This window comes from Stenotrophomonas sp. GD04054 (assembly GCF_029836955.1).
GTDB lineage: Bacteria > Pseudomonadota > Gammaproteobacteria > Xanthomonadales > Xanthomonadaceae > Stenotrophomonas > Stenotrophomonas maltophilia_A.
Genome location: NZ_JAOECR010000001.1, coordinates 1 through 55744 on the forward strand (window position 1 = coordinate 1; position 55744 = coordinate 55744).

Annotated in this window: 53 protein-coding genes and 1 pseudogene; 13 read left to right on the forward strand and 41 right to left on the reverse strand. The window is 66.1% G+C overall.

Going from position 1 to position 55744, the window contains the following annotated elements; genetic code table 11:
• Positions 1 to 369: 369 nt before the first annotated feature.
• From N7573_RS00005 to N7573_RS00115, 23 genes and pseudogenes are all read right to left on the reverse strand, one after another.
• A complete protein-coding gene (locus N7573_RS00005; RefSeq protein WP_279912824.1) occupies positions 370 to 1875 on the reverse strand; it encodes a sigma-54 dependent transcriptional regulator in 1506 nt (501 codons plus the stop codon).
• A complete protein-coding gene (locus N7573_RS00010) occupies positions 1872 to 2249 on the reverse strand; it encodes a response regulator transcription factor (RefSeq protein ID WP_010485922.1) in 378 nt (125 codons plus the stop codon). Before N7573_RS00010 ends, N7573_RS00005 begins: the two co-directional genes overlap by 4 nt.
• A 14-nt stretch (positions 2250 to 2263) precedes the next feature.
• Positions 2264 to 3673: an RNA polymerase factor sigma-54 gene (gene rpoN / locus N7573_RS00015; protein WP_279912826.1), complete on the reverse strand. Its 1410-nt coding sequence runs from the start codon at positions 3671 to 3673 to the stop codon at positions 2264 to 2266.
• Positions 3674 to 3958: 285 nt separating this feature from the next.
• Positions 3959 to 4591, reverse strand: coding sequence for a response regulator transcription factor (locus N7573_RS00020; protein ID WP_032970105.1), 633 nt, complete (start codon positions 4589 to 4591; stop codon positions 3959 to 3961).
• Positions 4592 to 4682: 91 nt separating this feature from the next.
• Positions 4683 to 5261 (reverse strand): PilZ domain-containing protein, encoded by a 579-nt coding sequence (locus tag N7573_RS00025; RefSeq protein ID WP_010485910.1) that lies wholly within the window; start codon positions 5259 to 5261, stop codon positions 4683 to 4685.
• Positions 5258 to 5548 carry a hypothetical protein gene (locus N7573_RS00030; RefSeq protein WP_125429337.1) on the reverse strand — a complete coding sequence of 97 codons (291 nt, stop codon included), beginning with the start codon at positions 5546 to 5548 and terminating at the stop codon, positions 5258 to 5260. The genes N7573_RS00025 and N7573_RS00030 overlap by 4 nt, the downstream gene beginning before the upstream one ends.
• On the reverse strand, positions 5545 to 5964 hold the full coding sequence (fliS, locus tag N7573_RS00035; RefSeq protein ID WP_049398118.1) for a flagellar export chaperone FliS: 420 nt from the start codon (positions 5962 to 5964) through the stop codon (positions 5545 to 5547). Before fliS ends, N7573_RS00030 begins: the two co-directional genes overlap by 4 nt.
• Before the next feature lie 125 nt (positions 5965 to 6089).
• On the reverse strand, positions 6090 to 7430 hold the full coding sequence (gene fliD, locus N7573_RS00040) for a flagellar filament capping protein FliD (RefSeq protein WP_049421909.1): 1341 nt from the start codon (positions 7428 to 7430) through the stop codon (positions 6090 to 6092).
• Positions 7431 to 7613: 183 nt separating this feature from the next.
• Positions 7614 to 8126: a flagellin gene (locus N7573_RS22290; RefSeq protein WP_343238915.1), complete on the reverse strand. Its 513-nt coding sequence runs from the start codon at positions 8124 to 8126 to the stop codon at positions 7614 to 7616.
• Between the two features lie 390 nt (positions 8127 to 8516).
• Positions 8517 to 9158, reverse strand: a pseudogene (locus tag N7573_RS00050) (flagellin); the annotation flags it as partial.
• Between the two features lie 221 nt (positions 9159 to 9379).
• Entirely contained in the window at positions 9380 to 10930 is a 1551-nt protein-coding gene (locus tag N7573_RS00055; RefSeq protein ID WP_279912827.1) for a flagellin, read from the reverse strand.
• Between the two features lie 86 nt (positions 10931 to 11016).
• Complete coding sequence (flgL, locus tag N7573_RS00060; RefSeq protein WP_189719489.1) at positions 11017 to 12225, reverse strand: flagellar hook-associated protein FlgL; 1209 nt, start codon at positions 12223 to 12225, stop codon at positions 11017 to 11019.
• Complete coding sequence (gene flgK / locus N7573_RS00065) at positions 12222 to 14102, reverse strand: flagellar hook-associated protein FlgK (protein ID WP_279912828.1); 1881 nt, start codon at positions 14100 to 14102, stop codon at positions 12222 to 12224. Before flgK ends, flgL begins: the two co-directional genes overlap by 4 nt.
• An 8-nt stretch (positions 14103 to 14110) precedes the next feature.
• The gene (gene flgJ, locus N7573_RS00070) at positions 14111 to 15310 is read right to left on the reverse strand and encodes a flagellar assembly peptidoglycan hydrolase FlgJ (protein WP_279912829.1); all 1200 of its coding nucleotides are present in this window, start codon (positions 15308 to 15310) and stop codon (positions 14111 to 14113) included.
• A 1-nt stretch (position 15311) separates the two neighbouring features.
• On the reverse strand, positions 15312 to 16448 hold the full coding sequence (locus tag N7573_RS00075; RefSeq protein ID WP_279912830.1) for a flagellar basal body P-ring protein FlgI: 1137 nt from the start codon (positions 16446 to 16448) through the stop codon (positions 15312 to 15314).
• Between the two features lie 2 nt (positions 16449 to 16450).
• Positions 16451 to 17143 carry a flagellar basal body L-ring protein FlgH gene (gene flgH / locus N7573_RS00080; RefSeq protein WP_010485899.1) on the reverse strand — a complete coding sequence of 231 codons (693 nt, stop codon included), beginning with the start codon at positions 17141 to 17143 and terminating at the stop codon, positions 16451 to 16453.
• 22 nt (positions 17144 to 17165) lie between these two features.
• Positions 17166 to 17951 (reverse strand): flagellar basal-body rod protein FlgG, encoded by a 786-nt coding sequence (gene flgG / locus N7573_RS00085; RefSeq protein ID WP_005409571.1) that lies wholly within the window; start codon positions 17949 to 17951, stop codon positions 17166 to 17168.
• A 102-nt stretch (positions 17952 to 18053) separates the two neighbouring features.
• Positions 18054 to 18803 carry a flagellar basal body rod protein FlgF gene (locus tag N7573_RS00090; protein ID WP_049398110.1) on the reverse strand — a complete coding sequence of 250 codons (750 nt, stop codon included), beginning with the start codon at positions 18801 to 18803 and terminating at the stop codon, positions 18054 to 18056.
• Between the two features lie 32 nt (positions 18804 to 18835).
• Entirely contained in the window at positions 18836 to 20059 is a 1224-nt protein-coding gene (gene flgE, locus N7573_RS00095; RefSeq protein ID WP_279912831.1) for a flagellar hook protein FlgE, read from the reverse strand.
• A gap of 32 nt (positions 20060 to 20091) precedes the next feature.
• Positions 20092 to 20775, reverse strand: coding sequence for a flagellar hook capping FlgD N-terminal domain-containing protein (locus tag N7573_RS00100; RefSeq protein ID WP_071229188.1), 684 nt, complete (start codon positions 20773 to 20775; stop codon positions 20092 to 20094).
• 23 nt (positions 20776 to 20798) lie between these two features.
• Complete coding sequence (gene flgC, locus N7573_RS00105) at positions 20799 to 21206, reverse strand: flagellar basal body rod protein FlgC (protein WP_010485892.1); 408 nt, start codon at positions 21204 to 21206, stop codon at positions 20799 to 20801.
• Positions 21207 to 21209: 3 nt separating this feature from the next.
• Positions 21210 to 21605 (reverse strand): flagellar basal body rod protein FlgB, encoded by a 396-nt coding sequence (flgB, locus tag N7573_RS00110; RefSeq protein ID WP_005409576.1) that lies wholly within the window; start codon positions 21603 to 21605, stop codon positions 21210 to 21212.
• 137 nt (positions 21606 to 21742) lie between these two features.
• Positions 21743 to 22687: a chemotaxis protein gene (locus N7573_RS00115; protein WP_049421926.1), complete on the reverse strand. Its 945-nt coding sequence runs from the start codon at positions 22685 to 22687 to the stop codon at positions 21743 to 21745.
• Positions 22688 to 22879: 192 nt separating this feature from the next.
• Here N7573_RS00115 and flgA point away from each other — a divergent pair, with 192 nt between their 5' ends.
• The 4 genes from flgA to N7573_RS00135 all read left to right on the forward strand — a co-directional run bounded on the left by flgA (position 22880) and on the right by N7573_RS00135 (position 25564).
• Positions 22880 to 23536, forward strand: coding sequence for a flagellar basal body P-ring formation chaperone FlgA (gene flgA / locus N7573_RS00120; RefSeq protein WP_049421927.1), 657 nt, complete (start codon positions 22880 to 22882; stop codon positions 23534 to 23536).
• A gap of 75 nt (positions 23537 to 23611) precedes the next feature.
• A complete protein-coding gene (flgM, locus tag N7573_RS00125) occupies positions 23612 to 23917 on the forward strand; it encodes a flagellar biosynthesis anti-sigma factor FlgM (protein WP_049421929.1) in 306 nt (101 codons plus the stop codon).
• Entirely contained in the window at positions 23914 to 24252 is a 339-nt protein-coding gene (locus tag N7573_RS00130) for a flagella protein (RefSeq protein ID WP_049399388.1), read from the forward strand. The genes flgM and N7573_RS00130 overlap by 4 nt, the downstream gene beginning before the upstream one ends.
• A gap of 91 nt (positions 24253 to 24343) precedes the next feature.
• The gene (locus N7573_RS00135) at positions 24344 to 25564 is read left to right on the forward strand and encodes an ATP-binding protein (RefSeq protein WP_019337422.1); all 1221 of its coding nucleotides are present in this window, start codon (positions 24344 to 24346) and stop codon (positions 25562 to 25564) included.
• Between the two features lie 93 nt (positions 25565 to 25657).
• On the opposite strand, the gene N7573_RS00140 is transcribed toward N7573_RS00135, so the two are convergent.
• Together N7573_RS00140 and N7573_RS00145 are read right to left on the reverse strand one after the other, a co-directional pair.
• Positions 25658 to 27430, reverse strand: coding sequence for an EAL domain-containing protein (locus tag N7573_RS00140; protein WP_032127372.1), 1773 nt, complete (start codon positions 27428 to 27430; stop codon positions 25658 to 25660).
• 4 nt (positions 27431 to 27434) lie between these two features.
• Positions 27435 to 29537 carry a PAS domain S-box protein gene (locus N7573_RS00145; RefSeq protein ID WP_279911927.1) on the reverse strand — a complete coding sequence of 701 codons (2103 nt, stop codon included), beginning with the start codon at positions 29535 to 29537 and terminating at the stop codon, positions 27435 to 27437.
• 131 nt (positions 29538 to 29668) lie between these two features.
• Here N7573_RS00145 and N7573_RS00150 point away from each other — a divergent pair, with 131 nt between their 5' ends.
• The gene (locus tag N7573_RS00150; protein WP_279911928.1) at positions 29669 to 32428 is read left to right on the forward strand and encodes an EAL domain-containing protein; all 2760 of its coding nucleotides are present in this window, start codon (positions 29669 to 29671) and stop codon (positions 32426 to 32428) included.
• Positions 32429 to 32545: 117 nt separating this feature from the next.
• On the opposite strand, the gene N7573_RS00155 is transcribed toward N7573_RS00150, so the two are convergent.
• From N7573_RS00155 to N7573_RS00195, 9 genes are all read right to left on the reverse strand, one after another.
• Positions 32546 to 33073 (reverse strand): hypothetical protein, encoded by a 528-nt coding sequence (locus N7573_RS00155; protein WP_279911929.1) that lies wholly within the window; start codon positions 33071 to 33073, stop codon positions 32546 to 32548.
• Between the two features lie 139 nt (positions 33074 to 33212).
• On the reverse strand, positions 33213 to 33677 hold the full coding sequence (locus N7573_RS00160) for a hypothetical protein (protein WP_279911930.1): 465 nt from the start codon (positions 33675 to 33677) through the stop codon (positions 33213 to 33215).
• Between the two features lie 112 nt (positions 33678 to 33789).
• Positions 33790 to 34137: a hypothetical protein gene (locus N7573_RS00165; protein ID WP_107431879.1), complete on the reverse strand. Its 348-nt coding sequence runs from the start codon at positions 34135 to 34137 to the stop codon at positions 33790 to 33792.
• A gap of 97 nt (positions 34138 to 34234) precedes the next feature.
• Positions 34235 to 34450: a hypothetical protein gene (locus N7573_RS00170; RefSeq protein ID WP_049399379.1), complete on the reverse strand. Its 216-nt coding sequence runs from the start codon at positions 34448 to 34450 to the stop codon at positions 34235 to 34237.
• Positions 34451 to 34548: 98 nt separating this feature from the next.
• Positions 34549 to 35739: a methyl-accepting chemotaxis protein gene (locus N7573_RS00175; RefSeq protein WP_032127364.1), complete on the reverse strand. Its 1191-nt coding sequence runs from the start codon at positions 35737 to 35739 to the stop codon at positions 34549 to 34551.
• Between the two features lie 164 nt (positions 35740 to 35903).
• Positions 35904 to 36518: a high frequency lysogenization protein HflD gene (gene hflD / locus N7573_RS00180; RefSeq protein WP_279911931.1), complete on the reverse strand. Its 615-nt coding sequence runs from the start codon at positions 36516 to 36518 to the stop codon at positions 35904 to 35906.
• Positions 36515 to 37657 carry a tRNA 2-thiouridine(34) synthase MnmA gene (gene mnmA / locus N7573_RS00185; RefSeq protein ID WP_279911932.1) on the reverse strand — a complete coding sequence of 381 codons (1143 nt, stop codon included), beginning with the start codon at positions 37655 to 37657 and terminating at the stop codon, positions 36515 to 36517. The genes hflD and mnmA overlap by 4 nt, the downstream gene beginning before the upstream one ends.
• Complete coding sequence (locus N7573_RS00190) at positions 37654 to 38115, reverse strand: NUDIX hydrolase (RefSeq protein ID WP_071227431.1); 462 nt, start codon at positions 38113 to 38115, stop codon at positions 37654 to 37656. The genes mnmA and N7573_RS00190 overlap by 4 nt, the downstream gene beginning before the upstream one ends.
• A gap of 1 nt (position 38116) precedes the next feature.
• Positions 38117 to 38590, reverse strand: a complete 474-nt coding sequence (locus N7573_RS00195; protein WP_279911933.1) for a hypothetical protein — start codon at positions 38588 to 38590, stop codon at positions 38117 to 38119.
• Between the two features lie 112 nt (positions 38591 to 38702).
• On the opposite strand from N7573_RS00195, the gene clpS reads away from it, so the two are divergent.
• Entirely contained in the window at positions 38703 to 39029 is a 327-nt protein-coding gene (gene clpS, locus N7573_RS00200; RefSeq protein WP_006444529.1) for an ATP-dependent Clp protease adapter ClpS, read from the forward strand.
• A gap of 138 nt (positions 39030 to 39167) precedes the next feature.
• On the opposite strand, the gene N7573_RS00205 is transcribed toward clpS, so the two are convergent.
• Complete coding sequence (locus N7573_RS00205; protein ID WP_279911934.1) at positions 39168 to 39980, reverse strand: APH(6) family putative aminoglycoside O-phosphotransferase; 813 nt, start codon at positions 39978 to 39980, stop codon at positions 39168 to 39170.
• 138 nt (positions 39981 to 40118) lie between these two features.
• Between N7573_RS00205 and clpA the strand changes: the two genes are divergently transcribed.
• Together clpA and N7573_RS00215 are read left to right on the forward strand one after the other, a co-directional pair.
• Positions 40119 to 42404, forward strand: coding sequence for an ATP-dependent Clp protease ATP-binding subunit ClpA (gene clpA, locus N7573_RS00210; RefSeq protein WP_049421950.1), 2286 nt, complete (start codon positions 40119 to 40121; stop codon positions 42402 to 42404).
• A 292-nt stretch (positions 42405 to 42696) separates the two neighbouring features.
• Positions 42697 to 42984: a HigA family addiction module antitoxin gene (locus N7573_RS00215; RefSeq protein ID WP_032127356.1), complete on the forward strand. Its 288-nt coding sequence runs from the start codon at positions 42697 to 42699 to the stop codon at positions 42982 to 42984.
• A 48-nt stretch (positions 42985 to 43032) separates the two neighbouring features.
• On the opposite strand, the gene N7573_RS00220 is transcribed toward N7573_RS00215, so the two are convergent.
• From N7573_RS00220 to aat, 4 genes are all read right to left on the reverse strand, one after another.
• Positions 43033 to 43410 (reverse strand): hypothetical protein, encoded by a 378-nt coding sequence (locus N7573_RS00220; protein ID WP_032127355.1) that lies wholly within the window; start codon positions 43408 to 43410, stop codon positions 43033 to 43035.
• A gap of 129 nt (positions 43411 to 43539) precedes the next feature.
• Positions 43540 to 43812, reverse strand: a complete 273-nt coding sequence (locus N7573_RS00225) for a hypothetical protein (RefSeq protein WP_049399363.1) — start codon at positions 43810 to 43812, stop codon at positions 43540 to 43542.
• Between the two features lie 171 nt (positions 43813 to 43983).
• Positions 43984 to 44202 (reverse strand): translation initiation factor IF-1, encoded by a 219-nt coding sequence (gene infA / locus N7573_RS00230; RefSeq protein WP_005409596.1) that lies wholly within the window; start codon positions 44200 to 44202, stop codon positions 43984 to 43986.
• A gap of 86 nt (positions 44203 to 44288) precedes the next feature.
• Complete coding sequence (gene aat, locus N7573_RS00235; protein WP_279911935.1) at positions 44289 to 45029, reverse strand: leucyl/phenylalanyl-tRNA--protein transferase; 741 nt, start codon at positions 45027 to 45029, stop codon at positions 44289 to 44291.
• A gap of 72 nt (positions 45030 to 45101) precedes the next feature.
• Here aat and N7573_RS00240 point away from each other — a divergent pair, with 72 nt between their 5' ends.
• Positions 45102 to 46370: a hypothetical protein gene (locus tag N7573_RS00240; protein ID WP_279911936.1), complete on the forward strand. Its 1269-nt coding sequence runs from the start codon at positions 45102 to 45104 to the stop codon at positions 46368 to 46370.
• 85 nt (positions 46371 to 46455) lie between these two features.
• Here the strand turns inward: N7573_RS00240 and N7573_RS00245 are convergent, their stop codons facing one another.
• Together N7573_RS00245 and trxB are read right to left on the reverse strand one after the other, a co-directional pair.
• Positions 46456 to 47580 carry a GNAT family N-acetyltransferase gene (locus tag N7573_RS00245; protein WP_279911937.1) on the reverse strand — a complete coding sequence of 375 codons (1125 nt, stop codon included), beginning with the start codon at positions 47578 to 47580 and terminating at the stop codon, positions 46456 to 46458.
• Between the two features lie 101 nt (positions 47581 to 47681).
• Complete coding sequence (gene trxB / locus N7573_RS00250; protein ID WP_014037154.1) at positions 47682 to 48653, reverse strand: thioredoxin-disulfide reductase; 972 nt, start codon at positions 48651 to 48653, stop codon at positions 47682 to 47684.
• 233 nt (positions 48654 to 48886) lie between these two features.
• Here trxB and N7573_RS00255 point away from each other — a divergent pair, with 233 nt between their 5' ends.
• The 4 genes from N7573_RS00255 (at position 48887) to N7573_RS00270 (ending at position 55648) form a co-directional block, all read left to right on the forward strand.
• Positions 48887 to 51247, forward strand: a complete 2361-nt coding sequence (locus N7573_RS00255; protein WP_032127351.1) for a DNA translocase FtsK — start codon at positions 48887 to 48889, stop codon at positions 51245 to 51247.
• Positions 51248 to 51286: 39 nt separating this feature from the next.
• The gene (locus N7573_RS00260) at positions 51287 to 53230 is read left to right on the forward strand and encodes a DUF3857 domain-containing protein (RefSeq protein WP_049421964.1); all 1944 of its coding nucleotides are present in this window, start codon (positions 51287 to 51289) and stop codon (positions 53228 to 53230) included.
• Positions 53231 to 53341: 111 nt separating this feature from the next.
• Complete coding sequence (lolA, locus tag N7573_RS00265; protein WP_024958744.1) at positions 53342 to 53980, forward strand: outer membrane lipoprotein chaperone LolA; 639 nt, start codon at positions 53342 to 53344, stop codon at positions 53978 to 53980.
• 390 nt (positions 53981 to 54370) lie between these two features.
• Positions 54371 to 55648 carry a replication-associated recombination protein A gene (locus tag N7573_RS00270; RefSeq protein WP_014037159.1) on the forward strand — a complete coding sequence of 426 codons (1278 nt, stop codon included), beginning with the start codon at positions 54371 to 54373 and terminating at the stop codon, positions 55646 to 55648.
• Positions 55649 to 55744: the final 96 nt, after the last annotated feature.

Consider the following 55744-nt stretch of genomic DNA (forward strand, 5'->3'; position numbering starts at 1 on the left):
TTGGGGCTGCAGGGTCCATCGGCCGGAATTCTGGCCTGGGGCTGCAGGGTCCATCGGCCGGAATTCTGGCGCTGGTCGAGCGTGGCGGGCAGGGTGCAGCCGGTGGCGGTGGCAATGCCGGGGCAGAGCAGGGCGGCGAGCAGGGTAAGGCGATGCATGGTGGAGCCTCGTTGAGAGGTCCCACTCCATCCTCCGGAACGCGGCAACGTTGTCTGTAGGAATTCGTGCAGATGCGCGGCGTTGTCAGCGCGCGGTCACGGTCTCTATCCACGCATGGCGTGGATCTGCTGACGTCGTGCAGCGGCGCCACAAACACCAACGCCCGGGCAAGCCCAGGCGTTCGTGCCCCCTTCATGCTGGTCGCGAGGTTCAGCCGGCCAGTTCGGCCTGCTCGCGTTCGATGCCGTACTTGCGCAGCTTTTCCACCAGGGTGGTGCGGCGCAGGCCGAGCAGCTGGGCGGCGTGGGCGACGACGCCCTGGGTGCGTTCCAGTGCTTCGTTGATCAGGCCCAGTTCGATGTTGGCCATGTGGTTGCGCAGGTCCATGCCTTCATCGGGCAGCGCCGCCGGTGCTGCGGCGCGATTGACGGCAATGCCGTGCTCCAGCGCCGGTTGGTTGCCTCCGCCCGGGGTGTGGAACGAGAAGCTGCGCAGGTCGAGGCGTTCTTCGCTGGCCGTCGGCTGTACCGGTGCCGGTGCGGCCACCGCTGCCAGTGCAGCGTCGCCACGGTAGCGGGCCGGCAGGTCCTGCACGCGCACCGATCCGCCCGGATGCAGCACCGCCAGGCGCTCGACCAGGTTGGTCAGTTCGCGCACATTGCCCGGCCACTCGTAGCCGGCCAGGGCCTGCAGGGCTTCCGGGGTGAAGCGCACTTCGCCACGGCCGGTCCGCGCCAGCTGTGCGGCGATGGTTTCCACCAGCGCCGGCAGGTCTTCGCGACGCTCGCGCAGGGCGGGCACGTCGATCGGGAACACGTTGAGGCGATAGAACAGATCCTCGCGGAACTTGCCTTCGGCAATACGGGTTTCCAGGTTGCGGTGGGTTGCGGCCACAACGCGTACGTTGCAGCGGATGGTCTGGTTGCCACCCACGCGTTCGAAGCTGCGCTCCTGCAGCACGCGCAGCAGCTTCACCTGCATCGGCAGGCTCATGTCGCCGATTTCGTCGAGCAGCAGGGTACCGCCTTCGGCCATTTCGAAACGGCCCTTGCGCGCGGTCAGTGCGCCGGTGAAGGCACCCTTTTCGTGGCCGAACAGTTCGCTTTCCAGCAGGTCGGCCGGAATGGCGCCGCAGTTGATCGCCACGAACGGGCCGTCGCGGCGCGGCGAGCGCTGATGGATGGCGCGCGACACCACTTCCTTGCCGGTACCGGATTCGCCCAGCACGAGCACGGTGGTGTCGAATGCGGCCACCTGTTCGATCATCGTGCGCAACGCAGTCACCGCCGGACCGTTGCCGGTCGGGCCCTGGTCCTGCGCGGCGCCGGCCTGGTGCTCGGCGTCCAGGCGCTTGAGGCTGGCGCGGCGCAGCAGGGCTTCCATCTGCGCATGGCGCAGCGGTGTTTCCAGCGGCCAGATGTTGGCTTCGTGCAGGCCGTGCTGGTGGGCAAAGGCTGCGGCATCACCGTCGGCCAGCAGTACCGGCGGCGGCAGGCTGCTGCCGCCCAGCCAGTTGTACAGTGCGGTGCTGGCAGTGGTGTCGTCCAGGCTGCCGACGATCACGGCCATCCAGTCGTTCTGGCGCTGACGGCCCAGGTCGAAGTCGGCCGCGTCGGAAACCCAGCGCGGGTTGAAATCCATGAATTCCAGCAGGGCAACGGTGCGCTCCGCGCGCACGGCGTCGTTGTCCAGCACCAGGATGCGCGATTCGCTCACGATCGATCCTCCCTGAGGCCTTCCAGGATCGGCATGACTTCCTGGATGTAGGACAGCTTGCTGACAAAATTGTCGGCGCCAGCGCGCAGCGCGTGTTCGCGGTGCTCGGCGTCGTCGAAGTGGCTGGCGATCACGATGTACGGTGCATCGTCCTGCGACTTGATCAGGCGGGTGGCCTGCAGGCCGCCCATTTCCGGCATGGCCAGGTCCATCAGCACCACCTGCGGGCGCAGCGTTTCCGAGCGCTCGATCGCTTCCAGGCCGTTGCCGGCGCTGCCGACGATCTGCAGCCAATCGATCTTGCGGAAATGGCGCATCGCCGCGTTGATGAAGCCCTCGTGGTCATCGACCAGCAGGACCGTGAGCTTGTTCATGTCCAACATCCTTTTCAGCCCACCCGGGCCAGCTGCGGTTGCCTGGCGCCAAGCCGGCGCCGTTCACGGGCCGGGGCGATGTCCAGTTGTTCTCGGTATTTTGCGACGGTTCGGCGGGCAATGTTCACCCCCTGGCGCGACAGCAGGCCGGCGATGGCCTCGTCGGCCAGCGGGCGGCCGGCCGGTTCGGCGTCGATCAGGCGGCGGACCATGGCCTTCACGGCCTGGCCGGAGACGCTGGCGCCTTCCAGGCGCACGGCGAAGAAGTGCTTCAATTCGAAGGTGCCGCGCGGGGTCTGCAGGAACTTGCCGGTGGTGATGCGCGAGACGGTGGACTCGTGCATGCCGATCTCTTCGGCCACTTCCTTCAACGTCAGCGGCGCCATGGCCTCCTCGCCACGCACCAGGAACGCGGCTTGGCGCTCGACGATCACCCGCGCGGTGCGCAGCAGGGTGTCGTAGCGCATCGACAGGCCGCGGCTGAACCAGCGCGCTTCCTGCAGCATTTCGCGCAGTGCCGGTGCGGCCTCGCTGGTCTCGGCCAGGGCCTGTTCGTACTGGCTGTTGATCGAGACGCGGCGGCTGGTCGCCGGATTCAGCGCCACCTTCCACTGGTCGTCGGCGTGCCAGGCGACCACGTCCGGCACTACCACGGCATTGCGTTCGGGCAGCAGGCTGTCACCCGGGCGCGGCTGCAGCGAGAGGATCAGGCGCACCGCCTCGCGCACGTCGTCGATCTCGGCGTCGTGCAGGCGAGCGAGGGCGGGGTAGTCGTGCGCGGCCAGCGCGTCGAGCGCGCCATCGAGAATGCGTGCCGCCAGGTGGCGGGCGGGGACTACGCCGTGCAGGCTGCGCAGCTGTGCCTGCAGGCCTTCGCGCAGGTCCTGAGCGGCCATGCCGGCCGGCTCGCCATGCAGCAGCTGCTGACGGATGGCTTCCACGCCGTCGGCGGCGATGTCGAACTGGGCGCTGGCCAGCAGCTGCAGCTGGTCCAGCGGTGCCTGCAGGTAGCCTGCCTCATCGCAATGGTCCAGCCAGAAGGCGGCCACGGCCAGCTCGCGGTCATCCATGTCCAGCGACAGGCGCTGCAGCACGCGCAGCTGCGGGTCGCTCGATTCGCCGGCGGCGATGCGCGCCATGCGGTCGTCGTCGCCGTCCTGCCAGCTGGCGCCGGCCACGTCCCACATCGACGACTCGGGCAGCTCGTCGAAGGCGGCGGTGTCCATCGTGGTGGCACTCGCTTCGGTGGCTTCGGCGGTGGGTGCTTCAGCCTCTTCGATCTCCAGCAGCGGGTTGGAGTCCAGCAGGCGCTGGATTTCCTGTTCCAGGTGCAGGCCATCGAGCTGCAGCAGCCGGATCGACTGCAGCAACTGCGGGGTGAGGTGAAGTTGTTGGCCCAGCTGGGCCGAGAGTGCAGCCTTCATCGTGGTTCCCCGGCACCGCTCCCCGGCGCCTTGTGGAACGCATCTTGCTTTTGATCCGGCGGGGGCGGAATCAGGGGGTTCCTGAGGGGCTTCGTGAATGTCCTGACAGGGTGTAGGGGTATTCCCTACATTGTCGCGGAATGTTGACGATGATCGCCGCTAAGTTGCTGATTTCCGGTTTGGGTCCCGGATTGATCGGGCTGCGCCGTGTACGGATTCCTGTCAGGGCGTGTCGGGGTGACGGGAATTCGTCGTCAGTGCGGATCTGGCCTCCTTCGCAGAGGATCACTCCAGCTCGTGCTGGTGGCGCGCGGCCAGCAGCAGCAGATCGTTGGCGCGGCGACAGCCCAGCGACTCCATCATGCGTGCGCGGTGGGTTTCCACTGTCTTGACGCTGATGCCGAGGTCGGCGGCGATTTCCTTGTTGCTTTCGCCCTTGCCGATGCGGCGCAGGATCTCGCGCTGACGCGGCGACAGTGCGGCGATGCCGGTGGGTTTCTCGCGACCGAGCATCGGTGCCAGCATCTTGGCGGAGATCTGCGGGCTCAGGAACACCTGGCCGGCGTGCGCGGCACGCAGCGCCAGTTCAAGCTCCTGCGGTGCGGCATCCTTGACCAGGAACCCGACCGCACCGCGATCGAGTGCATCGCGCACGTGTGCGGCGTCGTCGTGCATGGTCATCATCACCACCCGCGTGCCGGGGGCGCGCAGGCGGATGTCGCTGAGGGCTTCCAGGCCGGTGCGGCCGGGCAGTGACAGGTCCATCAGGATCACGTCCGGGGCGTGCTGCAGGGCCAGCTGCAGTGCCTGCTCGGCATTGCTGGCCTCGGCGACGAGCTGCACGTCGGCAAACCCCTGCAGCAGCCGCGCCAGGCCGGCGCGGACCAGGGTGTGATCGTCGACGATGAGAACTCGCACAGGCACGTTGGAGGTCCGTGAGGGGAGTCCACCTTAACTTAGCTGAACGGGCGCGCCAAGGGCTGTCCATCCGGCGTCATGGTGGCAGGTTTCAGCGGGCGCGGCGTGCTTCGGCCACCTGGCGGCGATGCAGGCGGAACAGATGCCGCTCCATTGCCATCTCCAGGCCATCGCCAAGACGCTGGAAACGCAGCCACAGGTAGTGACCACCGCCACCGTCCGCCGCTTCGGCGATCACTTCCACGGGCAGGTCGATATGGTCAGGCAGCCAGTCGCTGGGCTGCAGGCGCACCAGGCCGGCCTGGCCGGGGCTGGCGCCGCTGCGCGGCCCCAGCTGCAGGCGGATGCCGCGGCGTGACCAGCGCACGGGGCGCAGCGTCAGTTCCTGGCCCTGCTGGCGTACCAGGCGGCCGAGCAGCACCATCGCCAGATCCAGCTTGGCTTCCAGCCGCTGCAACTGCAGGCTGGACTCATTGCGGTCGTCGTGCTCGTCAACGCGACTGTCCTCGACCAGGGCCAGGCTGCGCAGCAGGCCTTCGGCACTGCTGGTACGACCGGCGGCGCTGCCTGCCTGGAACTCGGCCGGCAAGGCCAGCTCGCAGCTGAGCGTTTCGTCGAACAGCTCGCTTTCGGCGGGGTGGTGCAGCGACGTGGTCGGCAGTTGGGTCATGCGAGTGATTCTGCCTGCAGGTAGGCATGCGCCGCGCGAAGGGAGCGGCCGGTGTGCTTCAGGTGAGCTGCGGCTTCATCGCGGAGGGAGATCATGCGCGCCAGTACGCGTTGCTGGTGGTCACGCAACGCGAGGATGGCGGCATCACTGGGGCGCTCGACAACCAACGACAGGGCAGCCACGGCTTCCAGGTGTTCGGCCATCAGGCGTTCGCTGGTGTCGTGGTCCTCGCCTTGGAGGCTGGTTTCCAGCGTATCAAGGGCGTCGTGCATAGTTTGAAGGTTCATGGCGCCACCGCTTTGGTGACCTGGCGCTGGTCTGCCGGAATCGCGTTCCAGGCCGAATCGATCTCCACCATCAAGCCCAGGGCTTCCTTCAGTGCGGTTGGATCGTTGTGCAGGTTGCCCTCGGTCAGGCGCATGATGACGAAGTCGTACAGTGCCGACAGATTGCCGGCAATCTCGCCGCCGGCTTCGTGATCGAGCGAGCCGTTGAGGTGGCCGACGATGGCGCAGGCTTCGCCGATGGCCTTGCCCTTGCGCGCCTGGTCATTCTGCTGCAAAGAGGCTTCAGCGGTGCGGATGCGCTCGCAGGCACCGGCAAGCAGCAGCGCTACCAACTTGTGTGGATCGGCATCGACGACCGAGGTGGTCACGCCGACTTTTCGGTACTGCTCGGCGAACTGCCGATTGGAACCGTACATAGGGGAAGTCTCCTGGAATGCCTGCCCATCCGCGTGGGTTGAGGGGTTCGGCACGGGTCTAACGGGTTATCGGCGCAGCCGGGGCTCTACTTGAGTACCGACTGCGCCGGAAAAATGCCTGGAAATCAGTTGCCGAGCTGCTGGATGAGCGAGCCGCCGGCCGATTGCATCTGCGTGACCATCTTTTCCATCGCGGTGAACTGCTTGGTGTAGCGGTCGGCCACCTTTTCCATGTTCTTGTCCAGCTCGTCCAGCTGCTTTTCCAGTGCCTTGATCTGCTTGTTCAAGGTCGCCGTACGCTGGGTGATCGTGCCGGTGGTCGCGTCCAGGCTGCTCTTGAGCAGTTCGGTCATCGGCTTGCCCAGCGCGCCCTCTGCACCGAACAGCTTGGTGGCGGCCTCCGGGTTCTTCGCCAGCGCTGTGTCGAGCTTGGCGCCATCAAGGCTCATGCTGCCGTCGGCGGCAATGGTGATGCCCAGATCCTTGAGGTCGTTGACGTTGGCACTCAGCTGGGCGCGCAGCTGCTGCTGCAGGCCACGGACCATGGCGTCGCCGGTCATGGTCGAGGCCGTGCGCGTCTCAGCGTTGTAAGCGCTGGAATTCTTCAACGTGGTCTGGATGCCGTTGTAGGCGGTGATGAAGGCCGTGAGATTGGTCTTCAGCGTGCTGTTGTCCGGAGTGACGGTCAGCGTCTGCGTCTCGCCTTCCTTCGCCTTGGTCAGGGTGAGACTGATACCGGGTACCAGGTCGGTGATCGTGTTGGAGCTGCTGGTGCGGGTGAAACCATCCACCACCACCACCGCATCCTTGGCGGGCACCATCTCGGTCATCTTCGATGCGGATGTGCCGTCATAGGCCAGCTCGGAGAGCCCGCCATTGCCGCCACTGGCGCTGACCTTCAACGCGCCCTTGCTACCGGAATCAACGGCGGTCAATACCAGGTGCATGCCATCGTCGGCGGTCACCACGGCCGCGGTGACGCCCTTGCTCTCGGCGGCGGAATTGATCTCGGCTGCGATCTTCTCCATCGTCGCGCCGGGTTCGATGTTCACGCTGATGGACTTGTCGCCGTATGCGATCGTCAGCGTTCCGTCGCCAACCACGGCGTCCTTTGTATACGCCTTGGAGCTGAGCTTCTGGTTCTGTGCCAGGGATTTGACTTCCACCTGGTGGCTGCCCGCAGCAGCCTTGCCGGCGGTCGTGCTGGTGTCCAGGGTTGCAGTGAAGTTCGACTCTGTCGGCGTGCTGACTTTCAGGCCGGGGGTGGCCACACCCTTGACCAGGGTCTTCAGCGCGCTCTGCAGACCTGTCATTCCGCTTTTGATGGTGCCAAGCGCCGAAAGCTTGGCGCTGGCGGCAACACCCGCCGAGTTGATCTGCTTTTCCCGGGGCTCGCGTTCCTTGGCGGTCAGCTGTGCAACCAGGCTGGGAATGTCGAGGCCGGAACCAATCGTGCCGATGGCCATGAGGGGAATCCTTTTTCTTGGACGGGCCGGGCGGGTGTCCTGCACCTGCTATCGGCCTGGGAGGGGCGAGCTTGAGCGTGGAAACGCTCTCCAGCCTTCTGCAAGGCCCATGCCAATCCGCCACCGGGCACGAAGAAGGGGGCTTGCGCCCCCTTCCCGTTGTTGCCTTGTACTACCGCTGGATCAGCGCAGCAGGCTCAGCACGTTCTGGCTGGACTGGTTGGCCTGGGCCAGCATGGCGGTACCGGCCTGCTGCAGGATCTGGTTGCGGGTCAGCTCGGCGGTTTCCGAAGCGTAGTCCACATCGCGGATGCGGCTGCGGGCAGCCGACATGTTTTCCGACGAGGTGTTCAGGTTCGCAACCACCGAGGTGAAGCGGTTCTGGATCGCACCCAGGTCGGCACGGGCGGAGTTGATCGAGTTCAGGGCTGCGTCCATCGCCAGGATGGCGTTGTCGGCACCGTCCTTCGAGGAGATGTCCAGATCAGCGAAGCCGGTCTTGGCGCCACCTGCAGCGTAGTTGTTGGTTGCAGCGGCGGTCAGGCCGGTCTGCTCCTTGACCGCAGCGGCATCGTCTCCGCCGGCTACCACGCCGATGGTGAAGTTGCCTTCCTTGCCGGTCAGCTGGACCTTGCCCTCCACCAACGCGGCAGTAACACCAGTTTCGTGGGTCTTGGCGTTGACGGCATTGACCATCTGGGTGGCGCGGTCACCTGCATTCTTTGCGCCATCCAGTTCGATCGTCACCGGCTGGCCCACAGCACCGTTGACGGTGCCCGCGATGGTGAAGCTGGTCTTGTTGTAGCTTGCCGCTACTGCCTGAGTACCATTGGTCACAGCTGCCGCAAAGCCGGCGCCACCGAAGCCGCTGCCTGCCTGGCCGCCGGTCTGGGTAATGGTGAAGTTCGAGCCATCGGCCTTGCTGAACTGAATGTTGTTGCCGGCGACCGTACCGGACACCGAGATACCGGCTGCCTTCAGCTCATCGCTCTTGTCGTTGATGGCGGTCTGGATGTCAGTTGCGCTAACAGCGGTGCCTGCGGCGCGGTCAATGATATCGACGCCACCAACGCTCAGCTTGAATGCAGCGGTACCCGAGGTATCAACTGCAGTGAACGCGCCGGAGACGGCGGAAGTGGACTTGATGGCTGTCACAGCACCGCCATTCGGGAGCCCGCCGGTTACCGAAGCGTCGTGCGAGGCGCTGGTCCAGTTGCCCAGCTTGCTGATGTTGGCGTTGGCGACCTGCGAGATGTTGATCGTCTGGCCCTGGTTGGCGCCGATCTGGAAGGCCTGGTTGGTGAAGGTGCCGTCCAGCAGGTTGGTGCCGTTGAAGTTGGTCTGTTCGGCGACGCGCTGGATTTCCTGCTTCAGCAGCTGCACTTCGGCGTTCAGGGCCTGGCGGTCGGAATCAGAGTTGGTGGCGCTGCGCGACTGCACGGCCAGCTCGCGGACGCGCTGCAGGTTGTTGCCGATCTCACCCAGCGCGCCTTCGGCGGTCTGGGCCAGCGAGATGCCGTCGTTGGCGTTGCGGGCGGCCTGGTTGGCGCCGCGGATCTGGGTGGTGAAGCGTTCGGAGATCGCCAGGCCGGCGGCATCGTCCTTGGCGCTGTTGATGCGCATGCCCGAGGACAGGCGCTGAATGGTGGTGGCCAGGTTGGCGCCGCTGGTGCCCAGGTTGCGCTGGGCGTTCAGCGACATGGTGTTGGTGTTGATGACTTGTGCCATGGTGCGGTTTCCTTGTAGGCAGTGTGTCCGGCAGAGCAGCCTGACCGGTTTCGGGGGGCAGTGGCTGGCGTCCCCCCAAGGGGTGTGCTACCGCTGCTGAAATCAATAACGGCACTACCCCTCCGGCCTTTAGCGGAGTTTCGATCCTTTTTTCTCGGGTCAAACGAAAAGGCCCCGCCATCTGCATGGCGGGGCCTGCTTCCAGCTCGGTGGTGCGGGTATTACGACTGCAGCAGGCGCAGTACGTTCTGCGGCACCTGGTTGGCCTGGGCCAGCATGGCCGTGCCAGCCTGCTGCAGGATCTGCCCACGCGTCAGTTCGGCGGTTTCCTGTGCGTAGTCAACGTCGCGGATGCGGCTGCGCGCAGCCGACAGGTTTTCCGAATTGGTGTTCAGGTTGGCGATGGTCGAGGTGAAGCGGTTCTGGATCGCGCCGAGGTCGGCACGCGCCGAGTTGACGGACTGCAGCGCGGCATCCATCGCGAGGATGGCATTGTCGGCGTTGGCCTGGCTGGAGATGTCCAGTTCGGCAAAGCCGGTCTGCGCCGTGCCTGCAGCGAACGACGTGCCGTTGGTGGCGCTGCTGCCTGCGGTCAGCCCGGTGGCATTGGCCAGCTCGGTGGCGCTCAGCGTGCCGCCGATGGTGAAGTTGCCTTCCTTGTTCTCCAGCTGCACCTTGCCATCGATCAGCGATGCGGTGACGCCGGTTTCATGGGTCTTGGCGTTGATGGCGTTCACCAGCAGCGTGTTGCGCTCCGAGGCGTTCTTGGCAGCGCCCACGTTGATGTCGACCACGCCAGTGCCGTCGGCCTTGGTCAGCGTCAGCTGGCCGGCGGTGATGGCCGGGAAGTCAGCTGCAATTGCCGGCGTGCCGTTCTGATGGTTGGCGACAAAGGCCCCGGTTGCGAAACCTTCGCCGGCACCGGCGCCGGTGACGGTGATCGGCAGGTCATTGCCGTCGGCGCGCGAGAACGCCAGGGTGCCGGCAGCCACGCTGCCACTCATGGTGATGCCGGCTGCGGCCAGCGCATCGGACTTGCTCGCCAGTGCTGCGGTGATGTCAGCGGCGGTGACGGCCGCACCAGCAGCGGCGGTGTGGATCGAAATGCCGCCTACCGAGAAGGCGAACCCACCCGCAGGAACCGTCGCAACGGAATTGAAAGCGCCGGACGTGCCCGAGGTGGTCGGAATCGCAGCCGCGGCGCCACCGGTTGCGGTCTTGCCGGCCACGCTTGCCGGAGTCGAGGCGCTGGTCCAGTCGCCGAGCTTGTGCACATTCGCATTGGTGATCTGCGAGATGTTGATGGTCTGGCCCTGGTCGGCGCCGATCTGGAAGGCCTGGTTGGTGAAGCTGCCGTCCAGCAGGCTGGTGCCGTTGAAGTTGGTCTGCTCTGCAACGCGCTGGATTTCCTGCTTCAGCAGCTGCACTTCGGCGTTCAGCGCCTGGCGGTCCGAGGCGGAGTTGGTTGCGCTGCGGGCCTGAACGGCCAGTTCGCGGATACGCTGCAGGTTGTTGCCGACTTCGCCCAGTGCGCCTTCAGCGGTCTGCGCCAGCGAGATGCCGTCGTTGGCGTTGCGCGCGGCCTGGTTGATGCCACGGATCTGGGTGGTGAAACGCTCGGAGATCGCCAGACCGGCGGCGTCGTCCTTGGCACTGTTGATGCGCATGCCCGATGACAGGCGCTGGATCGAGGTGGCCAGCGAGCTGCTGCTGGTGGACAGGTTGCGCTGAGCGTTCAGCGACATGGTGTTGGTGTTGATGATCTGTGCCATGGTGCTTCTCCGTGGTTGCTCGGTTGTTTCGGTGTGGAAGGCGCGGGACGCGCCGTGCTGGAAGACGGATGGAACGGGGAAAGGGACTAGCGGATCTTGTTGAACAGGGACATCGCCTGCATCTGGCTGAAGATCGTCTGGGCGGCTTGAAGGGCGGCGGTCTCCAGCTTGTATTGGCCGATGGCATCGGCGTAATCGAGGTCGCGCATCGTCGAGAGCGTGCTCTTGACGGTGACGGCAGTGGCTTCGCGGGCGCTGGCCGCGGTATCGATGGCGGCCAGCTGGGCGCCGCCCTTGGCGCGGGCGTCGATCATCGTTTCCGAGGCCCTGTTGAGGTCGCGGATGCTGGACTGCAGCGTGTTCTGCAGCGCCGTGCGCTGGCTTTCGGTGGACGGGTCGGTTTCCAGTGCGGCGACCAGTTTGTCCAGGGTGGAGAAGATGTCGCGGCTACCCGCGTCGCTGACGTTGAACTGATCACCGGCGGCTGGCTTGCCCTCGATGCGCATGCGCACGCCGCCAACGACAATGTCCTCGCCGGGTTTGTGGGTTCCGCTGCCGACCACCGTGCCGGTGCCATCAACCACCTCATAGGCACCTTCGGCAGTGCCGGTGAAGCGGACATTGAGCGTGCCGCCGGCCCAGCTGCCGCTGCCGTCGCGGCTGACCGAGGTCAACAGGCCACTGCCGGTGTTGCCGGCGGCCGCGCTGGCATCCACACGGCCATCGCCGGTGGGGATGCGCATGAAGATCTCGCTGCCGGGCAGGGCGTCGGAGACCAGTTGGCCCGGTGCCACCTCCACCTGCCGCTGGTTCTGGTCACCGCTGTAGGTCACGGTGCCGCCGCTTCGCTGGAACGGGGCGTCAGCGTCGTTGCTGCCACCGAACAGGTAGCGTCCGCTGCCATCCCTGGAATTGGCCAGCGACAGCAGGCTTTCCTGGATGGTCTTCAGCTCGCTGACGATGGCCTTGAGGTCACTGGCCTTGGGCACCGGACTGTTGGCCTGGATACTCAACTCCACGGCGCGCGACATGAGCTCATTGACCTGAGCCAAGGCGTTTTCCTGCAGGCCCAGGCGGTTCTGCATGCTGTTGGCGTTCTTGCCGAGCTGCTCGAGCCCGGCCACGACACGGTCCAGGCCAACGGCCGTACCTGCAGCGACCGGGTCGTCCTTGGCGGAGGTGATCTTGCTGCCAGTCGCGATCTGCTGCTCGAGGTGGCTGATTTTCGACTGCTTGGCGAGCATCAGCGACACGGACTGGTTGAACATCATCCCGGTGGAAATTCGGCTGCTCATCGACGGACGGCTCCCAGGATGGTCTGGAACATGTTGTCGGCGGTGGAGATCAGCTGTGAGGCGGCCTGATAGGCCTGCTGCAACCGCAGCATGTCGGCTGCTTCCTCATCCAGGTTGACGCCGGAGATCTCGTCGCGGGCTGCCTGCGCCTTGTCTGTGATGACCTGCTGCGCGTCCAGCGAGTACTCAGCCGAACGTGCCGCCGCGCCGACCTGCGTGGTCAACCCCCCCAGCGCACCGTTGAGGGTGACGGTGCCGCCGTTGAACGCCTTGGCGTCCTCGACCTTGGCCAGCTTTGCCGCGTTGCTGTTGTCCGACGAGCCTGCCGGAGTAGGGCTGATATTGAAGGTGTCGCCGACCTTCGGTGCACCGTCCAGCACGAAGCTCCAGCCATTGGCGCTGATGGTCTGGCCCGGTGTGTAGGTCTGCGGCGGCCCACCGTTGATGGTGTAGGTGGTCGCCGACGTGAACACGATTGCGGCGGGATCGCGCAGGTTCGGATTGGATACATCGTTGACGGTGACGCCGGTCAGCTTCCCGGTGCCGGTGTTGGCCAGTGCAGCCGTACCCTTGACCGCTGCCGCTGCGGCGATGCGGGAGGGATCGGTGATGGCGGTTTCCAGGCTTCCGGCGACGCCTGCGGTCGGCTGCAGGAGGAAACGGTCGTTGGTGGCCGGGGTGCCACCGACCACCAGCCTGACACCATTGATCACCAGCGGATCGGCGACCGTGCCGGTACCGGTCAACGCAACGGTGGCGCCAGTGTCGGCGCGGGTGGCCTGCCACTGGGTGCCGTCGAACTTGAGGACGATGTTCTGTGCCTCCAGCTTGGACAGGTCACCATAGGTCGCAGTGAGGCTGCCGGTACCGGTATTGCTCGCGTTGGGCGTGACGCGTGGGTTGCCGATGGTGAAGAAGTCGCCGCCCATCTTGCCGTACAGGTCCACGCCCTGGTGGTGCGCCTGGTTGAAGCTCTCGGCCAGGCCGACGGCGAGCTTGCCCAGTTCGGCCTGGGCCGGTGTCAGCACGGTATCGCGGAACTCGAGCATGCCGCCGATCTTTCCGCCCACTGCCTTGGGATCGAGCGTGATCGTGTTGCCCTGGGTTTCCAGCGCCAGTTGCAGGCGTTCGGGCTGGTATGGATCGGTCACCGTAGTGACCTTGGACGCGGTGGTGCCCACCACCAGCGCATTGCCGCCTGCGGTATAGACGTTCATCACGCCGCCATCCTGGACGACGGCAGTGCCACCGGTGTAACCGATCAGCTGCGAGATCAGCTGGTCGCGACGGTCGAGCAGGTCCGGCGCCGCGTTGGCCACGTTGCTGCCAATGGCGCCGTTGATCTGCGCAATCTCCTGCGCCAGGCGATTGACTTCCGTGGCGCCGGCAATGAGCCCGTTGTTGACCTCGCTGCTCAGGTTGTTCATCTGCGTGTTGAGCTGCACGAAGCGGCTCGCCAGGGCCTTGCCGCCATCGAGCAGGCTCTGCCGGTCGGCCGTGCCGGCCGCGTTGGACGAAAGGCCACTGACGGCGTCGAAGAAGTTGGACCAGGAGCCGGCGACATTCGTGGCCGGGTCCGAGAACAGGGCATTCACCCGGTCGGCCATGCCCGAAAGCTGCTTCAGGCGTGCCAGCTCGCCGCTGCTGTCGAGCAGGCGCGAGATGGCCAGCTGGTCGGCAGCACGGCGGATATCGGTGATGCGGGTGCCGCTGCCAACGTCCCCAAAGCCGTAGTTCTGCGGATCAGACGTGGCGAAGTCGACCTTCTGCCGGCTGTAGCCAGGGGTGTTGATGTTGGCGACGTTGTGGCTGGTGGTCGCCAACGCACGCTGGAAGGCGAGCAGGGCACCAGTACCGGTGGAAAGTACGCTGGACATGGGGTTCCTCAACGACGAGTGATACCCAGCGCCGCGGTTGCGGTGCTGGCAAAGGTCTGGCCAAGGCGCGAGCCGGCATCGGCGACGGCGCTGACGGCGCGCTCGATGGTCGGTCCGCCGGCGATCGCGGCGATCTTGGCCGCATAGCGCGGATCGGTGGCGTAGCCGGCGCGCTGCAGGCCGCGGGCGAAGCCCTGCACGTCGGTGCCGGCCTGCAGGGCCTGCTGGTAACGCGGGCTGGTCTTCAGCAGGCGCACGTAGTCGGCGAAGCTTTCGGCCGGCGAACTGTAGGCACGGAAGCTGGCGGTCTCGTTGCGGCGCACGCCATCGACATATTCATGGGTGCCGGCTACGGCGCGCTGGCCGCTCCAGCCATTGGCCTTGATGCCGAACAGGTTGTGCGAAGTGCTGCCATCGGCGTGCTTGATGTGGCGCTTGCCCCAGCCGGTTTCCAGCGCGGCCTGGGCGACCAGGGCGCGGGCATCCACGCCCAGTTCCTTGGCTGCACTCTGCGCGTGCTGCCAGATGCTGGCAACGAAGCCTTCCGGGGTGTGCTCGCCCAGCTGGGCGACGGCGGTACGGGTGGCCATCGCATCGGCCGGGCTGATCGCGGTGCCGCGATTGCTGGCGGTGGCCGACCACTGGTCGCTGCTGGCGGCCCAGTCCTCGCCCTGCAGGCTGCCGATGTACGGATCCTCGGTGCCCAACGAGCGGTGCATGCTGCTGCTCTCGCGGCCGGCGATCAGGTCCAGGGCCTGTTCCATCGGCGCAACCGCGGCCTGGGCGCCGTACTGGGCGCCGGCGGCCATCTGCTGCAGCAGGCGCACGGCCTGGCCGCCGTCTTCCAGCGGCAGCGACGGTGCCGGCTTGGCCGGTGCATTGAGCTGGTAGGCACGACTGGCCTTGGCCGGGTCCACGCGGGTATCCAGCGCCGGGCCGTCGGCGGCCTGGCCGGACAGCTGCCGGCTGATCATGCCCGACAGGCCCAGGCCCTTGCCGCGGGTCATCGCCTCGGCAATCTTCTGGTCGTACATCTCGCGGAACATCTTGTTTTCGCCGGGGAACAGCGAATCGCCGAAGCTGGCGTCACGCATGCTCTTGACCAGCATCTGCGCGAACTGGCCTTCCAGCTGGCGCGCGACCTTGTCGATCTTGGCCGGATCGTTCTGTTGCGCCGGGTGCAGATCGAATGCGGGAGTGATACGCATATCAGATCACCTCGAGCTCGGCACTCAGTGCGCCGGCCTGCTTCAGGGCTTCCAGGATCGCGATGAGATCGCCCGGTGCCGCGCCCACGGCGTTCACCGCGTGCACGATCTCGTCCAGGGTGGTGCCGCCGCTGAACTTGAACATGCGGCTGCCGTCGTTGGTGGCGGTGATGGTCGACTGCGGGCTGGCCACGGTGCGGCCGCCGGACAGCGCATTGGGCTGGCTGACGTTGGTGTTTTCCTGGATGGTCACGGTCAGCGAACCATGCGAGATCGCCGCAGGTCCCACGCGCACCTGTTGGCCGATGACCACGGTGCCGGTACGCGAATTGACCACCACCTTGGCCGGGGCGCTGCCGGGGGTCAGTTCCAGGTTCTCGATTCGCGCCAGCAGGCCGATGCGTGCGCCCGGATCGGTCGGCGCGGTAACCGCTACGGTCACGCCGTCGACCGCACGCGCGGCACCTTCGCCGAAGGCGTTGTTGAGCGCGGCAACCATGCGCGAGACCGTGGTGAAGTCGTTGTTGTGCAGGTTCAGGGTGATGTCGCCGCCGTTGGCCAACGGATCGGGCAGGGCACGTTCAACGGTGGCACCGTTGGGAATGCGGCCGACGCTGGGCACGTTCACCGAGACACGGGAACCATCCTTGCCCTGCGCACCAAAGCCGCCGACGATCAGGTTGCCCTGGGCGATGGCATAGATCTGGCCGTCAGCACCGCGCAGCGGCGCCATCAGCAGCGAACCGCCGCGCAGCGAGACTGCGTTGCCGATCGAGGACACGGTGATGTCGATCGGCTGGCCCGGCTTGGCGAACGGCGGCAGTTCGGCGTGGATCGCCACGGCAGCCACGTTCTTCAGCTGCGGGTTGACGTTCGGCGGCACGTTGACGCCCAGTTCGCCGAGCAGGTTCTTCAGGCTCTGCACGGTGAAGGGTGCCTGGCTGGTGCGGTCGCCGCTGCCATCCAGGCCGACCACCAGGCCATAACCCACCAGCGCATTGCCGCGCACGCCGCCGACCTGGGCCAGGTCCTTGATGCGCTCGGCGCTGGCCGGGGCAGCCACGACCAGCAGCATCAGCGCGACGAACGACGCCATGCGTTGCTGCCAGGAAGAAGAGGAGAAGAGTTTCATGGCCATACTCAGAACGGCGTCAGGCCGGAGTTGAAGAAGCGGCTCAGCCAGCCCATCGCGTTGGACTGCGCGACGGGACCGCGGCCGCCGTAGACGATGCGGGCCTCGGCCACGCGGCTGGACGGAATGGTGTTGTCCTGGCTGATGTCGCCCGGGCGCACGATGCCCTGCACCTGCACCAGTTCATCGCCCTGGTTGAGCCGCAGGTTCTTCTGCCCCTGCACCACCAGGTTGCCGTTGGGCAGGCGTTGCACTACGGTGACGGTGACGCTGCCCTGCAGGCGGTTGCTCTGCGCGCTGTTGCCCTTGCCGGTGAAGTCACGCGCGCCCTTGGCCGTGGCACTCAGGATGTCCTTGCCGCCGAGGGTGACCGGAGCGCCGAGAATGGACGGCGTTCCCAGGCTCAGGTTCGATTCCTTGTTGGTGGCCGTGTTGGCGCTGGTCTGCGCGGTGGTGTTTTCGAGCAGGGTGATGGTCAACAGGTCGCCAACATCGCGTGCGCGCCGGTCCGAATACAGCTGCAGGGTCGGGCCGGCAGCGTAGATCGCGCCGGCGGTCGGCTGTGCCTGCGGCGGCATGATCGGCTGGATCGGTGCCATCGTCGGGTAGGGGCGCACGTCGCCCGCGATCACGCAGCCACCGAGCAGGGCGGCCACGGCGCAGGCGAGGGCAGTGCGGGCGAAGTTGGAAATGGGCGACATGGCGGTTTCCCGGTTTGGCCGGTCAGAGCTTGTTGTTGAGATAACCGAGCATCGAGTCGGTGGTGGAGATCGCCTTGGCGTTCATCTCGTAGGCGCGCTGGGTTTCGATCATCGACACCAGCTCTTCCACCACGTTGACGTTGCTGCCTTCCAGCGCGCCCTGCACCACAGTGCCGAGGCCGTTGAGGCCGGGGTTGCCGTTCTGTGCCGGGCCGGACGCAGTGGTCTCCAGGAACAGGTTCTCGCCACGTGCCTGCAGGCCAGCGGGATTGACGAAGTCGGTCAGGGTCAGTGCGCCGACTTCCACCGAGGCGGCGCCGTCGGCCATCTTCACGCTGATGGTGCCATCGGTGCCGATGGTCACCGACTGCGCGCCTTCGGGAATCTGGATGCCCGGCTGCACCGGGTAGCCGCTGTTGGTGACCAGCTCGCTGTCCTGGTTGATCTTGAACGAGCCATCACGGGTGTAGGCCGAGCTGCCATCAGGCATCTGAACTTCGAAGAAGCCGCGGCCATTGACCATCACGTCCAGGGCGCGGCCGGTCTGCTGCTGGCCACCCTGTTCAAAGTTCTTGGCGGTGGCGACCACGCGCACGCCGGTACCCAGCTGCAGGCCGGTGGGCAGCTGCGTCTGCGCCGACGAGGAGCCGCCGGGCTGCCGTACCTGCTGGTACAGCAGGTCTTCAAAACTGGCACGGTCCTGCTTGAAGCCGGTGGTGTTGGTGTTGGCGAGGTTGTTGGAAACCACCGACATGCGCATCTGCTGCGCATCCAGTCCGGTTTTCGCGATCCACAATGCCTGGTTCATCTTCGATGTCCTGTCTGCTGAAGCCGGCCGCGTGGTGCGGCCCTTGTATGCGGGTGTGCAAGCGGTGTGCCAGCGCTGGCATCAACCGGCGCCGGAATTCCGTCAGCTGCCCAGGCGCAGCATGCTGTTGGCGCTGCGCGCGTTTTCGTCGCCGTGCTTGATCACCTGCACCTGCATTTCGTACTGGCGCTGCAGCTGGATCATCTGCACCAGCGCGCCAGCCGCATCCACGTTGCTGCCTTCCAGCTGGCCGCTGTGCACGGCCGTGCCCTGTGCCGGTGCGAACGGCTGTTGCGGGTCGGTGTTGCGGAACAGGCCATCCAGGCCACGCTCCAGGCGTTCATCCGGTGCCTGCACCACTTTGATGCGACCGATCTGCGCCATGGTCTGCGGACCTTCGCCCTGCGGGATGATCGAGAGCGTGCCGTCGGCACCGATCTCCATCGCCTGGTAGGGCGGAATGGCGATCGGGTTGTTGTTGTCATCCAGTACCGGACGGCCGCTGGAGGTCACCAGCTGGCCGTTCGGCGTCACCGACAACGCCGCGCCGCGCGTGTACGCCTCGCTGCCGTCACTGGACTGCACGGCCAGCCAGGTGCCGGTCTGCAGGGACAGGTCCAGCGGTTTGCCGGTGATGTGCTGCGAGCCCGGCGTGCGGTTGAATCCGGCGTCGACATGCAGCGCATCCACCCGCGAGGCAAAGCCCGGGCCACGGATCGGGAAGGCTTCGGTGTTGGCCAGCGCTTCCTTGAAGCCGGGGGTGTCGGAGTTGGCGAGGTTGTGGCTGAGCGTACCCTGCGCCTGCAGGGAGGCGCGGGCACCGGTCATCGCCACGTAAAGGGCTTTATCCATGCGGGGAGTTCCGTGACGGGGTCAGCAGGTCATCAACGGATGTTGATGACGGTCTGGGTGATCTGGTCCTGCGTGGTGATCATCTGCGCGTTGGCCTGGAAGTTGCGCTGCGCGGTGATCATGTTGACCAGCTGCTCGGTGAGGTCGACGGTGGACGCTTCCAGCGAGCCGGCCTGGATCTTGCCGAGGTTGGAGGTGTCCGGCATGCCGGTGCGCGGGGTGCCCGACTCGAACGTCTCCACCCACAGGTTGTTGCCCTTCTGCTCCAGACCCTGCGTGTTGTTGAACGTGGTCAGTGCGACCTGGCCGAGGGGCTTGTCGTCGCCGTTGGAGTAGCGGGCATAGACCACGCCGGTTTCCGACACGGTGATCTCGTTGAGCTTGCCGGCGGCGTAGCCGTCCTGCTGGGTGTTGCGCAGCGCGAACTTCTCGCCGTACTGGGTCGAGCCGCTGATATCCAGCGTCATGTTCAGCTGGCCCGCGCCGGTGGTCGGGGTGAAGGTGCCGAGGCTGACCTTGCCGTTGGCAGGATTGGTCAGCTTGCCGCTGTTGTCGAACGTCACCGGAGTCGGGGCGCCGGCCGGCTGGCCATCCACGTAGTTGCGCACGGTCCACTCGTTGGGGTTGGCGCCTTTCACGAAGTACGAAACCTGGATGTGGCTCACGCCCAGCGAGTCGTACACGGTGATGCCGCCGCTGGAGTGGTTGTAGCTGTTCGAGTCGGTCGGATCGAAGGTATTGACCGTCGGCTGTTTGGCGTTGGCCGGCAGGGTGAAACCGACCTTCACTTCGCTGGTCTGCTTCGGCGCGCTGTCGGTGGTCAACAGCTGCAGGTCGATCAGGCGGCCGGCATCGAAGTTGGTGCCATCGGCATTCGGCGCGAACACCTGCAGGCGTGCGCCCTGGGGATTGATCACATAGCCGGCGGAATCAGTCTGGAAGTTGCCGGCACGCGAGTACACGCGCGAGCCGTTCATGTTCATGGTGAAGAAGCCCTCACCGGAGATCGCCATGTCCAGGCTGCGGCCGGTCTGCTCGTTGTGTCCCTGGATGAACTGTTGGGCCACGTTGGAAACACGCACGCCCGAGCCGGTCTGGTTCTTCGACAGGCCGTAGCTGGTGGAGGCGAACAGGTCAGCGAACTCGGCGCGTGATTGCTTGAAGCCGGCGGTATTGACGTTGGCGACGTTGTTGGCGGTGACGCTCAGGTCGGTATTGGCGGCATTGATGCCGGACAGGGAGACGTTGAAGCCCATGGGATGCTCCTGGTAGATGCGGAATGTGCGGCTCAGCTGACGCGGAGCACGTAGTCGATCGGGGCCGTGCCCAGGCCCTTGAGATTCAGGTACAGGCCGTCGGAGCCGACGGTCACGCTCTCCACCGGGGCCTGCACGAAGGTGGACAGCTTGGTGCTCTTGCCGGCGGTGTCGACGTGGTTGGCGACGATGGAGTACTTGCCCGGTTCCATGCGCTTGCCGTTGGCGTCCTTGCCGTCCCACTGAAACGCGGTTTCGCCAGCGGCCTTGGCTTCTACGCTCAGCGAGGTGATCTTGGTGCCGTTGGCATCGGTGATGTCGACGGTCACGATGCCGGCCGAGGGCGCAGCCACCGTGCCTTCGACGCTGCCTTCCTTTTCCAGTACCAGCTTTTCCGACGGCACCAGTACCTGGTGGCCAACCAGAGCGGCACCGCGCAGCACCTGGTCGCTGGCCATCGATTCCTGGAAACCCTTCACCGTCTTGTTCAGATCGGTGATGCCCTGCACGGTGGACATCTGCGCCATCTGCGCAACCATCTGCGTGTTGTCCATCGGCTTCAGCGGATCCTGGTGCTGCAGCTGCTCGGTCATCAGGCGCAGGAAATCGGCCTGGTCCAGCGTGTTCTTCTTTTTGGTGGCGTTGCTGTTCGGGGCGTTCAGGCCGAGCGCGGCGTAGACGTCCTGGTTGGTCTGGTTGTTGACGGCGGTGGTCATGGTGGTATCCGGTGCTGCGGGCCTCAGCGGCCCATGGTCAAGGTGGCCAGGGCCAGTTCCTTGGCGGTGGTCAGCATCTCCACGCCGGCCTGGTAGTTGCGCGAGGTCGAGATCAGGTTGACCATCTGCGCCACCGGATCGACATCGGGCTGGTAGATGTAGCCATCGCCGTCGGCCAGCGGGTGGCCCGGTTCATAGCGCTTGATCGGCGCGGCTTCGCTCTGGGTGATCTCCTTGACCTTCACCGACGTGATGTTCGGATCGTTCTTGCTGGTCACTGCCTGGAAGATCGGTTCCAGCGGCTTGTACACGGCATCGGCGGAACCGGCGACGGTGTCGGCGTTGGAGAGGTTGGAGGCGATGGTGCTCATGCGCACCGACTGCGCCTGCAGCGCGGAGCCAGCGATATCGAAGATCGGCAGGTTGCTCATGGCTTATTGCCCCGTGATCGCGGTCAGCATGGAACGCACCTTGCTCTCGACGAAGCTGAGCGAGGCGCGGTATTCGAGTGCGGCGCGGCCATAGGCGGCACGCTCGGCATCGGGATCGACGGTGTTGCCGTCCAGGCTGGGTTGCACGCCTTCGCGCGCGATCTGGAACGGGTTCAGGCCACTACTGATCTCGTAGTGCTGCTCGTGGGTGGTGGCCATCAGGCCATTGGCATCCTGCCCCTGGGCGTGGCGCAGGGCGGCATCGAAGTCCAGATCCTGGGCCTTGTAGCCGGGAGTGTCGGCATTGCCGAGGTTGCTGGCGATCAGCTTCATCCGCTGTTCGCGCAACGGCATGGCCTGGGCGTGAACGCCCAGGTAGTCGGTAATCAGGTTGCGCACGGTGCACTCCCACAGGAACGTTGCCCGGGAAGCTGCAAGGGGTGTGCCAAATTCGAGAGGGTAGTGCCGGCCGCTGGCCGGCTTCCCGGATTGTCCGCGGTTGCCGGCCAGCGGCCGGCACTACCGGATCAGAGGCCTCAGGCCGCCATCGCGACCTTGCGCAGGCGGTCCAGCACGAAGTCGGCCAGTTCGTGCGGCGAATACTTGGCGACGAAGGCGTTGGCACCGACGCGCTCGACCATCGCATTGTTGAATACGCCCGACAGCGAGGTATGCAGCAGGACGTAAAGGCCGGACAGGCCCGGATGGCGCCGGATTTCCGTCGTCAGCGTATAGCCGTCCATGGCCGGCATTTCGATGTCCGAGATGACCATGGCGTAGCGCTCGGCGGGGTTCTCGCCCGAGGCCTGGATCTGCAGCAGGTGGTCCAGCGCCTGCTTGCCGTCGGAAAGCAGGGTGGCGCCGACCCCAAGCTGGTCCAGCACGCTGCGGATCTGCTGGCGGGCTACACGAGAGTCATCCACCACCAGCACCTGCAGTTGCGGGCCGTCGGCGGGCATTGCCATCGCCGGGTCGAGTACTGCTTCACCGCGCACCTGGGCGATATCGGCCAGCACGCTTTCAACGTCGATCACCTGGATCAACTCACCCTGGAAGCGGGTCACCGCCGTCAGGTAGCTTGATTCGGCGCCCAGTTCCGGTGGCGGGTGGATGTCTTCCACCGCGATGTTGACGATGCGCTCCACGCCGCTGACCAGGAAACCCTGGATCGAACGGTTGAATTCGGTGACGACCAGGTAGCCGGGCGAGGTGTCCGCATCGGGCTCACGCTCGGGGTGGCCGATGGCCAGGCCCAGGTCCAGCACCGGCACCGAGCGGCCACGGACGTCGGCCACGCCGGCGAACTGGCTGGGCAGTCCGGGCACCTGGAACAGCTCCGGGCGGCGCAGGACTTCCTGCACCTTGAAGACATTGACGCCAAAAAGCTGACGTCCGCCGAGGCGGAACAGCAGCAACGCCAGGCGATTGTGGCCGGCCAGTCGGGTCCGCTGGTCGATCCGGTTGAGCAGGTCATGGGACATGGCTGCTGTATCGGCGGGGTGGGCGCCGAACTTGAGCGCTTTTGTAGAGTCGCGCCATGCTCGACCCTGCCTCTGTAGAGTCGAGCTTGCTCGACTGGTCATGAAAGCAGTCGAGCAAGCTCGACTCTACACAAGCCGCTCTGGCACACCCCTTGCACGCACCTGGGCCAGATCCCTTCGACAGGAGGCGCCATGCGCCGGGTCACATCGCTCTTCGCCATCGCGCTGGCCCTGGCCTCGCCGTGGGCGGTTGCCGCCGACTGGCAGCCGGTGGCCAGTATCCGCACCGCCGCGTTGTCGACGCTGCCGGCAGGCAGCGAGGGCGAGGCCCAGGTGGCCGATGCGCTGCGCTTGCCCAGGTGTGGTGGCGCGCTGCAGGTGCAGCCCACCGCCAACACCACGGTTGAAGTCAGCTGCCCCGATGCCGGCGGGTGGCGCCTGTTCGTACCGGTAAAGGTGCGGCGCAACCAGACCGTGCTGGTGCTCAACCGCGGAATCGGTACTGGAGAAACCCTCACCGCCGCCGATATCACCACTGCCCAGCGTGACGCCGCCCGGATTGCCGGTGCGGTGCTGGCCGATCCGAATGCAGCGATCGGCCGCATCGCCCGCCGTCCGTTGCAGGCCGGAGCCCTGCTGTCGAACAACGATCTGGTGGTGCAGCGTCTCATCAAGCGAGGAGACAATGTGGCCCTGGTTTCGCGTCGCGGCTCGGTCGAGGTCCGTATTGCAGGCCGTGCGATGGGCGATGCCGGTGAAAACGAACGGGTCTCGGTGGAGAACCTGTCCTCGCGGCGGATCGTGCAGGGCACGGTCGATGCCGCCGGTGACGTAATCGTGGCGCGTTGATTTACCGCAAAATATCCCTAAAGATCACGGCCCTGCGGCCGTTATCCCTTGTGAACGGCAACTCCAGGACACCCCATGAGCCAGAAAATCGACGGCAACCTGCAGGTCCCCCAGGCACTGCGCAGCGTGACGACCCCGGCCAACAAGCCCGGCGTCAGCACCGATGCGGCGACGCGCCCGGTCGAAGCGGCCGACAGCCTGCGCCTGACCGGCGAGGCCACCAATCTGCAGGCCATCGAGCGTGAGCTGACCACCGCCCCGGCAATCGACGCCCAGCGTGTGGCCGCAGTGCGCGAGTCGCTGCAGAACGGCACCTACAAGATCAATCCGGACGCGATCGCATCGCGCATGCTTGAGCTGGATCAGCAGCTGCACGGATGACCGCGCCGATGAGCGAACAACTGCAGCGGCTGGCCCAGGCGCTTGACGTTGAACGTCAGGCGCTGGTCGATCATGACGTACACGCGCTGATCCGGGCGACCGGTGCCAAGCTGGAGGCACTGCGTGCACTGGAAGGCACGCCGCCGCTTGGTGAGGGGGATCACCTCCAGGAACTGGCCGAACGCAACCGAGCCAATGGCGTGCTGCTGTCGCGCCGGCGCCGCGAGGTCGATTGGGCGCTGCGCCAGCTCGGGCGTACCGAGGCCTCCTCCTCCTATGATGCCAAGGGCCAGTCGCATACGGTCACTGCGCGGCGCCCACTCGCCATCGCCTGACGCGACGGCGGTCGCACATCCCACCCCCGCGGGCTGAAGCCCGCCGCACGACCGCGTATATTGGGCGCCTGTTCGAATGCCCCGAGTCGCCGTGTCCGCTGCCAACGCCCTGGTTACCGCCCCCCTTCCGCCGCAGCCGGTGCTGCAGGCGCTGCTTGAGCGCCTGCGCGAAGGGCTGCTGCTGTTCACCGAAGACGGGCAGGTGGCCCTGGCCAACCCGGCCGCGCAGAACCTGCTGGCCAGCGGTGAGGGCGGCGGCCTGCCACCGCCGCAGCGCCTGCGTGAACTGCTGCCGCCTGATGCATTGGAGCAGGCGCGCCAGCATGGTCACTGGAACGGCAGCCTGCCGCTGGGCGAGGGCGTGGTCATCGCCCATCTGTATCACCACGGCCCGGTCGGCCAGGGGCACTTCCTGGCGTTGTTCCGCCATATCGAAGGCCAGGAAGACTACGAACGCGAATTGCAGCAGCGTCATGCAGAGCTGCGGCAGGCCTACCTGCGCCTCAACGGTACCCAGGAAAAACTGCTTCAGTCGGAGAAAATGGCCTCGATCGGCCAGCTCGCCGCAGGCGTCGCGCACGAAATCAACAACCCGATCGGCTACGTGCACTCCAACCTGGGCAGCCTGCAGGAGTACCTGCGCAGCCTGTTCACCGTGATCGAAGCCTACGAACGCGCATTGCGGGCGCCGGACCCGAAGGCGCTGATCCCGGAGATCGACGATATCCGTGACCGCCTGGACATCGATTTCATCAGCCGCGACCTGCCGCAGCTGATGGCCGAGTCGCGCGAAGGCATCGAGCGGGTGACGCGCATCGTGCGTGATCTGAAGGACTTCTCGTATTCCGGCCGCGACGAGTCGTGGAAGCTGGTCGACCTGCACGCGGGCCTGGAATCGACCATCAACATCATCTGGAACGAGCTGAAGTACAAGGTCACCCTGGTGCGGGAGTTCGGCCAGTTGCCGTTGGTGGAGTGCCTGCCGTCGGAATTGAACCAGGTCTACATGAACCTGCTGCTCAACGCCGGCCACGCCATCGCCGAGCGCGGCACGATCACCGTGCGCACCGGCGTCGATGGCGATCACGTGTGGGTCGAGTTTGAAGACACCGGCGGTGGCATCTCGCCGGAACTGCGCCAGCGCATCTTCGATCCGTTCTTCACCACCAAGCCGGTCGGCAGCGGCACCGGCCTGGGCCTGTCGATCTCCTACAGCATCATCAACAAGCACCACGGCCGCATCGACCTGGACAGCACCCCGGGCGTGGGCTCGCGCTTCCGCGTGGTGCTGCCGGTGAAGCAGCCGCGTTGACTGCTTCAGGTAGTGCCGGCCGCTGGCCGGCAACCTCATTGAACCCGACATCCAGAGCGGCCGGCCAGCGGCCGGCGCTACCAGAGGGGATCGTTACCGCAATGGGCGATCCTCGCCGCCATCTCCGCTTTCCACCGGCGCCGGACCGGCGTTGCTGCGGCGCTGTTCCTCATAGGTGCGGAACGCCTGGTGGATGTGCTTGCGCAGCTCGTCGTCGTTCCACGGCTTGGTCAGGAAGCGATAGATCGCACCGCGGTTGATCGCGTCGGTCACGGTGTTCAGATCGGTGTAACCGGACAGCACCAGGCGGATCGTGTCCGGGTACAGCATCTTCACCCGGCCCAGGAACTCGGTGCCGCTCATGTCGCTCATGCGCTGGTCGGACAGGATCACCTGCACGTCATTGATTGCCAGCAGGTCGAACGCATCGCGCACGTTGCCGGCGGCCAGGATGCGGTAGCCGTCGCGACGGAACAGGCGCACCAGCGAGCGCAGTACGTTCTCTTCGTCGTCCAGCAATAGCAGCGTGCGGTCGGGACGGGTCTCGGCAAAGGCTTCCGGACGCAGGTAGCGGCGGCGCAGGGTCATGCCGGCGGCATCGGCCGACATCGGTTCGCCGAACAGGTAGCCCTGGAACACATCGCAGTCGTTGCGGCGCAGGAAGCCCAGCTGGGCCTGCGATTCCACACCGTTGGCGATCACGGTCATGCCCAGCTGGTGGCCCATGGCGATGATCGCGCGGGCGATGGCCGCCTCACGGTTGCCGGCCGGCGCGCTCTTGATGAAGCTGCGGTCGATCTTGAGCTTGTCCACCGGGTAGCGGACCAGTGCACTCAGGCTGGAATCACCGGTGCCGAAATTGTCCAGGCTCAGGCTGATGCCTTCGTTGCGCAGATTGGCCAGCGTCTCGTGCACGAAGTTGACGTTGTTGGTCAGCGCGCTTTCGTTGATCTCCAGCGTCAGCATCTGTGCCGGCACGCCCGCGGCCTGGATCAGGCCCATGACTTCAGCGAAGAAGTTGGGCCGCAGCAGCTGCAGTGTGGAGACATTCACCGCAATGGTGAAGTCGTCGAAGCCCTGGTCGCGCCACAGGCGGGCCTGCTTCAGTGCGCCTTCCAGCACCCAGGTGCCGATCTGCACGATGATGCCCAGCCGTTCTGCCGTGCGCATGAAGCGCTCCGGCACCAGCATGCCAAGCGTCGGTGACTGCCAGCGCAGCAGCGCTTCCATGCCGACCACGTGGCCATCGCGGGCGCTGACCAGTGGCTGGTAACGCAGTTTCAGTTCGCCGTTGGGAATGGCGTCCACGATCTGGCGGGCGATGATGCTTTCGCTGTGCGCGCTCGGCGGCGTATCCACGGCGTGGATGCGCACCGCGTTGCCGCCTTCGCGGGCCGCCTGGTACAGCGCATCCTCGGCGTGATCGAGCAGGCGCGAGGTGCTGCTGGCATGGTCCGGACACAGGCTGACGCCCAGCTTGCCGGTCATGAACAAGGTGTACGGCAACACCGACAGTGGAAGTTCCATCTGCTGCCGGATCTCCTCTGCGAAGTCCTCCGGCAATGGCACGTCGGCGGTGCGTGGCACTGCGATCAGGAACTCATCGCTGCCGTGGCGCCACAGCTTGCCGCGACCACGCAGGTAGGACTGCAACCGCTGCGCCACCAGCACCAGGGCCTGGTCACCCACCTCGGCGCTCATGTTTTCGTTGACCGAGGCGAAGTGGTCGATGTCCACGTGCATCAACATCAGTGCGGTGCCGCCCGAGGCCGCCTCGGCGACCATCGCCTGCAGCTCGGGGTTGCCGGCGCCAAGGCGGTCAGGCGCATCATCGATGCTGACCGGGGGCTGGTTGGGATTCCACATAGGCTCAGTAGTCCGGTGACTCAACGGCGGCCATGCTGGCCGCCTGGTAGGGGAGGTGTACGTCGATCAGGGTGCCTTCGCCGTGTGCGGATTCGATCCGCACATGGCCACCGACGCTCTGCGCACGCTCACGCATCACGATCAGGCCCAGCCCGCGCGGACCGTCGGGGTCGAAACCCTCGCCGTCGTCGCGGATCTGCAGGTGCAGGCCGCGCTGGCCGACATCGCGCAGCTGCAGCAGGACCTGGCTGGCGCGGGCGTGGCGCAGTACGTTGGTCAGGCTTTCCTGGGCGATGCGGAAGCAGGCCTGCTCGATGCTGTTGTCGGGACGATGCGGCAGCGGCTCGATCTCGGCCAGCAGTTCCACTGGCGACGATCGGAACAGCACCCGTGCCTGCCAGCTCAGGGCTGCTTCCAGGCCCAGCGCGTCCAACTGTGGCGGGCGCAGCAGGGTAGAGATGTCGCGCAGCTTGGCCACCGTGGTATCGGCCAGGCTGACGATCTGTGCCAGGTCCTCGCCGCGGCGCTGCGGATCGTCCTCGTCCTGAGCGGCATACGCAGACAATTTGATCGCTGTGATCGCCTGGCCGATATCGTCGTGCAGGTCGCGCGAGATCGCGCGGCGCTCATCCTCCTGCAGTGAGAACAGGCGGCCGGCCATCGCCTGCAGTTCACGGTTGCTGGTTTCCAGTGCACTGCGGGTGCGCTCGGAATCGCTCAGGTCGCGCACGATCAGCAGCTTGCAGTCGCGTCCGCCATAACGCACTTCGCCCACCGCCAGGCCGGCATGAAAGCTGCGGCCATCCGCGCGCTGCATTGCCACCACGCTGCTGTGGCCAGGGCCCAGGTGGGGCTGGCCAGCGCGCAGCTGGGCGCGCACCCGCACCAGATCGGTGGCGGCAACCAGCGCCGACAGCGGCTCGCCGAGCAGGGTGTGGCTGCCATAGCCGAACAGGCTGGCGGCCCAGGCGTTGGCGTACAGCACGTGTTCGTCGGAGAGGATGACCACGCCGTCGGGCAGTACTCGTACCAGCTCGCGGAACTGTTCCTCGCGCTCGCGCAGCAGGCGTCGCGACTGCTCGCGCTCCGTCACGTCCTGCAGGGTGCCCAGCACGCGGTTGCGGCCGGCCTCGTCGATGCCGCTGGCCGCACGCAGATGCACCATCAAGGCGCGCCCATCCATCGACAGCAACGGCAACAGCACGTCCACCTGCACGGGATCGCCGGAGCAGAGCTCGGCCAGCAGCTGTTCGGTCTGGGTGGCGGTGGCCGGGTCGGCCGGCACCAGCAGTTCGTCGAAGCGATGCCAGCGCCGCGCCTCGGGCGGACGGCGACCGAGCAAGCGATAGACCTGGTTCGAATAGCGGCCAAGTCCCGTGGAGGGGTCCAGTTCCCAGGCGCCGATGCGCGCCAGCTCGTGGGCTTCCTCCACCCGCGCCAGCGCCTGGTCGCGTCGCAGCTGGGCCAGGTCTTCGGCGGTGCGGTCGATGGCAATCAGCAGGCGGGCGTTGTGGCCGTCATAGCTGATGGCATTGGAGCGAAGTTCCATCTGACGCAGCGAGCCGTCGCGCAGCTGCAGTTGGGTACGCAGGATGCACAGTTCCTCCGGTGCCTCGCGGATCGCCTCCAGCTTGGTCTGCAGTGCCTGGTCCTGGCCTGGCGGCCACAGCGAATCGATGGTCTGCTCCAGCAGTTCGTCACGGTCCCAGCCGAAGGCCGTACAGGCCGCCGGATTGGCATCGAGGATCGCCAGCGTATCGAGGTCGTAGACCAGGATCGGGCCGGGGTTGCCTTCGAACATCTGCCGCAGGCGCAGCTCGGAGGCCTGCTGGCGTGCATGGGTGTGCAGCACATGCTCGGCCAGCGGGCGCAGCAGCAGATACAGCAGGCCCGCGCTGGCAAGGGCGAAGAACGAGCCCTTCAGGCCCTGCCACAAGGCCGCCTGCTGCGGGTCGGGCACCAGTGCCTGCACTGCACTGTCGGTGGAGATCATCCAGGCCAGCGCCATCGCCAGGTAGCTCAGCACCACCCGGCGCCGGTCGCGGCTCAGCGCCTGCGCCATCCGCGGGTCGGGAACTGGGGCGTTGCCGGTCGGTTCTGCGGGCATGGACAGGGCGGAAGAAAGGGGCGCCGGCCATCTTACCGCGCAGGTGCGCCCAGACCACTCAATTATCCGCCGCAGGCGCCGTTAACCACTGCGTGCCCCGCTGACGGGCGTGTCATCCGGAGCAAGATCGCGTGGACCAAGGGATCATCGCCAGCCTGCTGCAGCACCCGCTTGCGTCGGCGCTGGTCATCGTCGACCGCACGGGCCGCCCGCTGGCGGCCAATCCGGCTGCGCGCGAGCATGGCCTGCCGGCGACCGTGGCTGCGTATGCGCCGATGCTGGAAGATCTGCGCCTGATGGCCGCCGATGGCGGCATCGTGGCCTGCACGCTGCCGGGTGGCCCGCACGGCCACTACGACGGCCACCTGCGCGCGGTGCATGATGGCGCCGGCAACCTGCTGGCCTTCACGCTGAGCATTCCCGAGCCGGTGCCGCTCGGCGGCGGTGGGCGCTGGGAGCTGGCGCTGGACAGTGCTGGCCACAGCCTCTGGGACTGGGACATTCCCAGCGACCGTGTGGTGCGCACCCCGGCACTGGGCGATGAAACCGCTACCGAGATTCTGGCCCGCGTGCACAGCGAGGACATCGCACAGGTGCGGGCTGCACTGGATGAGCATCTGCGTGGCTTGAGCGAACAGTACAGCGCACAGTTCCGTTTCCGCCAGGGCGACGGCCAGTGGCGTTGGGTACTGGACCGCGGGCGCGTGATCGCGCGCACCGCAGATGGCCAGCCGCTGCGCATGGTCGGCACGCATACCGATATCGAACAACAGAAGCAGCTGGAAGGGCTGCTTCAGGAACAGCAGCTGCACCTGAGCGAGGCCCAGCGCATCGCCAGCATGGGCAGCTGGTCGTTCGACCCCAACAGTGGTCATTTCTGGTGGTCGCCGGAGCTGCGTTCGCTGCTGGCGTTGGAGCAGGGGGCCGTACCCGGCCAGCGGCGCTGGCTGAAGCAGCTGCATCCGCGCTCGCGTGGTGCGCTACGCGCAGCATGGCGGCGCTTGTGGCGCGACGGCCGGGCCGCCAACCTCGAGCTGGAGCTGACCCGGGGCAACGAACCGTCGCAGCATCTGCGGCTATGGATGCAGCCGCTGCTGGACATGGATGGCCAGCCCAAGCGCCTGCTCGGCCAGGTGCAGAACATCACCGAGCAGCACCAGACCGATGCACTGATCCGCTGGCGTACCGAACTGCTCAACCGTGTTTCCGCGTTGGGCCGCATCGGCGGCTGCGAGATCGAAGTGCAGACCCGGCACATGCAGTGGACCGAGGAGTGCTACCGCATCCACGGCCTGCGCAAGGAGCCGATCACCCTCGACCAGGCACTGGCGCTGTACACCGAGGATTCGCGCAATGCCTTCGACGCCGCGTTGGTCCGGATTGCCGGCGGCGGGCTGCCCGAACAGCTGGACCTGTGCTTCTACCGCCAGTCCGGCCTGCGCGTGTGGGTGCAGGTACTGATCGAGCTGGATCGCCGCGATGGCCTGCCGCCGCGCTTCGTGGTCCTGTTCCGTGACATCACTCGCGAGCGCGAAGCCAACGAGCGCATCGAGCTGCTGGCCCACTACGACCTGCTGACCGGCCTGCCCAATCGTGTGCTGCTCGGCGAGCAGACGGCAGAAGCCATCGAGGAAGCGCGCGACCGCGGTACCTCGCTGGCGATGCTGTTCATTGATCTGGACGGCTTCAAGACCATCAACGACAGCTTCGGTCATGCCACCGGTGATGCGCTGCTGAAGGCTGCCGCCACCCGCCTGCACCAGAACCTTCGCAACAACGACCTGTTCGGCCGCTTCAGTGGCGACGAGTTCATCGTGGTGTTGCGCGACCTGGCCGAGCCGGAAGACGCCGGCCACGTGGCGCGCAAGCTGATCGCTTCGCTGGCCGAGCCATTGCGCCGTGGCGAGACCACGTTGAAGGTCGGTGCCAGCGTCGGCATCGCGATGCTGGGCGATGCGCAGACCGATTTCGACTCACTGCTGCGTGCCGCCGACGCCGCGATGTACGCGGCCAAGGAAGCGGGGCGCAACACCTACCAGTACTACAGCCAGGACGCATTGGCCCGCATCCAGCGCAAGCTCGAGTTGGAGCATGCCCTGCACGGGGCGATCGAACGCGAAGAGTTCAGCCTGGCCTACCAGCCGCTGCTGCATGCGCACCAGGGCGAGCCACCGGCGATCGAGGCACTGCTGCGCTGGCATCGGCCCGGCATCGGCTACTGCAGCCCGGCCGAGTTCATTCCGATTGCAGAGAAGTGCGGCGAGATCGTGCGCATCGGCGACTGGGTGCTGAATGAAGCCTGCCGCCAGGCGATCGCTTGGGACCGGGCTGGCCTGTGTTTCGACCGCATCGCGGTCAATGTATCGGCGGTGCAGTTACGTGACCGTGGCTTTGCCGAGCGGGTGATCGAGATCTGCCATGCCCACGGCTGGCCGCCGCAGAGGCTGGAACTGGAGCTGACCGAGTCGGCGTTGATCCGTGACACCGACATTCTGCGCCACTGCTTCGACGTGCTGGAACGGCACGGCGTGCCACTGGCGGTGGACGACTTTGGTACCGGCTTCTCGAACCTCAATTATCTCAACCGCTTCCCGGTCGGCCGCCTGAAGATCGACCGCAGTTTCGTGCAGGGCATGCTGCATGACTCTGGCACGGCCGAAGTGACCCAGGCCATCGTGCACCTGGGCCACGCGCTGGGCATGAAAGTGGTGGCCGAGGGTGTGGAAACGCACCAGGAAGAAGACATGCTGCGCCGCCAGGGCTGCGACGAGATCCAGGGTTACCTGTACTCGCGCCCGCTCAGCCCGCGCGACCTGGCGCAGTGGCTGCGGCAGCAGCATCCAGCGCCTGGGCGCACAGACGCTGCCAGCGAGGTCGTGCTGGCACGCTGAAGTTGGCGCCGGGCCTTGCCCGGCGGGATCGCCGCACGCCGACGCACCGCTCTGGTAGGTGTCGACCTTGGTCGACACGAACGCCGATGCTCGCGATCATCCACGCATGGCGTGGATCTACTGCGATGCGGCAACCATTCGCTGCGGAAATTCGGAGCGAAGCCTTGCGCGCACTGCTTCCACCACATGTGCATAGCGTCGGCGCTGGATGAAATAGCCCATGTAGAACAGCAGCAGGGCCACCAGCATCGGCGACGCAGCCGGGCGGACCATGATGATCGGCACCAGCATCAGTGTCAGGCCCAGCGCGAACCAGCTGCACCGCCCGACCACCCGCACCTCCCTGCGTTGCGCGTCGATCATCACCCGCCCGCGCATCAGCGGAAAGTAGCGACCGCCAAAGCTCGGCGCGAAGCTCTCGCGAAAGGCGACACTGCCGTCCGGCAGCGCGCGGAACACCAGGCGCAGCCAGGTATCGGCCGGCAGATCATGCTCCAACCCGGCCAGCGAAAGCTGCGCCAGCTCTGCGGGCGTAGCGGCGATGCGCTGATTGAACAGGACGATGCCTGTGCGGAAGAAGAACGGCGCCCACAGCACAAGCAGCAGGACTTCGATCAACAGCACGGCGATCAGGGCGATGGCCATCGGTCTTCCATGAACGGGACCTGCGCATCATGCCATAGCGATTTCGCCACCCCAGTAGATCCACGCCATGCGTGGATGTTGCCCGGAACCAGCTACCGTCCTCGCGGGGCGGTCCAGTGAATCGAGCAGTCTCCTGGATTCAATCGTCTTCCACCAGATCGCTGAGATCCAGAATCTGTGGATCAACACTGTGCGCGACGATGCTTCGGAGCATTCCAGCCTTTGGGCGTAGGGCATAGCAATGCATCGTATGGATGGGATTGAATTCCAGCCACGGGCAGGATGAGTGCCCCACGATAGCCGGCATGTTGAAATTGATGTCTTTTGGATCATCCAGTGGCAGGGTCCATTTGCCGCCGTGATGCTCCCACACTACATCGCCCAGATATCGTGAAAACACAATCCTCAGGCCATCCTGTTCGTCCTCCGACAACGTTGCAGCCATCGTCGTGTACAGCGTCTCCAGGCGATCAAGGCTCTCCAGGCTGCCGTCAAGGTCGACGCCGCGGAGCTGTGCTTGTTCGATCAGCCATTCAATCTGATCGTCCATGATGATCAGAAACTGTTCGAAGGTTTCTCGCGCTTCTTCGAAATTGAATGCCATGCGGCCACCAGGGAGGGAGAGCGACGAGTGTGCCCCGGGCCTGTGATCCACACCATGCAACATGTCCGAAAGGGTGGAAGGGCGATCGCATGCATCCACGCATGGCGTGGATCTACCGTTTCATCAATGCGATGCCTGCAATGGAATAGCTGGCGATCAACAGCCCGAACGCGTACTCCGCGACGATGATCAGCCAGAAGGTCATCGGCTCGATGTCCCGCCATGCATCAATGGTGCCGGACCGGTGATGGCTCAGATGAACATGCCCGGTGTTGATGGCAGTTGCCGGCGCCCAGGCAAATAGAAAGGCCATCAGCATGAAGAGCAAGCTGCCGAACAGGAATGCGACAGGTCTATGCCGGGGCGGCCGCAAAGTGGCGTAGGCGGGGCGCCAGGTGAAGGTGACCGCGATGAACACCATTACAGCAAATCCCAGCCAGGTCATGAACGTGGTGCTCATGCGACGACACTCCGTGTCCAGCCGTAGGTGGCATGGGCGGATCATGCCATGGGTTTGGAGCGGGTGGTGGTGAAGGCCATCCACGCATGGCGTGGGTCTACCTCAAGGCTTCCCCATCCAACCCCAGGTCCCACGCCAGTCCCAGCAGCGCGTCGTCCGTGCGGGACAGGGCAGGGCGCGCATCGGCCAGCTGCTGCAGTTCGCGGATCTCCTCGCGGGCCACCTCTTCCAGCTGCTGCAGCTGCTCACGCACGCTCGCGTTGCGCGGGCGCTCGGTGTCGGCGAGGGAGGGCAGGGCGCGGATCAGGGTCATGGTGCGTGTACAGGATGCATCCAACGGCGGGTTACAGGCAAAGGCCCCGGACGAACCGGGGCCTTGCGGGCTGCCGGCAACGGCAGCGGACATCAGGATCAGAACAGCTCGACGGTGCCGGCGCCCATGCTCTGCTGGGCAACCGGCTTGTGCGGCGGGCGTTCCCATTCGCTGCGCAGTTCCCGCAGGCGGCTGCCGGTGCGCTGAAGGGCGGTGGCGATCTCTTCGTCGAACACGCCGCCATTGCGGTGCAGCAGTTCCTGCAGGGCCACTGCCTCGCGGTTGATCGCGGTCAGGCGGTCCAGGTGGGTGTGCACGCCGCCCAGCGCCTGGGTGGCGATGTCTTCGAACTGCAGGGCGCGCACGGCTTCGGCCACGCTGCCATCGATCGAACGGGCGCAGTCGGAGACTTCGCGCATGCCATCACCCAGCGACGCATTGATCTGCGCGACGTTGTCGAGCATCGCCGCCGCTTCCTGGCGCGCTTCGCGGGAGCGGTCCATGTCACGCGAGGCCATGTGCGAGACCGTCTCGCGGACCTTGGCGATGGCGTCCTTGGAGCTGTGCGCCAGCTTGCGGATCTGCTCGTTGAAGGTGGTCGAGCGCTCGGACAGGTTGCGCACTTCGTCGGCGACCACCGCGAAGCCACGACCGGCTTCACCGGCACGCGCGGCTTCGATGGCGGCGTTCAGCGCCAGCAGGTTGGTCTGGTCCGCGATCGACTTGACGTCTTCCAGCAGCGCGAAGATGCCATCCAGGTGCTGCGCCATCTGGTCGATGTGCTGCACGGTGGTGCTGCTCTGGCCGCTCACCTGTTCCAGTGCTTCCACCAGCTGCTCCATGCGATGGCTGGCGTGCTGGGCGAAACGGGCAACGTCGAGGCCGGCATTGCCTTCATCACCGGCTCGATCGACGATGCGCGACAGGGCCTGGCTCTGCTGGCGCGACTTGCGGTTCATGGCGTCGAAGCTGCCGCCCAAGCTGGACACCGCCTGGCGGATCAGGTCACGGGCGCGTTCCACTTCGCCACGCGAGCCGTCGATCTCGTTGCCGACGAAGTTGCGCAGTTCGGTCAGCAGCTGGTCCTGCTCACGCAGGACACGGGCGTGTTCCGGGGAACGGTGCGCCTGGGCGCGGGTGGTCCACCACGCAAAGCCCAGCCAGCTCAGCGTCATCGTGGTCAGGATCGCCCAGCGCAGGGCGGCCGGCCATTCGAAACCGATGGCGAAGGGGAGCAGCAGGGTCAGAGCCAGGGGGGCGGCCAGACGGATGAAAATGCGTGAGTACATGGACGTTCTCGGGAGGTGCACGGAGGATGTATCGGCCGTACCCCCTTTCTCTTTAACGTCGATATGCCTCGAAGTGCATTCTGAATGCGCCGGTTTTCCGACGCCTCGGCGGCTTCGGGGTCAGAGCCCTTTCCTTGCCGGAAAAGGATCCGACCCCATGGGGCTCAGGCCAGCTGGCGGTCCACGGCCTCGATCATCGCCTTGCGGCTGAACAGGAAGTCCCAGTAGCTGCCGCCCAGCTGCCGCCACAGCACCGCCGAGCGCACCGCGGCCAGCAGCAGGGCGCGGATCTCGGCGACCACACCGGCCTGGCCCAGGTAATGCGGGTTGCCCTGCACCATCACCCGCGGCTTCAGGTGGCTGATGGTGTCGGCGTACAGGCCACCCAGGTTGGCCAGCACGTCCGGGTGCCCACTGTCGCCCAGCTCGACGGCCTGGCGCTGGGCGCGCTCGATGCCCGAGGCGACCTTGTTCACGGTGGCGCCATCCTGAACGAAGCGGCGCTCCAGCTGCAGCACCGACAGGGCCAGCTTGGGCAGGATCGGGTCCTGGCCCTGGCTGCGGAAGTAGTTGTGCAGCAGGCGCAGGCCGGACTTCAGTGCATGGCGGTCACCGAACACCTCCTGCGGCGAGGACGCATCGACACGGAACACGCTGTCCACGGCGGTGCGCACGGCGGCGGCGTCGGAATGGCCGGTATCGGCGATGCGGCGTACCTGCTGCAGGGCCTGGGCAATGCCGGCCAGGGCCAGGACGCGGTCGTCGACAGTGAAACTCATGCAGCGATTACCTCAAAAGGGGAAGGGGTGGTGCGCAGGCGCTGTTCCAGCGGCGCATCGGTGGCGGCGATCACCGCGCCACCCAGGCACACGTCACCGTCATACAGCACCAGCGATTGACCGGGGGTAACGGCGCGCTGCGGGCGCGCGAAGGTGACCAGCACGCTGCCATCGTCCAGCACCTGGACCGTACACGGCTCATCGGGCTGGCGGTAGCGGGTCTGGGCGGTGCATTCGAAGCGCCGTGCCGGCGGCGAACCAGCGATCCAGTGCGCGGTTTCCGAACGCAGGCGCTCGGACAGCATCCACTTGCTGTCGCGGTCCTGGTCCACGTACAGCACGTTGCTGGCCACATCCTTGCCGACCACGTACCACGGCGCGGCCGGGCGTCCACGCACGCCGCCGATGTTCAGGCCCTCGCGTTGGCCCAGGGTGAAATAGAACACGCCCGGATGCTCGGCGATCACGCTGCCGTTGGCCGGGTCGAGGATCTGGCCCGGCTTGGCTGGGAGGTAGCGGCCGAGGAATTCACGGAAGTCGCGCTCACCGATGAAGCAGATGCCGGTGGAGTCCTTCTTGGCGTGGGTCGGCAGGCTGACGTCACGCGCGATCCGGCGCAGGTCGGTCTTTTCCAGGTCGCCGATCGGGAACAGGGTGGCCGCCAGCTGCGCCTGGCCCAGCTGGTGCAGGAAGTAGCTCTGGTCCTTGGAACGGTCGGCGCCACGCAGCAGCAGCCACTGGTGGCCGCGCTGGGTCACCCGCGCGTAGTGGCCGGTGGCAATGCGTTCGGCGCCCAGCTCGCGGGCGGCATCCAGGAAGTGCTTGAACTTTACTTCGCGGTTGCACAGCACGTCCGGGTTCGGGGTGCGGCCGGCCGCGTACTCGGCCAGGAAGTGCTCGAACACCCCCTGCCAGTACTCGCTGGAGAAATCACGGAAGTGGAACGGGATACCGAGCAGGCCGCAGACGGCCACCGCATCGCGGCGGTCGTCCTCGGCGCGGCAGTCGCCGCTGCCGTCGTCGGCCCAGTTCTGCATGAACAGACCGGCTACGGCCTCGCCCTGCTGCACCAGCCGCCAGGCGGCGACCGAGGAGTCGACGCCACCGGAGACGCCCACCATCACGCGCGGAGTGCTCATGCGACCTCCCGGACCAGCGAAAGCGGATGGCGCTGGCCACCCAGGAAATCAGCCACCACCTGCCAGACCAGCGGGCTGCGCAGGCGCTCCGTAGCGGCCTGCAGCTCGGCCGGGGTCAGCCACAGCGCGCGATCGATGCCGGTGTCCAGCGGCTGCGCCGGGTCGTGCGAGACCGGACGCGCCGCATAGCAGAAGCGCAGGAAGGTGGTGCCGTCGCCGGCCGTCCACTGGTAGCAGCCGATGAAGTGGGTCAGCTGCACCGTCCAGCCGGTTTCCTCGCGGGTCTCGCGCAGGGCTGCCTCGGCCAGGCTTTCGCCCGGCTCGAGGTGGCCGGCCGGCTGGTTCAGCACCTGGCGGCCGTCGATGGTCTCCTCGACCAGCAGCACGCGGCCACCGTCGACCACCACGGTGGCGACAGTGGCGTGCGGTGCCCAGCGCGGGTCCGGCGTGGTGTTCAACTCAGAACTCGTCCTTCTTGGTCAGTTCCAGCTCCATGGCGTCGGCGGTGCGGATGGCCGCATCGATGGCATCGCTGAGCTGGTCGGCCGTGGCATCGGCGTCGATCTTGACCACGAACATGGCGGTGGTGTCCTGCTTCACCCAGCCTCCCATCTTGGCGTCCTGCGAATCTTCCAGCAGGCGGTTGGCTACGGCCACCGGGAACTGCTTGGTCTTGGCGTTGTAGGCCGGCGACCAGATCTCGCGGATGTTGTGGGTGCCGAAATCTTCCACCGACGAGCGCACGTAGACCATCTGGGTGCGATCACCCTCGACGTCGAACACCATGCGGTAGTCGCCGTCCTCGTCGACCTCGTAGGTATAGCCCAGCTTGTCCAGGTGGCGGGCCACGGCCTTGTCGGCCTGGGTCTCGGCGGCGGCGGAGTCGGCGGCGGCCAGGGCGATCAGCAGGGCGGGAAGAAGGGTCCTTTTCATGAAGATCCTGTGAAACAGTGTTGAGAGAGGGTGCAATTGTGACGGTGGGCGTGCGTGCCGTCCAATCTGCGGCAGGCCGACGCAGGCTGGCCCGTGCCTCTATAATGGGCAGATGCCCCATGAGTCTTCCCCCGATTCCCATCACGAGCACGGCGTTGCCGTGGAGCCCGCGCGCCCGGAAGTGGCGCCGCCGCCGTTCTACCAGGTGATGCTGCTCAACGACGACTACACCCCGATGGATTTCGTGGTGGACGTGCTGCAGCAGTTCTTCAGCATGGACCTGGACAAGGCCACGCAGGTGATGTTGCACGTCCATACCCGTGGCCGCGGCGTGTGCGGGGTGTTCACCCGCGAAGTGGCCGAGACCAAGGTCGCCCAGGTCAACGAGTATTCGCGGATGAACCAGCACCCGCTGCTGTGCACGATGGAAAAGGCCTGACCGGCTGCCGGTTTTCGTCCGGGCACATCGAGTCCGGACCCGGTGTGCCCACCAAGGTGGGCACCTACCAGAGCAGAGGCCCGTATCGATAATGGATGGGGCGTGCCCACCAAGGTGGGCATCTACCAGAGCGCGGGATCAGCCCTCCGCCAACGCCTCCAGCGCCATTCTCGCCACCGCCTCGTCGACTTCGGCGGGGTCGCCATCATCGCGGAACCACGCCGCTGACAGCCCCGCGCTGGCTGCGATCCAACGCAGCAGCCTGTGTCGCTCGATCCCCGCCAGCGCAGTGACCTGCTCCACCCGGGCGGCAAACCGCTCGGGCTGTGTCGCAACGTGGATTCCCGGCCCGCACAGGTCCGGGTTGCTGAACAGCGTCGTGTAATCGAACGCGCGGTCGCCCAGCAGCCGCTTCGGGTCGATCGCCAACCAGCCGCGCGCGCCGAAATCCAGCACGTTGTCGTGGTGCAGGTCGCCGTGCAGCGGCCGGATCTCCTGTTCCTGCTGCAGCAGTCCCTCCGCCAGTGATCTGCACTGTTCCAGCAGTGTCGGCAGCGCAGCCCTTGGCTGCAGCAGGTCGGCGAACCATGTTCGCAGGCAGACCAGTTCCGCTGGCGGTGCGCTCCGTGGCCGGTGCAGCCGTTGCAGGACCTGGCACAGGACCGTGGTGCAGGTGTCATCGTCGCCCTTGATCGAACGTTGCCGCAGTGAGTCGCCGCCGGCACGTTCGATCAGGATCGCCGGCCCCTCGTGGGCCAGCAGGCGGGCGGCGCCGTCACCGTCCCACCAACGCAGCAGGCGATGGCTGTTCTGCTCTTCGGTTTCGCTGCTGATCTTCAGCATGGCCGGCTCGCCGGCGGCGGTCAGCACCGGCCAGAGCTGGGCATGGGGCGTTTCGATGGCTGCGCCATCACGCCGCAATCGCCAGCGGCTCAGGTAGGGTTCGCTCATGCCGGGTGGGCTGTCCTGGAGTGAATGAAGATCAATCGATTCGCACTGATAACGCCATCTGAACGCAGCAATCCGCTAGGGTGATGGAAATCGCGTAGTCAGGCCGCATATTGTCCCCATCTGCCGCCGGAGTAATCCATGTTCAGCAAAGACCTCGAACACACCATCGGCCAGTGCTACAAGCGCGCCCGTGAGGCCCGGCATGAGTTCATGACGGTCGAACACCTGCTGTTGGCACTGCTCGACAACCCGTCCGCCCAGGCCGTACTGAAGGCCTGCGGCGCCGACGCCGAACGCCTGCGCCAGGAGCTGGAGCAGGCCATCGAGGCCTCCGTGTCCCGCCTGGCCGAAGATGACGGCCGCGATACCCAGCCGACCCTGGGCTTCCAGCGCGTGTTGCAGCGGGCCGTTTACCACGTGCAGTCCTCGGGCAAGAAGGAGGTCACCGGCGCCAATGTGCTGGTCGCCATCTTCGGCGAGAAGGACTCGCACGCCGTCTACTACCTCAACCAGCAGGATGTCACCCGGCTGGATGTGGTCAATTACCTGTCCCACGGCATCGCCAAGCTGGGCGAGGAAGGCGAGCAGCCGTCGTCCTCCTCCGAGGGCGAAGGCCGCATCGAAGGCGGGGAGGGCGAGCCGAAGGGTGATGCTCTGACCGAGTTCGCCAGCAACCTCAACGAACAGGCCCGGGCCGGTCGCATCGACCCGCTGGTCGGCCGTGCCGACGAGATCGAGCGCACCATCCAGGTCCTGTGCCGCCGCCGCAAGAACAACCCGCTGTACGTAGGTGAGGCGGGCGTAGGCAAGACCGCCATCGCCGAGGGCCTGGCCCGCCGCATCGTCGAGGGCTCGGTGCCCGACGTTCTGGCCGATGCGGTGATCTATTCGCTCGACCTGGGCGCGCTGGTGGCCGGCACCAAGTACCGCGGCGACTTCGAGAAGCGCCTGAAGAGCGTGCTGACCGCGCTGAAGAAGGTGCCCAATGCGGTGCTGTTCATCGACGAGATCCACACCATCATCGGTGCTGGCTCGGCGTCGGGCGGCACCATGGATGCCTCCAACCTGATCAAGCCGGCGCTGGCGTCCGGAGAGCTGCGCTGCATCGGCTCGACCACCTTCCAGGAGTACCGTGGCATCTTCGAGAAGGACCGGGCGCTGGCCCGCCGCTTCCAGAAGATCGACATCGTCGAGCCGACCGTCGGCGAGACCTACGAGATCCTGCAGGGCCTGAAGTCCAAGTACGAGCTGCACCACGGTGTGACCTATTCCGACGAGGCGCTGCAGGCGGCGGTGGACCTGTCGGTGAAGCACATCGGCGACCGCCTGCTGCCGGACAAGGCGATCGACGTGATCGACGAGGCGGGCGCCCGCCAGCGCCTGCTGCCGGAAGGCCAGCGCAAGGAGCTGATCGACGTCGAGGAAGTGGAGGCGATCGTCGCCAAGATGGCGCGTATCCCGACCAAGCAGGTCAGCGCCACCGACAAGGATGTGCTGCAGCACCTGGAGCGCAACCTGAAGATGGTGATCTTCGGCCAGGACCCGGCCATCGAGACGCTGTCCTCGGCGATCAAGCTGGCCCGTTCGGGCCTGGGCAACCCGGAAAAGCCGATCGGCAACTTCCTGTTCGCCGGTCCCACGGGTGTCGGCAAGACCGAGGTGACCAAGCAGCTGGCGCTGCAGCTGGGCATCGAGCTGGTCCGCTTCGACATGTCCGAGTACATGGAGCCGCATTCGATCAGCCGCCTGATCGGTGCGCCTCCGGGCTACGTCGGCTTCGACCAGGGTGGCCTGCTGACCGAGAAGATCGTCAAGACGCCGCACTGCGTGCTGCTGCTGGACGAAATCGAAAAGGCGCATCCGGACATCTTCAACATCCTGTTGCAGGTGATGGACCGCGGTGTGCTGACCGATACCAACGGTCGTGAAGCCAACTTCAAGAACGTCGTGCTGGTGATGACCACCAATGCCGGTGCGGCGCAGGCCTCGCGGCGTTCGATCGGCTTCACCAAGCAGGACCATGCCACCGACGCGATGGAGACCATCCGCCGCAGCTTCACCCCGGAATTCCGCAACCGCCTCGACGCGGTGGTGCAGTTCCAGGCGCTGGGCTTCGAGCACATCCTGCGCGTAGTCGACAAGTTCCTGATCGAGCTGGAGATGCTGCTGCAGGACAAGCACGTCAGCCTGTCGGCCACCCCGACCGCGCGCGACTGGCTGGCCCACCATGGTTTCGACCCGCTGATGGGTGCCCGCCCGATGGCCCGCGTGATCCAGGACAAGATCAAGCGTCCGCTGGCCGACGAGCTGTTGTTCGGCAAGCTGGTCAACGGTGGCAAGGTCAGCATCGACGTCCGCGACGACGAGCTGGTGGTCGAGACCCAGGCCGAGCCGGAGCGGCTGCTGCCGGTCACGGTGGAATGAGCTGATGCCATAGGCTTGGCGTGAAAGACTGGAAATGACAAGGGCGGCTTCGGCCGCCCTTGTTGTTTCCAGTGGGGCTGTCGTCCGCGGCCTTGCTTGAACGGAACGGAGGTGCCAATGCTGTCTTCTGGTCGCGATGGGGTGTTGCCCTGTTTGTATTGCGAAACGATACAGGATACAGTGATGATCATCGGTTTTCGCCACAGGGGCCTCGAGCGGCTCTACTTACCTTCCGTTTCGCCGGCAGCGACGTGGAGCTGCTGGATTACCTGGACTATCACTGAGGCCGCGCATGATTCATCACCATCCGCATCCCGGGCAGGCGATCAAGGCAATGGTCTTTGATCCAATGGATCTGTCTGTGACCGAAGCAGCCGAGCGCCTGGCAATGTCGCGGGTAGCCCTTTCGCGGGTTCTGAACGGCAAGGCGGGCATCAGTCCTGACCTGGCCATCCGCCTTGAGATGGCGGGAGTGAGTACTGCGGTTTTCTGGATGGGGCTGCAATCCAGCTACGATCTCTGGTTGGCACGGCAGCGCGCGCAACCGAGAGTGTTGTCGCTGGTTGCCGCGACGCGTTGACGTATATCGCGACAAGGGCGGCTTCGGCCGCCCTTGTCCTGTCTGGGGTCAGCGGCTGCGGCGGCGCGCCTCACGCTTGAATCGCTCGGCATCGATCGGCTCGATGCGTGCAACCTCGCAGCTGCCGCGACCTGTATCCAGTGCGCTTCGGCCCTCGCTGCACAGCTCGTCAGCTTCTTTGCCGTCGGTCTTGAAGCCGAGGCGGGTGGCCAGTACGGCAGAAGGGCAGCTGTTGCGGAAATGCACAACATAGTGGTCTTCGCCGGAGCGAAGCAGGATGTTCTTGTCGGCGCCGGCGCGAACGATCTGCTGTTCGCCGGTCAGTGATACGCACTGTGCCGGCGCGGTGTCGGCGGCATGGGCGGACGACGCCAGCAGGGTGACGGCAGACAAAGCCAGGGGGATGAGCAGGGAAGACAGGTTCATGGCGGGGCAGGGGGCAGCGATCCGGACTGGATCGGATCCCAAGATGCCGCCGCCGCTGCAAATGCGAATCTGCCGCAAGCAGGGCTGACCGACGCCACGGTGAGATCGGTCACGATGACCTTTGGCGCCTCAGGCCGCGATCGAACGGAATCCCTGCTGGCGCCCCTGGTCGCCGCCGTCTTCGATGACAAAGGCGACCGCCTCGTGCGGAATGTGCAGGCGCTGCTTGAGGGTGCTGCCCATATGCGGAATCTCGCGCTGCACGGCCAGGTACAGCGGGTGCGAGGCGTCCATGCTGGTGCAGACCAGGCAGGGCTGGCCGAACCAGGTGCCGTCCGGGCCCTTGCTGGCGTAGCAGCGGCTGGTGACGGACTGGGGGTCCAGGACGATCAGGTAGGTCATGCGCGCAACGCCTTCTGTGAAGAACGCGTTGAGTCTAGAGTCGCGGCGCGATGCGGTATTTCGGACAGGGACGAAAACCGAGCGGCCTCGGTGCCGGTCGCTTTCTTCCGCGCACGACAAAGGGCCAGCAGCGAGGCCGGCCCTGTCGGAGTGGCGCAATGCGCCGACCGCTTACTTCATGCGGTAGGTGATACGACCCTTGGTCAGGTCGTACGGGGTCATTTCAACCTTGACCCGGTCACCGGTGAGGATGCGGATGTAGTTCTTGCGCATGCGGCCGGAGATGTGGGCGATGATTTCGTGCCCATTTTCCAGACGAACGCGGAAAGTGGTGTTCGGCAGCGTCTCGCTGACGGTGCCCTCGAACTCGATGGAATCGTCTTTCGACATGTAGTCCTGTGCGGTTCAGAAAACGGCCACGCTGGGCCTAAGGCGCGGTATTTTACGCGTGATGGGCCCGGCTTGCAAAGTTTGTGTTAACCCCCGGCCAAACGCTGTGCTGGCAAGCGTCCTACCGCCTGGGTCCAGGGGCCTTCACGGCCGTCACGGTGTACGGCCTGACGGACGTGCTCCAGGAAGTCCGCGCGCGGCAGGTGCTCGGCGCCCATCCGCAGCAGGTGCGGATTCTCCACCTGGGCATCGATCAGTTCCCAGCCCCAGCCACGCAGGGTGGCTGCCAACGCGGCCAGGGCGATCTTGGAGCCGCCACTGGCGCCACTGAACATGCTCTCGCCGAAGAACATGGCGCCGATCGCGACGCCGTAGATGCCGCCGACCAGCGTCTGCCGGTCCCAGACTTCGAAGGAATGGGCGAAGCCAAGGTCGTGCAGCTGGCTGTAAGCCTCGACCATCGCCGGGCTGATCCACGTACCGTCCTGGCCGGGCCGAGGTGCCGCGGCGCAGGCGCGCATCACACGACTGAAGGCGGTGTCGGCGGTGACCTCCCACGTGCTGCTGCGCAACAGGCGGCGGAAGCGGCTGGACAGGTGCACGCCATCGGTGCGGAACACCATGCGCGGGTCCGGCGACCACCACAGGATTGGCTCACCCTCACTGAACCACGGAAAGATACCGCCGGCGTAGGCATTGAGCAGACGCACCGGATGCAGGTCGCCGCCCACCGCCAGCAGGCCATCGGGCTGGCGCAGTGCGGTCTCGGCCGGAGGGAAGGGGGCGTCCGGCGCATCGGCCAGGCGCCAGGGCAGCTGGCGGGTCATGGGGCCATTGTATTCGTCGTGGTGATTCGTGATGTCTGGCACCATCACTGTTCACCGGCAAGGAGCCTCCGAATGAGTGACTCGATCAGGGCCATCCTCGACCTGCATGACGCCCCGCGCACGCGCAACGACAGCCAAGGCATGCTGCTGTCGATGGCCACTGAACAGTCGCGTCAACTGGGAGAGTTGATGCTGCAGGCGCTGGCGCGGCCTTCGCCGAGCTCGGCCTTCCTCGACATGGCACTGGACCTGCTGCCGGATGACGCGGTGCCCGCGGTCGCGGCGGACGCGTGGCGCCGCTATCGCGCGGGCGAGCGCGGTGACGTGTTGACGAGCGTGATGGAGTTCGCCAGCTATCAGGCGCCGCAGGTGCTGCAGGACGATTGGGAGGCATTGCTGGCGGTCGCCAGTGAGGATGAGGTGCAGTTGGCCACGCAGGTCTGGCAGGGCCTGCCCAGCGCGACGGCCGCGCATTGGGCGCAGATCCTGGCCGAAGCCGATGACGATCGCGAAATGGCGCGGGCCAGGGCGTTGCTGCTCGCCGCCCAGCCCGAAACCTACGCCATTGCTCGCGGCTACCTGGTCGACTGGGGGCGGTTGGATGCAGAGGTCTGGGCGCACTGGGCCGGTGTCGCCGAAGGTCCGCAGCCGCGTCGCCTGCATGGCGAGCGGCCATTGCACTTCCGATTCGGCCGCGAACAGCATCGCGCGCAGCAGGCGGACGAGCCGAGCTGGCGCAAGCGCATATGGCGGCTGCACCCGACCTGGAATGGTGGGCAGGTACACCATGCTGGGCAGATGGGAGGGCCGCTGGAAGCGCTGTGTAGCAGCTGCCATGCGCCGCTTCAGCGCCTGCTGCAGACCGATGCCGCCGCGCTGCAGCCGGGCGCGTCGGGCGAGATCACGCTGGGGCTGTGCTTGGACTGCTGCGGCTGGGAAGACCCGCCCGTGCGTTTCTATCGCCATGATGCGGCCGGCCTGCCCAGCTGCCACCCCAGCCAGCACCGTGAGGTACCGAACACACCCACCGACAGTGGCGACCTGATGCAGGCCGAGGTGGGCCTGGTGGCGCTCGAAGGCGAGCGCTGGCAGCAACAGGACTGGGGCCAGTCCAATCATCGGCAGAACCTGTCGCGCGTGGGCGGCGCGCCGAGCTGGGTGCAGAGTGCCTGGTACCCGGCGTGCATCGATTGCGGCGAGGAGATGCCCTTCGTGATGCAGCTGGATTCGACACTGCCGACCCCCGGTGGAGGCGCGCTGCTCTGGGGCAGTGGCGGCATGCTCTACACGTTCTGGTGTGCGAAGTGCCAGGTGAGCGGGTACTTCTGGCAGTGCACCTGAGCACAGCGCCCTCGCTATTGCCTTGGTAGATGCCAACCTTGGTTGGCACGCTTTTCGGCACCGCGCCAATCGAGCAAGCGCGCCTCTACGGTTCTACGCGGAACGGCCCATGCCCCTGCAGCTCCTGCTGGTAGCGCCGCACACTCTGTCGCTCCTGCCGGCACCAGTCCTGCAGTGCGTCTGCGAAATCCGGATCGGCCACCCAGTGCCTGCTGCGCACCAGCGTCGGCAGGAAGCCGCGTGCCAGCTTGTGCTCGCCCTGTGCGCCGGGTTCGAAACGAGCCAGCCCTTCGCGCAGGCAGTACTCGATGCCCTGGTAGTAGCAGGCCTCGAAGTGCAGGCCGGGCAGCGTGGCGCCGCCCCAGTAACGGCCGTACAGCGTGTCTCCACCGCGCAGGCATAGCGCGCCGGCAATCGGCTCGCCGTCCTGTTCGGCCAGGAACAGTACCAGCCCGCGCCCCAGCGAAATCGCCAGATGGCGCAGGAAGGCCTCAGTCAGTGCCGGGGCGTTGCCGTACTCGAGGAACGTCTGCAGGTAGAAGCGGTACATCGCCTGCAGGTCGGCGCGACTGGCCTCGTCGCCGTGCACCACGCGGAAGGTGATGCCCTGGCGGGTTACCTTGGCCCGTTCCTGGCGGATGTTCTTGCGGTGCTTGTGGTCCATCGCGCCGACGAACTGTTCGAACGTGGACCAGTCGCCCGGGTTCTGCCACTGGAACTGCACATCCTCGCGCAGTAGCCAGTCATCGCCGAACAGCGCCTCGTCGCCGGCGGTATGGAAGTTGATGTGGGCCGAGGAGACGTCCAGCGTCGGCAGCGTCTCGCGCAATGCTGACAGCAACGCGGCGCGCTCCAGATCGTGACGGGCCAGTAGGCGCGGACCGGTGACCGGCGAGTACGGCACCGCGCCCAGCCACTTCGGATAGTAGTCGCGGCCATGATGGGCATACGCGTTGGCCCAGGCATGGTCGAACACGAATTCGCCGTGGGAGTTGGTCTTCAGGTAACCCGGAATGGCGCCGACCAGCGTGTTGCCCTCCCACAGCGTGAAGTGCCGGGGCTGCCAGCCCCAGTCCTCGCGAAGGTAGCCGTGCTGTTCAAGCCCGGAAAGGAAGGCATGACTGACGAAGGGGTTGCGGCCGTCGTGCAGGGCATCCCAGTCGGTGGCGGAAACGGACTGCAGGGAGTCGAGGAAACGGTGGGAAGGCATGGGGAAAGGATAGGGCAGATGAAACAGAAAGGCCGACGCACTGGCGTCGGCCTTTTGCCTGAGTCGAGCCTGGCTCGACGCTACAGAAGCAGGTTCGCCTCTCAGCTGGCCTTGCCCTGTGCGTCCAGGTAGCGCTCGGCGTCCAGTGCGGCCATGCAGCCGAAACCGGCCGAGGTGATCGCCTGGCGGTAGTGCTGGTCGGCCACGTCGCCGGCGGCGAACACGCCTTCCACCGAGGTCTGGGTGGCATTGCCGCCCAGGCCCGAGCGGATTTCCAGGTAGCCGTTGTTCATCGCCAGCTGGCCGTCGAACAAGGTGGTGTTCGGGTGGTGGCCGATGGCCACAAAGAAGCCGTGGGCGTCGATGTCGCGGGTGCTGCCGTCCAGGGTGGACTTCACGCGCACGCCGGTCACGCCGGCGTCGTTGCCCAGCACTTCCTCCACCTGGTGGTGCCAGACGGTCTCGATCTTGCCTTCTGCCACCTTCTTGAACAGCTTGTCCTGCATGATCTTTTCCGCCTTCAGGGTGTCGCGGCGGTGGACCAGGTAGACCTTGCGGGCGATGTTGGACAGGTACAGCGCCTCTTCCACGGCGGTATTGCCGCCGCCGACCACGACCACGTCCTGGTCGCGGTAGAAGAAGCCGTCACAGGTGGCGCAGGCAGACACGCCGCGGCCCTTGAACTCGTCCTCGGTCGGGATGCCCAGATACTTGGCGGTGGCGCCGGTGGCGATGATCAGGGCATCGCAGGTGTACTCGTGGCTGTCGCCGATCAGCTTGAACGGGCGCTGCGACACGTCGGCGGTGTGGATGTGGTCGAAGATGACTTCGGTCTCGAAGCGCTCGGCGTGGGCCTGCATGCGCGCCATCAGGTCCGGGCCCATCAGGCCGTGGGCGTCGCCCGGCCAGTTGTCCACCTCGGTGGTGGTCATCAGCTGGCCGCCCTGCTGCAGGCCGGTGATGACGACCGGCTTCAGGTTGGCGCGGGCAGCGTAGACGGCGGCGGTCCAACCGGCCGGGCCGGAACCGAGGATGACGAGGCGCTGGTGGCGGGAGGGCAGGCTGGTGCTCATGTAGACTCGCGAAAAGGTAGATGGGACAAGGCGCTGGCGATGTTTGCGCAGCATCCGTGGCTGGTCATAGAGTGGCGGCTGGGGCAGGGCGATTCAAGCCGATGAACAGAACGCCGTCATCCAGCAGTGGTTCCGGCCCTCCGATTGTCCTGTCAGATGTCGCATAACTGAAAACTGACGCCGTCTCATTTATTATCAATCACTAACAGCGCATTCCAAAGGTATGGTCTAAGGTGGCGAAGCAGGTCCCCGAACGCTCCAAGTCCGACGACAGCAAGGCGTCACGTCGCACGGCCGCGGCGGCGACGACCGACAATCCACGCCGCCAACGCCTCTGGCGCGACCTTGGCCTGATCGCCATCGCGCCGGCGCTGCTGTATCTGGCGGCCAGTCTGTTCACGTATTCAGCGACCGACCCGGGCTGGTCGCATACCGGCAGCGTGGTCGCGCCGGTGCACAACCTCGGCGGCCGCGCCGGCGCCTGGATCGCCGACGTGCTGCTGCAGCTGTTCGGCTACATCGCCTTCCTGCTGCCGGTGGTGCTGGGCGCGCTGGCGTGGATCGCCATGTTCGGGCTCAAGCGCGAGAGCAAGGGCGAGAACGACCTGGACCCGGCGCTGCGCCTGGTCGGCCTGGTCGGCTTCCTGATTGCCGGTACCGGCTTCCTGCACGTGCGCCTGTTCAGTGGTGATGTCTCCAGTGCCGGCGGCATCCTCGGCAAGCTGGTCGGCAATTCGCTCACGGTGGGCTTCGGTGCGCTGGGCGCGAACCTGTTCGTGCTGGTGCTGCTCTTGGCCTCGATCACCCTGGCCACCGGGCTGTCCTGGTTCACGGTGATGGAGAAGATCGGTCGCGGCGTGATGTCGCTGGCGCCGTTGCTGGCGCGCAAGAAGGAAGAAGTCACCGAGTGGCAGCAGACCCGGGTGATGCGCGAGGAACGCCAGGAGGTACGCAAGGCCGATGCCGAGGTGCGCGCCAAGCGCGAGCCGGTGAAGATCGAGCCGCGCCCGGAACCGGTGATCGAGAAGAGTGACCGGGCCAAGCGCGACACGCAGATCCCGATGTTCCGTGGCGTCAACGGCGACGGATCAGACCTGCCGCCGCTGGCCCTGCTGGACGATCCCAAGCCGCAGCCGGTGGGCTACGACAAGGAAACCCTGGACGCGCTATCGCGGCAGATCGAGTTCAAGCTGAAGGATTTCCGCATCGACGCCCAGGTGGTCGGCGCCAACCCCGGCCCGGTCATTACCCGCTTCGAGATCGAGCCGGCGCCGGGCATCAAGGTCAGCCAGATCAGTTCGCTGGACAAGGACATCGCGCGCGGCCTGTCGGTGAAGTCGGTGCGCGTGGTCGACGTGATTCCGGGCAAGTCGGTGATCGGCCTGGAAATTCCCAACGTCACCCGCGAGATGATCTACCTCTCCGAGCTGCTGCGTTCGAAGGAATACGACAAGTCGGCAAGCGTGCTGACCCTGGCGCTGGGCAAGGACATCGCTGGCCGCTCGACCGTGGCCGACCTGGCGCGCATGCCGCACCTGCTGGTGGCCGGTACCACCGGTTCGGGCAAGTCGGTGGCGGTCAACGCGATGGTGCTGAGCCTGCTGTTCAAGGCCTCGCCGAAAGACCTGCGGATGCTGATGATCGACCCGAAGATGCTCGAACTGAGCGTCTACCAGGGCATCCCGCACCTGCTGGCGCCGGTGGTCACCGACATGAAGGAGGCCGCCAACGGCCTGCGCTGGTGCGTGGCCGAGATGGAGCGCCGCTACAAGCTGATGAGCGCGGTGGGCGTGCGCAACCTGGCCGGCTTCAACAAGAAGGTGAAGGAAGCCCAGGACGCCGGCCAACCGCTGATGGACCCGCTGTTCAAGCCGAACCCGGAACTGGGCGAGGCGCCGCGTCCGCTGGAGACGCTGCCGTTCATCGTCATCTTCATCGACGAATTCGCCGACATGATGATGATCGTCGGCAAGAAGGTGGAGGAGCTGATCGCGCGCCTGGCACAGAAGGCGCGTGCGGCCGGCATCCACCTGATCCTGGCCACGCAGCGCCCGTCGGTGGACGTGATCACCGGCCTGATCAAGGCCAACATCCCGACCCGCATCGCCTTCCAGGTCAGTTCCAAGATCGACTCGCGCACCATCCTCGACCAGTCCGGCGCGGAAACCCTGCTGGGCCACGGCGACATGCTGTACCTGCCGCCGGGCACCGCCATGCCCGAGCGCGTACACGGCGCCTTCGTCTCCGACGAGGAAGTGCATCGCGTGGTCGAACACCTCAAGGCGATGGGCCCGGCCGACTATGTCGACGGCGTGCTGGACGAAGTGCAGACGATGGGCGACGGCGTGGTCGTCGGCGCCACCGGCCTGCCCGAGAACAGCTCTGCCGGCGATGAGTCCGACCCGTTGTATGACGAAGCGCTGCGGGTGGTCACCGAAACCCGCCGTGCCTCGATTTCCGGCGTGCAGCGCCGGCTGAAGATCGGCTACAACCGTGCAGCGCGATTGATCGAGGCCATGGAAGCGGCCGGCGTGGTCAGTCCGCCCGAGCACAACGGCGACCGCACGGTGCTGGCACCGCCGCCGCCGAAGTAAGACCCGACGTATCCCCCACGACGTCCAAGGAACCGACGCATGCTTCACCCCGTACCAAGCGCGCTGGCACTGGCGCTGGCAGCCTTCCTGGCTGCCGGCCCGGCACTGGCAGACACCGCCACCTCCGCGCCCGCCACGGCGCCGCCTTCCACCAGCGGCGATACCGAAGCCAGCAATAATTTCAGCATTGTCCGTTACCGCGCCGACTACCAGGTGCGGCCGGATGCGGGCAATGTGCAGACCGAAACCTACGAAGTCCTGCTCAAGACCAAGGCCTCGGTCGAGCAGTTCAGCCAGGTTCGGCTGAGCTACAGCGAGAAGATGGAGACGCTGGAAGTACTCGGCGCCTACACCATCACCGCCGACGGCCAGCGCCGCGACGTGCCGGCCGACCGCATCTACACCCAGGAAAGCTACTCCAGCGCCTCGGCAGCGATGTATGCCGACCGCAAGGTGCGGGTGATCGTGTTCCCGAACCTGGCCCCGGGCACGCGCCTGTTCTACCAGGTGCGCCGCACCCAGGCCACGCCGTACTTCCCCGGCTACTTCGGCCTGTGGGAGACCTTCAACGTCTTCACCGAGTACGAGGACGCCGAGGTCACCCTGAGTGCGCCGGCCAACCTGCCGATGTTCGTCGACAGCCGCGGCGTGCAGGGTAGTGATCGCCCGACGGTGAAGAACGGACAGGCACAGTGGCGCTGGCGCTACCAGCGTCGCGAAGCCATGCCGGCGCAGAACTGGTCGGCGGCAGGCTGGGAGTTCGGCCCGAACATCATGGCCAGCACCTATCGTGACTGGTCGCAGATGGGCCGTGCCTACCAGCTCAAGGCCGGCCCGGCGGCACAGGTCACGCCGGAGCTGCAGGCGCTGGCCGATGAGATCACCGCTGGCATCAGCGACCGCCGCGAGCAGGCCGACGCGTTGTACCGCTGGGTGGCGCAGAACATCCGCTACGTGGCGGTGTACCTGGGCAATGGTGGCCTGGAGCCGAACAGTGCGCAGAGCATCCTCGACAACCACTATGGTGACTGCAAGGACCATGTGACGATCCTGGAGGCGCTGCTGGCGGCCAAGGGCATCGCCAGCTCGCCGGTGCTGATCGGTGCCGGTGGTGGCCCGACGCTGCCGAAGATTCCGGTGCTGGGCCGCTTCAACCACGCCATCACCTACATCCCCGAGTTCGATCTGTACCTGGATTCGACCACCGCGTGGGCGCGCTTTGGGCAGTTGCCGGAAGGTGACCTGGGCGCACCGGTGATGCGTACCCGCGACGCCTCACTGGCGCGCACTCCGGCCAATACGCCGGAGCGCAATGCCACCTCGATGGAGGTGCGTTTCACCTTCGACGCCAACGGCAACCTGCGCGGCGAGACGATTCCGAAGCTGGGCGAGAACGCCGAGATCGGCATGCGCGCCCAGTTCTCCCAGCTCAACGCGCAGAACCGTGCGCGCGCTGAAGAGCAGATCATGGCTGCGTCCGGTTTCGATGGGCGAGGGCAGCTGCAGATCCAGGGCGTGCCGGTCGACCTGACCCGGCCGTTTGGCTACCGCATGGCGTTCCAGGCCGAGGACTACGCCGACTTCAGCGTGGCCGGAGGCATGGCCGTGCCGGACCCGCCGGGTGGTGAATCAGTGCGCGGCCTGTACGCCACCGCCTCGGCGCCGGCCAACGAGACGCCGTTCTACTGCAATGCCAGCCTGCGCGAGGAAACCTATCGCCTGCAGTTCCCGGCCAATGCGCCGATCATCGCCATCCCGGCCAGCCAGCGTTTCACCAACGCCGCCGGCGAGTATCGCGTGGACTGGAGCCGCGAGGGCCAGGACGTGATCGTGCATCACCGCCTGCAGCAGAACGCGGTGCGTGGACCAGAGGCGCTGTGCCAGCCGCAGGACTATCCGGCGTTCCGCGCGCTGTACCGCGAAGTGCGTCGTGGCTTCCGTGGCCAGGTGCTGTACGGCAAGCTGCCCGGCTCGGGTGGCTGAATCGCCGATGGACGTTCGGGGCGGCATAATGTCGCCCTGATCGCCCATTCATCTTTGTCCGGGCACACTGGCAACCACCTTTCCTGGCGCCCGCGCCCACAGGATTCCCGCATGAACTTCCGCTTCCGCCGTTTCCTTGCCACCACCACCCTGGCCGTGGCCTGCGCCGCCGCCGGCAGCGCCTGGGCTGGCGCCCGCGATGACCTGAAGACCTTCACCAGTGGCCTGAAGGGCCTGGATGGCCAGTTCAGCCAGCAGGTGTTCGACAGCCGCGGCAAGGTGAAGGAATCGACCAGCGGCCGCGTGGCGCTGTCGGCGCCGCGCCTGTTCCGCTGGGAATACGTGCGCCCGCACGAACAGCTGATCGTGGCCGACGGCAGGAAGGTCTGGATGTACGAGCCGGACCTGGAGCAGGCCACTGTTCGCGAGCAGGGCAAGGAAGAGCAGAACAGCCCGCTGACCGCGCTGATCAACCCGGCGCTGCTGGAGCAGCAGTACGACGTCAGCGAAGAGGCCGCGCAGCGCGACGGCCTGCAGTGGCTGTCGCTGTCGCCGAAGCGCGAGACCGAAGCCAGCTTCCAGTACGCCGCGCTGGGCTTCAATGCCCAGGGTCTGGCCAAGATGGAAATCACCGATGCGGTTGGTCAGCGCACCGTGATCAGCTTCAGTGGCTGGAAGCGCAACCCGGGCTTTGCTGCCGGCACCTTCAGCTTCACCCCGCCGAAGGGCACCGACGTCATCGGTAACTGATCTCTGGGCGGAAACGCCTTGGTGGGTGTCAACCTTGGTTGACACGCTTTTGATCTGCCGGCCAGCGGCCGGCACTACCGATCCCTGCAGCCTGATCCGCTACCGATCACGGCCCGGCGCAACCTGCTCTGGTGGGTGTCAACCGGCACCGCCTTGGTGGGTGTCAACCTTGGTTGACATGCTTTTGATCTGCCGGCCAGCGGCCGGCACTACCGATCCCTGCAGCTTGATCCGCTACCGATCATGGCCCGGCCGCTGTGGTGGGTGCCAACCTTGGTTGGCACGCTCTCGCGGTACAATGGGCGTGTGGCAAGACATCGTTCAACTTCCTTCCCTGGCCCCGATCTGCTGAGCGTTGATCGGGAACATCTGCGCCCGCTGGCCGAGCGCATGCGCCCACGCACCCTCGACGAAATGGTCGGGCAGAAGCGCCTGCTGGCGCCGGACAGCGCGCTGCGTCGCGCGGTCGAGTCCGGTCGCGTGCACTCGATGATCCTGTGGGGGCCGCCGGGCTGCGGCAAGACCACGCTGGCGCTGCTGTTGGCCGAATATTCCGACGCCGAGTTCCGTGCGATCTCCGCCGTGCTGTCCGGCCTGCCGGAAGTGCGCCAGGTGCTGGCCGAGGCGGCGCAACGGTTCGCCGAAGGCCGGCGCACCGTGCTGTTCGTCGATGAGGTGCACCGCTTCAACAAGGCGCAGCAGGATGCGTTCCTGCCGCACATCGAGCGCGGCACCATCCTGTTCGTCGGCGCCACCACCGAGAACCCGTCCTTCGAGCTGAACTCGGCACTGCTGTCGCGCTGCCGCGTGCATGTGCTGGAAGGTGTTTCGCCCACAGACATCGTCGAGGCGCTGGAGCGTGCGCTGGGTGACCGCGAGCGCGGCCTGGGCGAGGAGGGCATCGAGGTCGCCCCCGAGCTGCTGCTGGAAATCGCTACCGCCGCCGACGGCGACGTGCGCCGTGCGCTGACCCTGTTGGAAATCGCTGCTGAGCTGGCGGGCGGGGAGGGTGGTCGCATCACCCCGCAGACCCTGACCCAGGTGCTGGCCGACCGCACCCGTCGCTTCGACAAGGGCGGCGAGCAGTTCTACGACCAGATCTCGGCGTTGCACAAGTCGGTACGCAGTTCCAACCCGGATGCCGCGCTGTACTGGCTGACCCGCATGCTCGATGGCGGCTGCGATCCGTCCTACCTGGCGCGCCGACTGACCCGCATGGCCATCGAAGATATCGGCCTGGCCGATCCGCGTGCGCAGAGCATGGCGCTGGAGGCCTGGGACATCTACGAGCGGCTGGGCAGTCCGGAAGGCGAACTCGCGTTCGCTCAGTTGGTGCTGTACCTGGCCAGTACGGCGAAGTCGAATGCCGGCTATGCCGCCTTCAACCAGGCCAAGGCCGACGTGCGCGAGAGTGGTACCGAAGAGGTGCCGCTGCACCTGCGCAATGCGCCGACCAAGCTGATGAAGGAGCTGGGCTACGGCGCCGAATACCAGTACGACCATGACGCCGAAGGTGGCATCGCACTGGACCAGACCGGTTTCCCGGATGCGATGGGCGAGCGCGTGTATTACAACCCGGTGCCACGCGGCCTGGAAATCAAGCTGAAGGAAAAGCTGGATCGGCTGCGCGCCGAGCGCGAGGCGGCAAGGGCGGCAAAGGGCCGCTGACCCAGCTCTTGCAGAGTCGAGCCATGCTCGACTTCGCTCTTGCGCGGGTTACGGGTGCCTTCTGGAGCAGCAGCCGAGCATGGCTCGGCTCTACAG

What these genes read in the sequence shown, in the direction of transcription:
- N7573_RS00010 (WP_010485922.1), bottom strand. Translation starts at nt 2,249, where the DNA reads ATGAACAAGCTCACGGTCCTGCTGGTCGATGACCACGAGGGCTTCATC.
- rpoN (WP_279912826.1), bottom strand. Translation starts at nt 3,673, where the DNA reads ATGAAGGCTGCACTCTCGGCCCAGCTGGGCCAACAACTTCACCTCACC.
- N7573_RS00025 (WP_010485910.1), bottom strand. Translation starts at nt 5,261, where the DNA reads ATGACCCAACTGCCGACCACGTCGCTGCACCACCCCGCCGAAAGCGAG.
- N7573_RS00030 (WP_125429337.1), bottom strand. Translation starts at nt 5,548, where the DNA reads ATGAACCTTCAAACTATGCACGACGCCCTTGATACGCTGGAAACCAGC.
- fliS (WP_049398118.1), bottom strand. Translation starts at nt 5,964, where the DNA reads ATGTACGGTTCCAATCGGCAGTTCGCCGAGCAGTACCGAAAAGTCGGC.
- fliD (WP_049421909.1), bottom strand. Translation starts at nt 7,430, where the DNA reads ATGGCCATCGGCACGATTGGTTCCGGCCTCGACATTCCCAGCCTGGTT.
- N7573_RS22290 (WP_343238915.1), bottom strand. Translation starts at nt 8,126, where the DNA reads ATGGTCAATGCCGTCAACGCCAAGACCCACGAAACTGGTGTTACTGCC.
- N7573_RS00055 (WP_279912827.1), bottom strand. Translation starts at nt 10,930, where the DNA reads ATGGCACAGATCATCAACACCAACACCATGTCGCTGAACGCTCAGCGC.
- flgL (WP_189719489.1), bottom strand. Translation starts at nt 12,225, where the DNA reads ATGAGCAGCCGAATTTCCACCGGGATGATGTTCAACCAGTCCGTGTCG.
- flgK (WP_279912828.1), bottom strand. Translation starts at nt 14,102, where the DNA reads ATGTCCAGCGTACTTTCCACCGGTACTGGTGCCCTGCTCGCCTTCCAG.
- flgJ (WP_279912829.1), bottom strand. Translation starts at nt 15,310, where the DNA reads ATGCGTATCACTCCCGCATTCGATCTGCACCCGGCGCAACAGAACGAT.
- N7573_RS00075 (WP_279912830.1), bottom strand. Translation starts at nt 16,448, where the DNA reads ATGGCCATGAAACTCTTCTCCTCTTCTTCCTGGCAGCAACGCATGGCG.
- flgH (WP_010485899.1), bottom strand. Translation starts at nt 17,143, where the DNA reads ATGTCGCCCATTTCCAACTTCGCCCGCACTGCCCTCGCCTGCGCCGTG.
- flgG (WP_005409571.1), bottom strand. Translation starts at nt 17,951, where the DNA reads ATGAACCAGGCATTGTGGATCGCGAAAACCGGACTGGATGCGCAGCAG.
- N7573_RS00090 (WP_049398110.1), bottom strand. Translation starts at nt 18,803, where the DNA reads ATGGATAAAGCCCTTTACGTGGCGATGACCGGTGCCCGCGCCTCCCTG.
- flgE (WP_279912831.1), bottom strand. Translation starts at nt 20,059, where the DNA reads ATGGGCTTCAACGTCTCCCTGTCCGGCATCAATGCCGCCAATACCGAC.
- N7573_RS00100 (WP_071229188.1), bottom strand. Translation starts at nt 20,775, where the DNA reads ATGACCACCGCCGTCAACAACCAGACCAACCAGGACGTCTACGCCGCG.
- flgC (WP_010485892.1), bottom strand. Translation starts at nt 21,206, where the DNA reads ATGAGCAACCTGCCGATCTTCGATATCGCTGGCTCCGCGCTGCAGGCG.
- N7573_RS00115 (WP_049421926.1), bottom strand. Translation starts at nt 22,687, where the DNA reads ATGTCCCATGACCTGCTCAACCGGATCGACCAGCGGACCCGACTGGCC.
- flgA (WP_049421927.1), top strand. Translation starts at nt 22,880, where the DNA reads ATGCGCCGGGTCACATCGCTCTTCGCCATCGCGCTGGCCCTGGCCTCG.
- flgM (WP_049421929.1), top strand. Translation starts at nt 23,612, where the DNA reads ATGAGCCAGAAAATCGACGGCAACCTGCAGGTCCCCCAGGCACTGCGC.
- N7573_RS00130 (WP_049399388.1), top strand. Translation starts at nt 23,914, where the DNA reads ATGACCGCGCCGATGAGCGAACAACTGCAGCGGCTGGCCCAGGCGCTT.
- N7573_RS00140 (WP_032127372.1), bottom strand. Translation starts at nt 27,430, where the DNA reads ATGTGGAATCCCAACCAGCCCCCGGTCAGCATCGATGATGCGCCTGAC.
- N7573_RS00145 (WP_279911927.1), bottom strand. Translation starts at nt 29,537, where the DNA reads ATGCCCGCAGAACCGACCGGCAACGCCCCAGTTCCCGACCCGCGGATG.
- N7573_RS00155 (WP_279911929.1), bottom strand. Translation starts at nt 33,073, where the DNA reads ATGGCCATCGCCCTGATCGCCGTGCTGTTGATCGAAGTCCTGCTGCTT.
- N7573_RS00160 (WP_279911930.1), bottom strand. Translation starts at nt 33,677, where the DNA reads ATGGCATTCAATTTCGAAGAAGCGCGAGAAACCTTCGAACAGTTTCTG.
- N7573_RS00165 (WP_107431879.1), bottom strand. Translation starts at nt 34,137, where the DNA reads ATGAGCACCACGTTCATGACCTGGCTGGGATTTGCTGTAATGGTGTTC.
- N7573_RS00170 (WP_049399379.1), bottom strand. Translation starts at nt 34,450, where the DNA reads ATGACCCTGATCCGCGCCCTGCCCTCCCTCGCCGACACCGAGCGCCCG.
- N7573_RS00175 (WP_032127364.1), bottom strand. Translation starts at nt 35,739, where the DNA reads ATGTACTCACGCATTTTCATCCGTCTGGCCGCCCCCCTGGCTCTGACC.
- hflD (WP_279911931.1), bottom strand. Translation starts at nt 36,518, where the DNA reads ATGAGTTTCACTGTCGACGACCGCGTCCTGGCCCTGGCCGGCATTGCC.
- mnmA (WP_279911932.1), bottom strand. Translation starts at nt 37,657, where the DNA reads ATGAGCACTCCGCGCGTGATGGTGGGCGTCTCCGGTGGCGTCGACTCC.
- N7573_RS00195 (WP_279911933.1), bottom strand. Translation starts at nt 38,590, where the DNA reads ATGAAAAGGACCCTTCTTCCCGCCCTGCTGATCGCCCTGGCCGCCGCC.
- clpS (WP_006444529.1), top strand. Translation starts at nt 38,703, where the DNA reads ATGCCCCATGAGTCTTCCCCCGATTCCCATCACGAGCACGGCGTTGCC.
- N7573_RS00205 (WP_279911934.1), bottom strand. Translation starts at nt 39,980, where the DNA reads ATGAGCGAACCCTACCTGAGCCGCTGGCGATTGCGGCGTGATGGCGCA.
- clpA (WP_049421950.1), top strand. Translation starts at nt 40,119, where the DNA reads ATGTTCAGCAAAGACCTCGAACACACCATCGGCCAGTGCTACAAGCGC.
- N7573_RS00215 (WP_032127356.1), top strand. Translation starts at nt 42,697, where the DNA reads ATGATTCATCACCATCCGCATCCCGGGCAGGCGATCAAGGCAATGGTC.
- N7573_RS00220 (WP_032127355.1), bottom strand. Translation starts at nt 43,410, where the DNA reads ATGAACCTGTCTTCCCTGCTCATCCCCCTGGCTTTGTCTGCCGTCACC.
- N7573_RS00225 (WP_049399363.1), bottom strand. Translation starts at nt 43,812, where the DNA reads ATGACCTACCTGATCGTCCTGGACCCCCAGTCCGTCACCAGCCGCTGC.
- infA (WP_005409596.1), bottom strand. Translation starts at nt 44,202, where the DNA reads ATGTCGAAAGACGATTCCATCGAGTTCGAGGGCACCGTCAGCGAGACG.
- aat (WP_279911935.1), bottom strand. Translation starts at nt 45,029, where the DNA reads ATGACCCGCCAGCTGCCCTGGCGCCTGGCCGATGCGCCGGACGCCCCC.
- N7573_RS00240 (WP_279911936.1), top strand. Translation starts at nt 45,102, where the DNA reads ATGAGTGACTCGATCAGGGCCATCCTCGACCTGCATGACGCCCCGCGC.
- N7573_RS00245 (WP_279911937.1), bottom strand. Translation starts at nt 47,580, where the DNA reads ATGCCTTCCCACCGTTTCCTCGACTCCCTGCAGTCCGTTTCCGCCACC.
- trxB (WP_014037154.1), bottom strand. Translation starts at nt 48,653, where the DNA reads ATGAGCACCAGCCTGCCCTCCCGCCACCAGCGCCTCGTCATCCTCGGT.
- N7573_RS00260 (WP_049421964.1), top strand. Translation starts at nt 51,287, where the DNA reads ATGCTTCACCCCGTACCAAGCGCGCTGGCACTGGCGCTGGCAGCCTTC.
- lolA (WP_024958744.1), top strand. Translation starts at nt 53,342, where the DNA reads ATGAACTTCCGCTTCCGCCGTTTCCTTGCCACCACCACCCTGGCCGTG.
- N7573_RS00270 (WP_014037159.1), top strand. Translation starts at nt 54,371, where the DNA reads ATGCGCCCACGCACCCTCGACGAAATGGTCGGGCAGAAGCGCCTGCTG.